At 64.9% G+C, this 56,449-nt stretch carries 56 protein-coding genes (1 of these 56 cut by a window edge); 23 read left to right on the forward strand and 33 right to left on the reverse strand.

All coding sequences use genetic code 11. From position 1 onward, the window contains the following. The 18 genes from ACFP9U_RS03920 to ACFP9U_RS04005 all read right to left on the reverse strand — a co-directional run. The coding region (locus ACFP9U_RS03920) for a hypothetical protein (RefSeq protein WP_378619172.1) at positions 1-189 on the reverse strand (189 nt) is incomplete at its 3' end. Beyond that, a complete protein-coding gene (locus ACFP9U_RS03925) occupies positions 186-1,388 on the reverse strand; it encodes a TolC family protein (RefSeq protein WP_378619173.1) in 1,203 nt (400 codons plus the stop codon). The genes ACFP9U_RS03920 and ACFP9U_RS03925, both read right to left, overlap by 4 nt. An 830-nt stretch (positions 1,389-2,218) precedes the next feature. Further along, on the reverse strand, positions 2,219-4,027 hold the full coding sequence (gene recQ / locus ACFP9U_RS03930; protein WP_378619175.1) for a DNA helicase RecQ: 1,809 nt from the start codon (positions 4,025-4,027) through the stop codon (positions 2,219-2,221). A gap of 132 nt (positions 4,028-4,159) precedes the next feature. After that, positions 4,160-5,059 (reverse strand): pantoate--beta-alanine ligase, encoded by a 900-nt coding sequence (gene panC / locus ACFP9U_RS03935; RefSeq protein ID WP_378619177.1) that lies wholly within the window; start codon positions 5,057-5,059, stop codon positions 4,160-4,162. After that, a complete protein-coding gene (gene panB / locus ACFP9U_RS03940; protein ID WP_378619178.1) occupies positions 5,056-5,901 on the reverse strand; it encodes a 3-methyl-2-oxobutanoate hydroxymethyltransferase in 846 nt (281 codons plus the stop codon). The genes panC and panB overlap by 4 nt, the downstream gene beginning before the upstream one ends. 104 nt (positions 5,902-6,005) lie before the next feature. Beyond that, positions 6,006-7,019 carry a polysaccharide deacetylase family protein gene (locus tag ACFP9U_RS03945; RefSeq protein WP_378619180.1) on the reverse strand — a complete coding sequence of 338 codons (1,014 nt, stop codon included), beginning with the start codon at positions 7,017-7,019 and terminating at the stop codon, positions 6,006-6,008. A 163-nt stretch (positions 7,020-7,182) separates the two neighbouring features. Then, positions 7,183-7,683: a helix-turn-helix domain-containing protein gene (locus ACFP9U_RS03950; protein WP_378619266.1), complete on the reverse strand. Its 501-nt coding sequence runs from the start codon at positions 7,681-7,683 to the stop codon at positions 7,183-7,185. Positions 7,684-7,931: 248 nt separating this feature from the next. After that, positions 7,932-8,948: a P-type DNA transfer ATPase VirB11 gene (gene virB11 / locus ACFP9U_RS03955; protein WP_378619182.1), complete on the reverse strand. Its 1,017-nt coding sequence runs from the start codon at positions 8,946-8,948 to the stop codon at positions 7,932-7,934. Further along, positions 8,929-10,095: a type IV secretion system protein VirB10 gene (virB10, locus tag ACFP9U_RS03960; protein WP_378619183.1), complete on the reverse strand. Its 1,167-nt coding sequence runs from the start codon at positions 10,093-10,095 to the stop codon at positions 8,929-8,931. The genes virB11 and virB10 overlap by 20 nt, the downstream gene beginning before the upstream one ends. Next, complete coding sequence (locus tag ACFP9U_RS03965) at positions 10,095-10,934, reverse strand: TrbG/VirB9 family P-type conjugative transfer protein (RefSeq protein WP_378619185.1); 840 nt, start codon at positions 10,932-10,934, stop codon at positions 10,095-10,097. The genes virB10 and ACFP9U_RS03965 overlap by 1 nt, the downstream gene beginning before the upstream one ends. Then, positions 10,934-11,623 (reverse strand): virB8 family protein, encoded by a 690-nt coding sequence (locus ACFP9U_RS03970; protein ID WP_322449481.1) that lies wholly within the window; start codon positions 11,621-11,623, stop codon positions 10,934-10,936. Before ACFP9U_RS03970 ends, ACFP9U_RS03965 begins: the two co-directional genes overlap by 1 nt. A gap of 17 nt (positions 11,624-11,640) precedes the next feature. Beyond that, positions 11,641-12,630: a type IV secretion system protein gene (locus ACFP9U_RS03975; RefSeq protein WP_378619187.1), complete on the reverse strand. Its 990-nt coding sequence runs from the start codon at positions 12,628-12,630 to the stop codon at positions 11,641-11,643. A gap of 18 nt (positions 12,631-12,648) precedes the next feature. After that, a complete protein-coding gene (locus ACFP9U_RS03980; RefSeq protein WP_378619189.1) occupies positions 12,649-12,849 on the reverse strand; it encodes a hypothetical protein in 201 nt (66 codons plus the stop codon). Between the two features lie 7 nt (positions 12,850-12,856). After that, positions 12,857-13,570 carry a conjugal transfer protein gene (locus tag ACFP9U_RS03985; protein ID WP_378619190.1) on the reverse strand — a complete coding sequence of 238 codons (714 nt, stop codon included), beginning with the start codon at positions 13,568-13,570 and terminating at the stop codon, positions 12,857-12,859. A gap of 28 nt (positions 13,571-13,598) precedes the next feature. Next, positions 13,599-16,004, reverse strand: coding sequence for a VirB4 family type IV secretion/conjugal transfer ATPase (locus ACFP9U_RS03990; protein ID WP_378619192.1), 2,406 nt, complete (start codon positions 16,002-16,004; stop codon positions 13,599-13,601). 3 nt (positions 16,005-16,007) lie between these two features. Continuing rightward, positions 16,008-16,307: a type IV secretion system protein VirB3 gene (locus ACFP9U_RS03995; RefSeq protein WP_378619194.1), complete on the reverse strand. Its 300-nt coding sequence runs from the start codon at positions 16,305-16,307 to the stop codon at positions 16,008-16,010. An 18-nt stretch (positions 16,308-16,325) separates the two neighbouring features. Beyond that, positions 16,326-16,661, reverse strand: a complete 336-nt coding sequence (locus ACFP9U_RS04000) for a TrbC/VirB2 family protein (protein ID WP_378619196.1) — start codon at positions 16,659-16,661, stop codon at positions 16,326-16,328. Positions 16,662-16,674: 13 nt separating this feature from the next. Continuing rightward, positions 16,675-17,583 carry a lytic transglycosylase domain-containing protein gene (locus tag ACFP9U_RS04005; RefSeq protein ID WP_378619197.1) on the reverse strand — a complete coding sequence of 303 codons (909 nt, stop codon included), beginning with the start codon at positions 17,581-17,583 and terminating at the stop codon, positions 16,675-16,677. Positions 17,584-17,717: 134 nt separating this feature from the next. Here ACFP9U_RS04005 and ACFP9U_RS04010 point away from each other — a divergent pair, with 134 nt between their 5' ends. The 11 genes from ACFP9U_RS04010 (at position 17,718) to ACFP9U_RS04060 (ending at position 26,954) form a co-directional block, all read left to right on the forward strand. Then, positions 17,718-18,257 (forward strand): thermonuclease family protein, encoded by a 540-nt coding sequence (locus ACFP9U_RS04010; RefSeq protein WP_378619199.1) that lies wholly within the window; start codon positions 17,718-17,720, stop codon positions 18,255-18,257. 122 nt (positions 18,258-18,379) lie between these two features. Further along, the gene (locus ACFP9U_RS04015) at positions 18,380-18,919 is read left to right on the forward strand and encodes a thermonuclease family protein (protein ID WP_378619268.1); all 540 of its coding nucleotides are present in this window, start codon (positions 18,380-18,382) and stop codon (positions 18,917-18,919) included. A 116-nt stretch (positions 18,920-19,035) separates the two neighbouring features. Then, the gene (locus ACFP9U_RS04020; RefSeq protein WP_378619200.1) at positions 19,036-19,866 is read left to right on the forward strand and encodes a GGDEF domain-containing protein; all 831 of its coding nucleotides are present in this window, start codon (positions 19,036-19,038) and stop codon (positions 19,864-19,866) included. 55 nt (positions 19,867-19,921) lie between these two features. Then, entirely contained in the window at positions 19,922-20,257 is a 336-nt protein-coding gene (locus ACFP9U_RS04025; RefSeq protein ID WP_378619202.1) for a hypothetical protein, read from the forward strand. Between the two features lie 186 nt (positions 20,258-20,443). Beyond that, positions 20,444-21,547, forward strand: a complete 1,104-nt coding sequence (locus ACFP9U_RS04030; protein ID WP_378619203.1) for an inositol-3-phosphate synthase — start codon at positions 20,444-20,446, stop codon at positions 21,545-21,547. Then, positions 21,544-22,161, forward strand: a complete 618-nt coding sequence (locus ACFP9U_RS04035; protein WP_378619205.1) for a histidine phosphatase family protein — start codon at positions 21,544-21,546, stop codon at positions 22,159-22,161. Before ACFP9U_RS04030 ends, ACFP9U_RS04035 begins: the two co-directional genes overlap by 4 nt. Then, positions 22,158-23,264 (forward strand): CgeB family protein, encoded by a 1,107-nt coding sequence (locus ACFP9U_RS04040; protein ID WP_378619206.1) that lies wholly within the window; start codon positions 22,158-22,160, stop codon positions 23,262-23,264. Before ACFP9U_RS04035 ends, ACFP9U_RS04040 begins: the two co-directional genes overlap by 4 nt. Positions 23,265-23,267: 3 nt before the next feature. Beyond that, positions 23,268-24,110: a nucleotidyltransferase family protein gene (locus ACFP9U_RS04045; RefSeq protein WP_378619208.1), complete on the forward strand. Its 843-nt coding sequence runs from the start codon at positions 23,268-23,270 to the stop codon at positions 24,108-24,110. 14 nt (positions 24,111-24,124) lie between these two features. Further along, positions 24,125-25,042: a beta-xylosidase gene (locus ACFP9U_RS04050; protein ID WP_378619209.1), complete on the forward strand. Its 918-nt coding sequence runs from the start codon at positions 24,125-24,127 to the stop codon at positions 25,040-25,042. Further along, on the forward strand, positions 25,039-25,902 hold the full coding sequence (locus ACFP9U_RS04055) for a PIG-L deacetylase family protein (protein ID WP_378619212.1): 864 nt from the start codon (positions 25,039-25,041) through the stop codon (positions 25,900-25,902). The genes ACFP9U_RS04050 and ACFP9U_RS04055 overlap by 4 nt, the downstream gene beginning before the upstream one ends. Beyond that, a complete protein-coding gene (locus ACFP9U_RS04060) occupies positions 25,893-26,954 on the forward strand; it encodes a glycosyltransferase family 4 protein (protein ID WP_378619214.1) in 1,062 nt (353 codons plus the stop codon). Before ACFP9U_RS04055 ends, ACFP9U_RS04060 begins: the two co-directional genes overlap by 10 nt. A gap of 9 nt (positions 26,955-26,963) precedes the next feature. Here ACFP9U_RS04060 and ACFP9U_RS04065 read toward each other — a convergent pair whose 3' ends face one another. Next, positions 26,964-27,722: a TIGR04290 family methyltransferase gene (locus ACFP9U_RS04065; RefSeq protein WP_378619216.1), complete on the reverse strand. Its 759-nt coding sequence runs from the start codon at positions 27,720-27,722 to the stop codon at positions 26,964-26,966. A gap of 285 nt (positions 27,723-28,007) precedes the next feature. Between ACFP9U_RS04065 and ACFP9U_RS04070 the strand changes: the two genes are divergently transcribed. Next, positions 28,008-29,444 (forward strand): cytochrome ubiquinol oxidase subunit I, encoded by a 1,437-nt coding sequence (locus ACFP9U_RS04070; RefSeq protein WP_378619217.1) that lies wholly within the window; start codon positions 28,008-28,010, stop codon positions 29,442-29,444. A 5-nt stretch (positions 29,445-29,449) separates the two neighbouring features. After that, the gene (gene cydB / locus ACFP9U_RS04075; RefSeq protein ID WP_378619219.1) at positions 29,450-30,454 is read left to right on the forward strand and encodes a cytochrome d ubiquinol oxidase subunit II; all 1,005 of its coding nucleotides are present in this window, start codon (positions 29,450-29,452) and stop codon (positions 30,452-30,454) included. Here the strand turns inward: cydB and idi are convergent. Beyond that, entirely contained in the window at positions 30,448-31,020 is a 573-nt protein-coding gene (idi, locus tag ACFP9U_RS04080; protein ID WP_378619220.1) for an isopentenyl-diphosphate Delta-isomerase, read from the reverse strand. The genes cydB and idi overlap by 7 nt on opposite strands. Positions 31,021-31,372: 352 nt before the next feature. On the opposite strand from idi, the gene ilvD reads away from it, so the two are divergent. Further along, entirely contained in the window at positions 31,373-33,208 is a 1,836-nt protein-coding gene (ilvD, locus tag ACFP9U_RS04085; protein ID WP_378619222.1) for a dihydroxy-acid dehydratase, read from the forward strand. 70 nt (positions 33,209-33,278) lie between these two features. Here the strand turns inward: ilvD and ACFP9U_RS04090 are convergent, their stop codons facing one another. Next, positions 33,279-33,620, reverse strand: coding sequence for a ribbon-helix-helix domain-containing protein (locus ACFP9U_RS04090; protein ID WP_322449462.1), 342 nt, complete (start codon positions 33,618-33,620; stop codon positions 33,279-33,281). A gap of 204 nt (positions 33,621-33,824) precedes the next feature. Between ACFP9U_RS04090 and ACFP9U_RS04095 the strand changes: the two genes are divergently transcribed. The 3 genes from ACFP9U_RS04095 (at position 33,825) to ACFP9U_RS04105 (ending at position 36,437) form a co-directional block, all read left to right on the forward strand. After that, positions 33,825-34,220 carry a VOC family protein gene (locus ACFP9U_RS04095; protein ID WP_378619223.1) on the forward strand — a complete coding sequence of 132 codons (396 nt, stop codon included), beginning with the start codon at positions 33,825-33,827 and terminating at the stop codon, positions 34,218-34,220. 39 nt (positions 34,221-34,259) lie between these two features. Then, positions 34,260-34,799 carry a gluconate 2-dehydrogenase subunit 3 family protein gene (locus ACFP9U_RS04100; RefSeq protein WP_378619224.1) on the forward strand — a complete coding sequence of 180 codons (540 nt, stop codon included), beginning with the start codon at positions 34,260-34,262 and terminating at the stop codon, positions 34,797-34,799. Positions 34,800-34,865: 66 nt separating this feature from the next. Further along, on the forward strand, positions 34,866-36,437 hold the full coding sequence (locus ACFP9U_RS04105; RefSeq protein WP_378619225.1) for a GMC family oxidoreductase: 1,572 nt from the start codon (positions 34,866-34,868) through the stop codon (positions 36,435-36,437). A 53-nt stretch (positions 36,438-36,490) separates the two neighbouring features. On the opposite strand, the gene ACFP9U_RS04110 is transcribed toward ACFP9U_RS04105, so the two are convergent. From ACFP9U_RS04110 to ACFP9U_RS04120, 3 genes are all read right to left on the reverse strand, one after another. Further along, a complete protein-coding gene (locus ACFP9U_RS04110) occupies positions 36,491-38,011 on the reverse strand; it encodes a tripartite tricarboxylate transporter permease (RefSeq protein WP_378619226.1) in 1,521 nt (506 codons plus the stop codon). A gap of 1 nt (position 38,012) precedes the next feature. Next, positions 38,013-38,444, reverse strand: coding sequence for a tripartite tricarboxylate transporter TctB family protein (locus tag ACFP9U_RS04115; RefSeq protein WP_378619228.1), 432 nt, complete (start codon positions 38,442-38,444; stop codon positions 38,013-38,015). A 75-nt stretch (positions 38,445-38,519) separates the two neighbouring features. Continuing rightward, positions 38,520-39,506: a Bug family tripartite tricarboxylate transporter substrate binding protein gene (locus ACFP9U_RS04120; RefSeq protein ID WP_378619229.1), complete on the reverse strand. Its 987-nt coding sequence runs from the start codon at positions 39,504-39,506 to the stop codon at positions 38,520-38,522. A gap of 103 nt (positions 39,507-39,609) precedes the next feature. On the opposite strand from ACFP9U_RS04120, the gene ACFP9U_RS04125 reads away from it, so the two are divergent. From ACFP9U_RS04125 to ACFP9U_RS04135, 3 genes are read left to right on the forward strand one after another with little or no spacing between them, the layout of a single operon-like run. Further along, positions 39,610-40,290 (forward strand): response regulator transcription factor, encoded by a 681-nt coding sequence (locus tag ACFP9U_RS04125; RefSeq protein WP_378619231.1) that lies wholly within the window; start codon positions 39,610-39,612, stop codon positions 40,288-40,290. Then, on the forward strand, positions 40,287-41,654 hold the full coding sequence (locus ACFP9U_RS04130) for a sensor histidine kinase (protein ID WP_378619233.1): 1,368 nt from the start codon (positions 40,287-40,289) through the stop codon (positions 41,652-41,654). The genes ACFP9U_RS04125 and ACFP9U_RS04130 overlap by 4 nt, the downstream gene beginning before the upstream one ends. After that, positions 41,651-42,730 carry an ABC transporter substrate-binding protein gene (locus ACFP9U_RS04135; RefSeq protein WP_378619235.1) on the forward strand — a complete coding sequence of 360 codons (1,080 nt, stop codon included), beginning with the start codon at positions 41,651-41,653 and terminating at the stop codon, positions 42,728-42,730. Before ACFP9U_RS04130 ends, ACFP9U_RS04135 begins: the two co-directional genes overlap by 4 nt. Before the next feature lie 12 nt (positions 42,731-42,742). On the opposite strand, the gene ACFP9U_RS04140 is transcribed toward ACFP9U_RS04135, so the two are convergent. After that, the gene (locus ACFP9U_RS04140; RefSeq protein ID WP_378619236.1) at positions 42,743-44,341 is read right to left on the reverse strand and encodes a S10 family peptidase; all 1,599 of its coding nucleotides are present in this window, start codon (positions 44,339-44,341) and stop codon (positions 42,743-42,745) included. Positions 44,342-44,476: 135 nt separating this feature from the next. Next, entirely contained in the window at positions 44,477-45,085 is a 609-nt protein-coding gene (locus tag ACFP9U_RS04145) for a LysE/ArgO family amino acid transporter (protein ID WP_378619270.1), read from the reverse strand. 100 nt (positions 45,086-45,185) lie between these two features. Here ACFP9U_RS04145 and ACFP9U_RS04150 point away from each other — a divergent pair, with 100 nt between their 5' ends. Together ACFP9U_RS04150 and thiI are read left to right on the forward strand one after the other, a co-directional pair. Next, positions 45,186-46,103, forward strand: a complete 918-nt coding sequence (locus tag ACFP9U_RS04150; RefSeq protein WP_378619237.1) for a LysR family transcriptional regulator ArgP — start codon at positions 45,186-45,188, stop codon at positions 46,101-46,103. A 231-nt stretch (positions 46,104-46,334) separates the two neighbouring features. After that, a complete protein-coding gene (gene thiI / locus ACFP9U_RS04155; protein WP_378619238.1) occupies positions 46,335-47,804 on the forward strand; it encodes a tRNA uracil 4-sulfurtransferase ThiI in 1,470 nt (489 codons plus the stop codon). Positions 47,805-47,849: 45 nt separating this feature from the next. Here thiI and ACFP9U_RS04160 read toward each other — a convergent pair whose 3' ends face one another. The 6 genes from ACFP9U_RS04160 to ACFP9U_RS04185 all read right to left on the reverse strand — a co-directional run bounded on the left by ACFP9U_RS04160 (position 47,850) and on the right by ACFP9U_RS04185 (position 54,210). Beyond that, complete coding sequence (locus ACFP9U_RS04160; protein ID WP_378619239.1) at positions 47,850-49,328, reverse strand: pyridoxal-phosphate dependent enzyme; 1,479 nt, start codon at positions 49,326-49,328, stop codon at positions 47,850-47,852. 29 nt (positions 49,329-49,357) lie between these two features. Further along, positions 49,358-50,548: a diaminopropionate ammonia-lyase gene (locus ACFP9U_RS04165; protein WP_378619240.1), complete on the reverse strand. Its 1,191-nt coding sequence runs from the start codon at positions 50,546-50,548 to the stop codon at positions 49,358-49,360. A 40-nt stretch (positions 50,549-50,588) separates the two neighbouring features. Further along, positions 50,589-51,275: a GntR family transcriptional regulator gene (locus ACFP9U_RS04170; RefSeq protein ID WP_378619242.1), complete on the reverse strand. Its 687-nt coding sequence runs from the start codon at positions 51,273-51,275 to the stop codon at positions 50,589-50,591. Positions 51,276-51,364: 89 nt separating this feature from the next. Beyond that, positions 51,365-51,718 (reverse strand): cupin domain-containing protein, encoded by a 354-nt coding sequence (locus ACFP9U_RS04175; RefSeq protein WP_378619243.1) that lies wholly within the window; start codon positions 51,716-51,718, stop codon positions 51,365-51,367. A gap of 29 nt (positions 51,719-51,747) precedes the next feature. Next, on the reverse strand, positions 51,748-53,397 hold the full coding sequence (locus ACFP9U_RS04180; protein ID WP_378619244.1) for a thiamine pyrophosphate-binding protein: 1,650 nt from the start codon (positions 53,395-53,397) through the stop codon (positions 51,748-51,750). Between the two features lie 24 nt (positions 53,398-53,421). Beyond that, the gene (locus tag ACFP9U_RS04185) at positions 53,422-54,210 is read right to left on the reverse strand and encodes an SDR family oxidoreductase (RefSeq protein WP_378619245.1); all 789 of its coding nucleotides are present in this window, start codon (positions 54,208-54,210) and stop codon (positions 53,422-53,424) included. Between the two features lie 176 nt (positions 54,211-54,386). Between ACFP9U_RS04185 and ACFP9U_RS04190 the strand changes: the two genes are divergently transcribed. Continuing rightward, on the forward strand, positions 54,387-55,853 hold the full coding sequence (locus ACFP9U_RS04190) for an aldehyde dehydrogenase family protein (protein ID WP_378619247.1): 1,467 nt from the start codon (positions 54,387-54,389) through the stop codon (positions 55,851-55,853). Positions 55,854-55,919: 66 nt separating this feature from the next. Here the strand turns inward: ACFP9U_RS04190 and ACFP9U_RS04195 are convergent, their stop codons facing one another. Continuing rightward, on the reverse strand, positions 55,920-56,449 hold the final stretch of the coding sequence (locus ACFP9U_RS04195; protein ID WP_378619248.1) for an MFS transporter. It continues 817 nt past the right edge of the window; the window shows 530 of its 1,347 coding nt (coding positions 818-1,347); the start codon falls outside the window, past its right edge; the stop codon is at positions 55,920-55,922.

Raw genomic sequence — 56,449 nt, forward strand, 5'->3', positions numbered from 1 at the left:
GCGCAGCAGCGGCACCGTCATCCGTCCGTCCGCGAGCGGCAGGCCGGCCGTCAACTCGCTTGCCGTGGTCGGCCGGTGATGAAGCCGGCACAGAAGGAGAAGCCCTTCGAGCAGATCGTCGCGCGGGCCGTGCGAAGCCTGCCCCGGCACCGGCTTCTTTTCGTTGCTCCCGGTTCCTTTTGCCGTCATTCCATGCCTCCGCCCGATTTCAGGCCGAGCGTCTCCACCAGTGTTCCGAGGGAAGCCGCCGCCGAGTATTGGAGTTCGCGGATTTTGGCGTGCGCTTCCACCAGTTCCCGCTCAAAGCGGAACACGTCCGCCTGCACATTGACCAGATCGGCGAGCTTGCGCTGGCCGATTTTGAACTGGTCCTCGTAAAGGTCGCGCAGGGCGCGCGCCTTTTTCAGCTGCTGCGAAAGAATGCCGATCCGCTTGCGGAGAATCGGCTCGCGGTCGAAGAGTTCATGAACCTGCAGCCTCACCTCGCGCCGCGCCGATTCGGCGGCCCATGTGGCACTCTCGGCGCGCAACCGTGCAGCTTCCACCTTGCTGAAGCTGCTGAGTCCGACGAGTGTCGGCCCCCTCAGCCGCAGCCCGATGCCCGTCTCGGTCTCGTTGTCGTTCTCGTCACGACGGGCGAAAGCCTCGGCACTCAGCGTCGGCAACAGGCCCTTCCGTTCCGATTTCACGGCGTGACGGGCCGCCTGCCCCTCCGCGCGGGCGCTCTTGACGGTCGGCGCTTCGTCGGTCGCCGCCTCGAAGTCACTGCCCTGCGGCAGCGACAGGGCGAGTTCCGGGACCGGCGCCAGATTGTCCGGTTGAACGCCGGTCCTCGAGATATAGGTACTGCGCGCGTCAAGCAGCGCACCACGGACCTGCTCCTGCGTCGACTCGGCTGTCGCCTCGTGAACGCCGGCAAGTTCAATCTCGGTGGCGTCACCGACACCGCCTTCCGTGCGATCCTTCGCCAGGGCGGTGAAACGCTCGTGAACCGTCACGTTCTTCTCGGCGAGCGCGACCAGTTCCTCCGTTCGCTTCAGGTCAATATGTGCCTTTGCGGCGTTCAGCGCATCCGCTTCCCAGGTCGCGGAAAGCCGCGAAGAGGCCGCCGATTGCAGCGCCTTCGCCTTGCCGACCTCTTGATGGGTGCGCCCCCAATCGAAAAGCGGCTGGGAAACCGTCACACTGACATCGTAGGTGTCGTCCGTCCCGACGCCGACCCCACTCTGGATGGTCGGCTGGTACCCCGCGTAGGCAATCTTGGTGTCCGTTGCCGCAGCAGCAAGATTCGCCTGCGCTTTGCGCCCGTCCGCACTGTGACCGAGTGCGGCGGCGACGGAGCTTCGCAGGCTTCTGGCGCCCTCGTGCTTCGAATCCGTCGGAGCCACCGCAGACTGGACCCGCCGTTGCGGCGTCGGCGCGCGTTCCCCTTCCGGCCCTGGCGCTTGCTCCGCCGCTTTCCCGGCCGCAAGGTCGCCGGTCCCGTCCGCAACCGCGCCCACACACCCTTGAACGAGAAGGGCTGTGACGATGGTAGCCGCTAACGCTTCGCAGAAATTCCTGAAAACCAAAATCCGCTCCTGAACATCTCGAACCAACAGTGGCGTCTGCCCGCAGGCCGTACTGCTTTCGGCAGCACGCCAGCCCTCCGACTGGTCGCCCCGGAACACACTCCGGACAAACCAACCCGCGCTCCGTCACCGCCGCTCAGGCCCGCCGGAAGCTGCGTTTACGTGCAATCTGTATTGCATCATAACGGAAAGATATATTTAAATAGTCAAATCACCGCTTTGAAAACATTATAGTTTATAACTAGAGATCATATACGAAAGGCATAAACGAACACGCATCAGTTGTCGAGCCACATTAGGTTCGGGAGCCGGGGATATCGAACTTTCGAGAAACGAGTGGAGAACCGGCACGATTCGGCACCGACAGCCGCCCGCGCATTCCGCTAGAGCAGGGTGCGCTCACATCCGTTCGCTTGGCTGCTCTATCTGTTTGTTTTCGCCGCATTGCGCCACGCCAAGTGATTCCACTTGGCTGCAAAATGCTCTGGACGTAAAGAGCCCGCCTTCCCTGCTCCGACCCGGTCGTGTCCGAAGTCACAAACAGGCTTTGGAGCATTCCTTTAGGTGGGGGAATCACGTGCGCCGCAGCAATGCGGCAAAGACAAAGGCAAAGTGGTGCCGTGCGCGCTTACGCGCGCACTACCGACTTAGGAGCGGGCACCCTCATGGTGTGCGACGACGTTGAGGAAAACGTCGCCATAACGCTCCAGCTTTGCCGCGCCGATGCCGGAAATAGCGGAAAGCGCCTGCCGGTCTGCCGGACGTGCGGCGGCAATCTCCGCAAGGGTTTTGTCATGGAAGATGACGTAGGGCGGAACGCCCTGGGCGCGGGCAAGCTCCAGGCGCTTTTCGCGCAGTGCCTCGAAAAGCGCCTGCGCCTCGGCCGGGACCGCGCCGGAAGCCGCGCGTGCGGCAGCACTTTTGTCCTTGCGTTGCCTCTGCTTCGGCCCGCGCAGCATCAGCTGCGGCTTTTCCCGTAGGAAATCCCGGCCTTTTTGCGATATCGAGAGTCCGCCATGGCCTGCCAGGTCGACCGACACCAGCCCGTGCGCGACAAGCTGGCGCAGAATGGACCGCCATTGCCGCGCATCATGCTCGCTGCCGATGCCGTAGGTGGAGATCCGGTCATGGCCGAAACGGGCGATGCGCTCGTCTTCGGCCCCCAGAAGGACCGAGACGATGTAGGCCTGTCCGAAGCGCTCGCCGGTCCGGTAGATGCACGACAGCGCCTTCAAGGCGGAAACCGTGGCGTCGAAGAGCGCGGGCGGCGCCTCGCAATTGTCGCAGTTGCCGCACCGGGCGTGGGCATCGCCGAAATAGTCGAGCAACATCTCGCGCCGGCACCGGCCCGTCTCGGTCAGGCCCAGCAGAGCGTCGAGCTTCTGCCGCTCCATGCGTTTGCGCTGCTCCGGGGCTTCCGATTCGTCGATGAACCGGCGTCGCAGCGCGATATCGTCATACCCGTAGAGCAGCAGCGCCTCCGCCGGCAATCCGTCGCGCCCTGCCCGCCCCGTCTCCTGATAATAGGCCTCGATGCTGCCCGGCAGGTCGAGGTGAAGCACGAAACGCACGTCGGGCTTGTCGATCCCCATGCCGAACGCGGTGGTAGCGACGATGATCAGCCCCTCCTCGCGCTGGAAGCGCGTCTGGTTGGCCTCACGCACGGCCTTGTCGAGGCCGGCATGGTAGGCAAGTGCGGTAAAGCCGCGCTCGTTGAGGAAGGCGGCGATCTCCTCCGTCGTACGTTTGCGGAGGCAGTAAATGATTCCGCTCTCGCCCTTGAAGCGCTCGAGAAACGACAGCATCTGCTTTCTCGGGCTGTCCTTCTCGGCGATGGCATAGCGGATATTGGGACGGTCGAAGCCTGCTACGAAGCTGTCTTCGGCCGAAATCCGCAGGTGTTCCAGAATCTCACCACGCGTGGGCGCATCGGCGGTGGCCGTAAGCGCGATCCGCGGCGTGTCCGGAAAATGCGAGACCAGACAATCGAGCCGGCGGTATTCCGGCCGGAAGTCATGGCCCCATTGCGAGAGACAGTGCGCCTCATCGATGGCGATCAGGGAAAGCCGGATTTGGCTCAGCCGCTCCAGCGTTTCGGGCTTCAAAAGCGTTTCCGGCGCCACATACAGGAGATCGAGCGCACCGTCCCCGATCGCCCGCCAGACATCCGCTCTTTCCTGAAACGCCTGCGTGGAATTCATGACGGCCGCACGCACGCCCGCCTGACGCAGTGCCGCCACCTGGTCGGCCATCAGCGCAATCAGCGGCGAAACGACAATCCCCAGGCCCGGGCGGCAAAGCCCGGGAATCTGATAGCAAAGCGACTTGCCACCCCCCGTGGGCATCAGCACGAAGGCGTTGCGCCCCGCAAGCACATGGCTGATGACTTCTTCCTGGCGCCCGCGGAAGGCCTCGTAGCCGTAGACTGTCTTCAGGATATGCAGGGGCTGGGACATTGAAACACAGGCTGGCGGGAACGAAGCTCCGCCGGCTTCATAACAGCCGGAGGGGCCGTTTGCACGTGCCCCTCCGCCGCATCCAATGAAAATCGGCCCACCGCCGGCCTCCCGAGCGCGGCAGGCTCCGGATCACCCTTCCTCCAGCAACCGGTCCGAGGCGCCGGCGAGGCCGTTCTGCGGCGACGGCATCACCTGGACATTGTCGATGAGCCGGATTTCGCCCAGCCAGGCGGCAGCGAGCAGCCGGGCGGGACGGTCCAGCGAGGAAAGGGGGGCGAGGCCGTCCTCCGTACGCAATTCGAGATATTCGAGGCGCTCGTATCCCGCCGCCAGGATCGCGCTCCGGGCGTCCGCCAGGGTCCGGTCCACCGCGGCGCCCGCGCCAATCCGCCCGGCCGCCTGGTGCAAAACCCCCGCCAGCTTCGGCGCGATCTGCCGCTCCCTTTCCGACAGGCGGACATTGCGCGAGGATATCGCCAGTCCGTCCTCTTCCCGCACCGTCGGGCAGGCAACGATTTCGACGGGAATGTCGAGATCGCGAACCAGCCTGCGCACCACCTGCAGCTGCTGGAAATCCTTCTCGCCGAAAAAGGCGAGGTCGGCCCCGGCCTGCAGCAGGAGTTTCGTGACCACTGTCGCCACGCCGTCGAAATGGCCGGGACGAAAGGCCCCGCACAGGCCTTCGCTGACACCGCCCACCGACACGGTCGTGGCGAAGCCCTCCGGATACATTTCCTCCGCGCCGGGAGCGTAAAGGATATCCACCCCGAGCGGAGCGAGCTTGGCCGCATCCTCTTCTTCCGTGCGCGGATAGGCGGCGAGGTCGGAGGCGCTGTTGAATTGCTTGGGATTGACGAACAGCGTGACGATCACCCGGTCGGCCCGACGCAACGCCGCACGTACGAGGCTCAGATGCCCCTCGTGGAGCGCTCCCATGGTAGGCACTACAGCGATTCGCGCGCCCTCCTCCCGCCACGCCCGCACCCGGGCGCGCAGATCCGGGACGGTGCGAACGATCGGTACGCTCATACCGCTGCTCCCCGTGGAGCCGTCGGAATCTCGTCTGCGAAAACATGCTCGGCGGCCGGGAAACGCCCCTCGCGCACCTCCCGCGCGAATGCGGCGATAGCCTCATCCGCCGCCTGGCCGAGTTCCGCATAGCGCTTGACGAATTTCGGACGGAAAGCCGTGAACATCCCCAGCATATCATCCGTCACGAGCACCTGCCCGTCGCAAGCGGCCGACGCGCCGATGCCGATGGTCGGAACGGGAATTTCTTCGGTAATCAGCCGTCCGAGCCCATCCGGCACTTTCTCGAGCACAATGGAAAAGGCGCCGGCTTCCGCTACGGCGGCTGCGTCACGCCTGACGATCTCTGCGCCTTCGCCCCTGCCCTGCACGCGGTAGCCGCCGAGGCTGTTCACCGCCTGCGGCGTCAGCCCGATGTGGCCCATGACCGGAATGCCGCGGGCGCAAAGGAAGCGAATCGTCTCTGCCATCTCTTCGCCGCCCTCCAGCTTGACGGCGGCGCAGCCGGTCTCCGCCATCAGCCGGGCGGCGTTGCGGAAGGCCTGTTCCGGGCTTTCCTCATACGTGCCGAACGGCATGTCGACCACCATCAGCGCGCGCTTCACCCCACGGCGCACGGCCTTGCCGTGCATGATCATCATGTCGAGGGTGACGCCAAGGGTGGAGGAAAGCCCGTGCATGACCATGCCGACGCTGTCGCCGACGAGGACAATGTCGCAGTGGGCGTCGACGAGCTCCGCGACCGGGGTGGTATAGGCCGTCAGGCAGACCAGCGGCGGCTTGCCCTTGTGCCGGGCGATCCCGGGCGCGGTAATGGCGGCTGCCTTGCTCGATGCGCTCATGTGGTCCTCCTTATACCAGGCGGTGGGCGGCATATGACACATTCTGGCGCAAATGCGAAGTCGCTACGCTCGCGCGGAAGAGGCTACGCAAGGCCGTGAACTGGTCAGGTGAACCGGAACGGCAGCCCCGTCATCAGTGCCGCGACATAGCGCTTCTTTTGAAAAAGCCCGTTCAGGGAAACCCGGGGAAGCCCGGTCGGCTGCTCCAGGCATGCCGCCTCCAGAAGGCCCGGCTGCGTGGTGACGGCAGCCGAAAAACCCGTCTCGGCGACCGCCGCCATCTCACGCGGACCTGCGGCCGATCGCCCTCCGTATGGATAGGCGAAGGAGCGCGGCTTGCTGCCGACATAATGTTCGACCGCGCGCGCGGATTCGGTGATTTCTTCATTCAGCCGTTTCGCCGACACCCGACGCAGGTTGACATGGGTGACGGTATGGGCACCGAAATGAACCAGGGGATCCTCGGCAAGCGCCTTCAATTCGTCCGCGTCCATGACGAGGTCGCGAACGATCGATCCTGCATCGATGCCGGTCTCGGCGGCCGCCGTGTCGATCCGTGCCACGGCCTCGTCCTCCTGGATCGCGTGAACATGATCCGCCAAGCGCGCGAAGGCGGCGTTCTTCTGCGCCAGCGTGCGCGTCGGCACCTCTTCCGGGCCGCGGCCGAAATCAAAGACGAAGCCAGTCCCGCGCCCGGCCAGCTCCGCCGCCGTTTCCCACCACAGGGTACGCCTGCGCTCCACGAACCCGGCGGTGATGAAGATCGTGTAGGGAATCCCGTACCGGCGAAAAACGGGCGCGGCGAACTGCGCGTTGTTGCGGTAGCCGTCGTCCAGGGTGAAGGCGACGAACTTGCGCCCGTCCGGCTCGGCCAACAACGCCGGCAACGCATGCAGGTGGACCGGAACGAGCCCGCCGTCGAGGGCCGCAACCACGGCCTTTTCCAGGAACTCGGGCGTGACCGACAACGCGGCATTGGGCGAAAAGGGCGCATTCACGTGCGGCCGCACGTGGTGAAGGGTGAAGATCAGTCCACGCCCGCCGACGGTCGGGACGAGCCGGGCCGCGCGGGAAAGCGCCGTGGCTTCCAGGCCGGCCCGAATGACAGCATGTCTCATCCGCTTCGCTCCGCGGCAGCGCGCAGCAGAGACTTGGCGGTCTCCGGAGCTGAAGGCCCCTCCGGCGCAAGGAACGCCCCGCCTGTCATTCGGCTCGCAAGCCTGCCATGCCCCATGATGCCTGCCCCCTTGCAAACGGCCCGCATTCACCCTTCCGAGGCGCTCACCCCCGGCCGGCCATACGGCGCGGTGCTTGCCTCATCTGCTCTGCCCGTTGCTGTTCTTCGTCCTGGGAAAGGTGCTCGACGATGCGCAGCAGATCCTTTGTCACGGCGTGTGGCAATCCCACCACGAGCTTCGCCAGCGCCAGCCGGTCCTCCGCCTCCTCGGGCGTCCGGCCCCAGATGTGCGGTGCGGCGTCGAACAGCATCTCCATGGGCATGAGGCCGAGCACCTCGCACAGATGGATCATGCGCGTGACGTGCATCTTGGAGAACGCCCGCTCATAGCGTCCGTAAACCTGTGCCGAAAGCCCGAGCAGTTCGGCGAGCTCCTCGCGCGAAAGCGCTTTCTCCTTGCGCTTGCCGCGCAAGTGATCGGCGATCCGCTGTTCCATTTCACCGAGCGTGCGAACGCCGTCAAACGAGGGGCGGCGATATACGGGCTTGGCGATATCGGGATCCGCCGTCTCCACCAGCCCCATCCGCTTCTTGTAGGCGTCCATGTCGGGTCCAGCCGCACGTTTTTTCAAGCTGATCCTCGACACCTGTTTCCCCTTCACTGCTCACAGGGCTGTTTTCGGAGAGCGCCGCACGGCACCGCCCGAGAACGCAGCGACGGTGCGCACGCCCCACCGGTACTGAAAAGCAGCTATATGACGCCAGAAACTAACATAAACTTTAAGCGCTGGAACCTGCCACCGGGGTAGCGGGCGAGCGCAAGGCAGCGAACCGGCCTCTGCCGGGCGCACAGCTATTCCGTCTGGCGCGCGAAATAGATTTCCGAGACGCCGCGCTTGCCGCCGTCACGGCGCAACTGAATGACAACGGGAATGACCTCCTGGATATACGACATGAGGTCGTGCTTGGCATATCCCGCGCCCATCCCCGCCTGATGCATCATCATGACGATCTGCTCGTAGGCCCCCATCGGCGTATCGGCGTGGACCGTCGACATGGACCCGGGATGGCCGGTGTTGATCGCCCGCAGGAACGAAAATGCCTCCGCTCCACGGATCTCGCCGACGAAGAGACGATCGGGCCGCATCCTGAGCGAGGCTTCGAGCAGATGCTGGATCGTCACATGTGCCGTACCCTGATCGGATTTGGAAGCCAGGAGGTGAACCGTGTTGGGCTGCGGCGGGAAAAGCTCCCGCGTATCCTCGAGTGTGACGATCCGCTCCCGCGGGTCGATGCTCTTGAGACAGGCGTTGAGAAAGGTGGTCTTGCCCGACGAGGTGCCGCCACTGATGAGAATGGAGACCCGGTTGCGGATCGCCGTGCCGATGAAGCCGTAGATATCCTCGCGCCTGAGCAGATCGATCAGAGCCCGATCGCTGTCGCTGAGACCGCCGACGGCGACGGAAACCCCGTCGAGCGAGCCATTATCGCGATATTCGTCCAGGGTGAAGTCCTGGACCACCTGCTTGCGGATGGCAATCGTCCCGCCCAGCGGCGCCGCCGGGGGCAGCACCACCTGAATGCGCTCGCCTGTCGGCAGTGCGGCACTGAGGATCGGGTGAGCCGGGCTGATGAACTGGTCCGTGACCGCCGCCACCCGTTCACCGATGTTCTGGATCTCCTCGGCGGTCAGATCCGGAATTTCGTGGTGCTCCATGAAACCGGCGCCGAAGCGCTCGACATACACCTGTCCCGGCCGGTTCACGGCGATCTCGACGACGCGCGGGTCGTCGAGAAATGTCTGGACCGGTGCCAGCGCACGTCTGAGAAAGTACTCGACGCTGGCGGTTCTATTCGAGACTGCGCTCACGCTTGATCTCCTTCAGCGCCTCCGTCACCGGATCGTCGTAGAGCGTCGCGAAATCGAGATCCTGACGCACATAGACGAAGATGCGCTCCCCCTGGGGAATGCTGATCGTGGGCGGTATGTTGAGATTTGCGCTGAACTCGTTCTTCGTTATTGCGGATGTCGCCTTCACGATCGAGTCGACTGCAGCCTCCTTTCCACTTTCTCGACTGACGTTGCGTCGCGTTAGCCCGGTCCTCGGGTCGAACTCCTCCGTTGACGTCTCTCTGGGATCGATCAGATAGCCGGCACCTGCTCCCACCACGGAAAGCAGCATGGCCGTCGAAACGCGCTTGAAGAATTTCGTGTTCACGTGTCCGGTCAATCCGGCGCGTCCCATTCCATCGGCTCCGATCGAGTTCAGTCGGACCGACACGCCGTCCTCGCGCAGGAGCCGGGTCCAGACGACGAAGACCCGTGTCTGGCCGCGTTCGACATCCGCCTGGTATTCGCCGATCAGGCGCGATCCGGTCGGAATCAGGACCCGTCGGCCGTCGAAGGAATAGACGTCGCGCGAAACCACGGCACGCACCTGGCCCGGCAGATCGGAGTTGATCGCGGTCTCCAGAATGCCCGGGATCATGGTTCCTTCGGGAACGAGGGCATCGATCCGCTTCAGGCGCCGGGCAGTGGCGGTCCGGTTTCCGAGCGCCGAGAGTGCACCCAGGAAGACGCTGTTTCTGTCCTGCCCGGCCACGCCGCCGAAGGCCGCATCGTCCGCGCCTTCAGAGGCCGTTGACTCGTCCAGGAGGACCAGGCCCGACAGGTAGCGCGCTGGGAAGGCCGATTCGGGCGCCGGCGGCGGTGGGATCTGCGGCTCCACCGGCGCCTCGGGCGGTGGAGGAAGTTCCGGCAACTCCACCGGCTCGGGTGGTTCCGGCGTCTTCCGTTCGAAGGAAGAGGGGTACAACTCGGTGGTGCGGAACTCCTCGTCCCCGCTCAGTCCCGCGTTGGTCGGCGCGTCCTGCCCCATGACCAGAAAATAGATGATCACGGCGGCGCCGGCGAGCAGTACCGCAAGGCGCAGGCCCTGGCTGCGCCCGGCATTCGAATCCCGCACGTCGGATTCGTCAGCCGTCAACAGGGCATCGAGTTCGGGGGAGCGTTTCATCAGTTACCGCTGCCCCTGCGCTTTTTGGCGGTCCCGTCATGCGCCGGCCCATGGATGGCGGGATCGGGCTCACCGACAGCAGGCGCGGCGAGGTTGAAGATGCACACCCAATCGTCGCCGTCGCGCAGCGTGAATTGCTCAGCCACGCCATCCACCACCACATATGCCCCTTCCTTGTGGAAGTTGAGAAGCGTTTCGGAATAATCCGCATCAACCCCGAAGATCGCCGGTATCCGCGCGCCAAACTTGAAGAAGGTCTTCTTTCCGTCGTCGAAGACCATCTGCGGCTTGAGCGCGGCCGTCCCCGAATAGGAATAGTCGATGTTGACGTTCTGCTTGTCGATCTTCGACATGTTCGGGAAGGCTGCGCGGTATTCCGCCTCGGCCCTGAGCGCAGAGTTCAAATCCTTCTCCGGATAGATGAAACGGATCCCGAAAACATCCCTGCCACCTGGCGGGTGATCGCGCAGTTCCAGGTAGTAGACGCGCTTGCTCGTCACGACGTTCATATTGGTCGGGACATCCCTGGCAACCGGCTTGACGAAGAGAATATTGCCCTTCTTGGCCGGCACGACCTGCCAACTCTCCGTGTCGCCCAGGGAGATGGTCTCAAAATTTTCATCCTCGTCGAAAATGATCATGGTGGAGATCCCGTAGGCGGCGTTTACCTGAACGACATCGTTGGGCTTGTAGGTAACAGTGGTGATCCGCGGGTCGCGCCGGCCCGGTTTCGGGCTTTGCCCCGCCTGTGCGGAAGGAAGCGTCAGGGCAACCATCGCGGCGCCGATCAGCGCGCGGCCGAAGATGGAAACACCACCGCCGAAATCAGATCTCGACATCAGCCCGCCTCCGGTGAAACGGTCTCTTGTTCTCGGCGGTAGTGGTAGACCTGAAAGCCGAGGGGGTTTTCGAAGCGCCATTTGTTGGCCGTCGGGGTATCGGTATAACGAAACCGCACGACCGACGCGTAGTGCCGCGTGAGCGAGTCGACGCTCGTGCGTTCCTCGGTCGAGAAACGCACGATGGCGGTGGTGTCGTTGGGAAAGTTGACCGACTTGATCCGGACCAGCACTTCCGTGCTGTCGCCATATATGCGCTTGGGATTCTTCGGGTTGCCGGAACTGTAGAGGCTCTGGAGGTCTTTTGCCGCGCGCGCCGTGGAAAGAAGAGCGGCAAGGCGATAATTGTCCGAGATGCGATATGGATCGTATCCTTCGCGCGCGCGAACGTAGCGAACGATGTTGGCCTGCGTGACGGCCTTTTCCTCCGTAAGGTTCAGCGGCCGGGTGAGGCCGCTCTTCACCTCGACGTACCCGGTGTTCGTGTCGACCTCCACGATGTACGGCTCGAAGCTCTTCAACGGCACGAGCATGAGCAGCACCGTCAGGCTGATGAGCGCGACGGCGCCGAAAATCGTGGTCACGAACCAGGCGAGCGCGCGGGAACGCTTCGCCTTCTTGATGATCTCCGCCTCCCAGCAGACGCCGTCCTGATAGTAGGTGCGAAGTTCGTCCGGTCCTGCACTCATCGTACCCTGCCTCGTTCTTACAGCGGCATGCTGTTTGCGCTGATACGGTTCTGCATGGCTTGCATGTTCTCGGTGCTGCCGGTGTACACGGACGACACATTGCGCCGGGGACCATGGCGCTCCCACGCCGCTTCGGCCATCCACCTGGCGGGGAAACGGCCGGTCGCGCGCGCCAGGCCGCGGGCAATGCCGGTTTCAATGCCGCGCACGATTCCGTGTGCATGGAGTTGCACCTGCGCCAAGACGATCGCACCGGCGATACACAGAAGCACGAAAACGGCGAAATCGCTCAACTGCAGGTCCTTCAAGGCGATGTGCCTTTCCAGCTCGTTCAGGCTCGGTTCCATGGCGATGACGAGGAACGCAGTGACCACATAGACGAACATCGGCGTAAGCACGTAGACGAGCACCTGGTTCAGCCAGCCCCGGCCGTAGCCGCGCGTTTGCTCGAACAGCATGCAGGCGATGAAAATGGGCGCGGTGCCGACGAGCACCCAGAGCATGACCTTGGCGAGAAACAGGATCGCCAGGGCGACGCCGACGAACGCGCCGGCGACCAAGATGAACAGGAAACTGACCAGGCTCGGCAGGCCGTCTTCGTAACCGGTCTGCGCGGCAAAGGCGGTTGCCGCGATATTGGCCGTGTTCCAAATCTCCGAGAGGGCACCGACCGGATCGTCGATCCTGGACAGCGTCGCCTGAAGCAGTGCCCGGCCGACCTGCTCCGGCGTCCCGTCGAGCCAGCCGAAAAACAGCACGTCGAAACCGTGCCAGTTGGCGACCAGCGCGAGAATGGCGATCATCCGTACGAGGCGCCCCGTCATCTCCCCAACGCCGATGGAAGCGGTGCCGGTGACAAGTTGGACGCCGTAAAAGGCGACGTACAGCACGACCAGCGCCGTCAGCAACGGCACGATCTGGGCACCGATGAACGTATATGCCTGTTCCGAAAAGGACCCGCCCGCCTCGTCGACCTTACCGAGAACGTCTGTCAGGAAATTCTCCACCGGCCTGCCTCCTCCATCTCAGCCTCCGATCGCCGCAAGGGCTGCGCGCACGTCGGCCGGGTCCTCGTTGATCGGCGCCATGGGCCCGCAATCGCCGGGGCCGGCGGTGAAACCCATCACGCCGTCGGGCCGTTTGCAGGGGGCGGACTTCTCCTTCACCGTCTGTGAGCAGCCGGCTTCGACGAGCGAGGCCAGCACGATCAGGAGCAAGCCCGCCATGCGCACGTTAGGGACGGCGGCGGCCATAGCTAAGCGCTTTGCTCATGCTCGAGAGATTGCTCAGCTTTCGCTGGTTCTCCGCCTGTTGCGAGGCCAAGACGCCGTTCAACACCCCGATCATCTCATTGATCGTGAGCATCTCCTGCATCTGCGCCTGGGTATTGGCATCGATGGCGCCCTTGATGTCCGACGTCTCCCCGACGGTCTGGGTAGCGTCGATCACTGCCGTCCTGCGCGCCAACGCTGATTCTTGCGCCCCCTTGACCAGTGCAGCGACCCGGCGAACCGTTTTCTTCAGCTCGTCATAGGAAACCTCTGCAGGAGTCTTCTCCGACAGCTTCTTCGCATCGGATTGTCTATCCTCCCCTTCAAGCTTGGAAATGAAGTCGTTGGCCTTCTTTTCCACCTCGGGTTTTTGCTTGACGAGTTCCCCCAGGTCGGCCGTGGCAGAGAAATTGATCGCTGGATTGATTGCTAGATTGATCGCGGATTTCGCATCCTTCTTTCGATCTCCCTTGCAGTGCTTGTTTATCTTTTTTACAGTTTTCAAAATATCTTTGTTATTTTTTAGAATTTTAGAAGCATTTTCATTTACTTTTATCACAGATGAATTAACAGACTTAACATCTCCATCAACAGCCGGATCAACAACCACCAGCTGAGAGTAAGCAGAATTAGAAAATATTAAGATAAGAATTAAAGAATAAAAAGAAATTTTCACTTCAATGCTCCTCATTTACACCAGAATCTTAGTCCCACCCACAGAACTTCGGCAGCCAGTGCGCCGGGTCGTCCCCGTACTTTGCACGCAGCGCAGCACATTCCTCGATCGTCTCCTTGCGGCCGGACAGCACCTTCACCACGTCGGGCATGGCCGAAAGATCGAGGCGGGCAATGACCGAGTCCTTGCCGTGCTTGATCAGGAAGGTGCGTTTTTCCGGCGGCGTGAACTTGACGAAGTTGAACTCCTTCACCGTCAGCCCGAAGCGCTTGATGTAACTTTCCTCGTCGGCGCGCGGGTTGGGGAAGTGGATATTCGTCGCCGATTGCTCGATCAGCGTATGCGCGGCCTTGGCCTTGACGATGTCGGCGGCCGATTGCGTGCCGAATCCGACCATGCCGTTGAGCTTGCGGATCGTCTTCATCTTGTCGACGATGTAATTCGAGAAGGTCGGGTCGGAAAGCAATTGCCAGCCCTCGTCCATGAAGAACATCACGGGCTCGCCGTTCAGCAGTTCGTCCAGCCGGTGATAGATGTAAAGGAGAGCCGGCGTCTGCAGATCGGGATCGCCCAGAATGCTGGTCATGTCGAAGCCGAAGATCTTGCGTCCCGTGAGCGATAGTGAGTCCTCGGCGGCATTGAAGAGCCACGCCTTTTCGCCTTCGACCCACGGTCGCAGGCGCGCATGGAGGTCGTTGGCGTCCGCCCGGGCGCGCCCCATCAGCAGTCCGGCGAAGTTCGCCAGCGTACGCTGCGGGACCGGTTCCTGCATGAGCCGCCGGATCGCCTGTTCCAGCGTGTCCTCCTCCTGCTGGGAAAACTCCCGCCGCTCGCCTGTGCCGAGCATTGCCTTCAAGAGGCGCTGCAGGAACGTCCGGTTCGCCGGCGTGTTCTCCAGTTGCAACGGATTGAAGCCGGTCGGCGTATCCGGCGAAAGCACCTCGTAGGCACCGCCCACGGCCCGGATGAAGATCTCCGCGCCCCGGTCCTTGTCGAAGAAGACCGCCCGGGGCGTGGGACGCACGCGCAAGGCCTGCGCCAGCAAAAATGCCAGCGCCACGGTCTTGCCGGAGCCGGTGGGTCCGTCGACCGTGAAATGGCCGATATCGCGCTGATGGAAGTTGAACCAATAAGGCGTTTGCGACGTCGTTTCGAGGATCGTGATCGGGCTGCCCCAGTGCAGATTCTCCGCGCGCCCCGTCGCGAAATTGTGCATCGACGACAGCCCGGCAAAGTTGCCGCTTGAAAGCATCGCTTTGCGCGCGATGTAGCTGTGGTTGCCGGGCAACTGGGCCCAGAAGGCTGCCTCCATGTTCAGGTCCTCGCGCAGCCAGTTGATGTTCATGTCTGTCAGGCAGGACCCCAGTTCCGACACGGCGCGGCTCAATCCGTCCCGGTCGCGGGAAAGCGCCAGCAGCGTCAGGTGATGGAAGCCGAACACGGCCTCCTGGTTGAGCAGGCTGTTGAGCGCGAAGTCGATGTCGCGCTCAACGGAGCTCCCGGCCTCGTCGGATGCGCTGATCTGCCGCTGCAGGCGCGTAATGCGCTCCTGGGCGATCGGCTTGTCGGCGATCGTGAAGGATTGCGTGAGGATGAACTCATGGTCCACCTGCAGCAGGCCGTCCAGCATACCCGGCCCGGTGAAGGGCGGATATTCCTTGATCGACAACACCGCGCCGAAGCGCGTGTCGGGATCGGTCGGCGCCTGAGCCTGCATGGTCCGCTTGCCGAAATGCAATCGCGATGTGCCGACATAGTCGCGAATGCCCATGCGCGGCAGCCGCATGCGACGCGACAGGCCGCACGTCAGGATGGTGTTGAGAAACTCGCAAGGCTCGGAATAGGGAAACCCATCGCGTTGAACGATGCCGAGCACGCGCGCACCGTACTTCTGCAGCTCGTTGGTCATGTTGCCGACGAGCTCTTCCAGTTCCGTGATCGCAGCCTTGAGGCGATGTTCCTCTGCGTTGCGGTCTGAAGTACGGCCCCAAAGCCGGTGCGCATGGTCGGCGAAACCGAGCGCGCCGCGCATACCGGCGCGCAGCACGGTGAGATAGAGCTCGTTCGTGAACATGCGCTTGGCGCGCAGCCGTTCCGTGTAGCGCCTGTCGAGATAGGCGCAGAAAGCGTTCTCGAATTCGCCGTCCAGCGCGGTGTCCACCTGTCGGCGGACGACCGTCGACCAGATCGAGAACCGGCTCGAGCCGAGGGCGCGGATCATAGTGTTCTGGACGACGCAGCGCATGTTGAGCTCGGCCTGGTCCTCCGTCTGAAAAAACAGGCCGTCGAGCTTGATGACGGACATGAGGGCGCCACCGTCCAGGTTGACGACGCTGTCGGCAACATGGCGCAGATGGGGGATGTGCGTCGACATCGGCCGCTCCCGCTGCGCCCGCCTGCCGAAACCCAGTTCCTCCCTGACGACGTTCAGCATCACCTAAGGCCCGTATGAATCGGTTCCCCAGAACGCCCTGTTGCGCGTCGGCGGGGTACAGCGCAGGACCACCTGCGCGATTTCGAGGATACGATGGTCCCACGCGCAGAGCGCGAAAAGGACGAGATAGAAGACGGGCGCCGCCAAAAACGACCAGAACGACGTGGTCGCAAGCCAGGCGATGATCGTGGCGGCGATAACGACCACGACCGCCATATACGGCACGCCCCAAAGGGTCGGGGAGCGGGTCAACCCGATCACCAGCGGCGTCAGGCGCGGCTTTTCGTCCTCGAACTCGGCCATCGCTGTTCGTTCCGGCGACTAGCGCTGCGCCATATCGGCGAGCTGATCGACGATCCCCTGCGCTCCGAACACGAGCCCTATTCCAATGATCACGGCACCGGCCATGAACCAGGACAAGCGTCCGGCGAAGGCCAGGAAGCCCAACCCGATCACCGCGATGGTGGCCGCCAGCCTTCCAAACGGGCCCGTGATGAAATTGACGATCTCCTGGAGTACCGTCTGAACCGGGGTGAAGACGGAGTTGCCCGTCGCCTGGGCGAAAGCGGCGTCAGCGAACGGAAGCTGTGCCGCTGTCGCCACGACGAGAAGTGCAAGGCCCTTCGTATATCGTTCTTGTGCTGCAATATCGTTCATCGGCAATTTCTCCTCAAAAATGCATGACCCCATCAATAAACGTAAACTGGTCCCCGTCACCGCTCGGGACCGCCTCCTCCCGGACACCGGCCACCGAAACGGCCCGCGTGCGGTCTGCAATCGGCTTTTCGGGCGCGATGCCGATCTGGTAATCGACGACACGCGCGACATAGCGCAGCGTCTCCTGGAAGGGCGGGATGCCACCGTGCTCCAGGACCGCCGCCTCCCCCGCATTGTAAGCGGCTGCCGCGAGCAGGGGATTTCGAAAAATTTCGAGCAGCCTGCGCAGATGGCGCACACCGGCGTCGATATTGGTTGCCGGGTCGCAGACGGCCTCCACCCCGAGCTCACGAGCCGTGTCCGGCATGAGCTGCATGGTGCCGCGCGCACCGGCCGCTGAATCGCGATGCCGGCCGAAATCCGACTCCGCCCAGGCGGTGGCGGCAGCGAATTTCGCATCGATCCCGTATTTGACGGCCGTGCGCTCGACCAGGGCCTTGATCTGCGAAGGCTCCAGTTGGGCCGGCCCGCACCGCGCCTCGCTTGCCCCGGCAGTATCCTCCGTGGCAGGCGAACGCCTCCGGGCCCCATCCTTTATGGTTGCAGAATGCTCGTCCACATACATTAACTCATTTAAGTAAACATTACCGATTTGATGTCGGCTATACGATGGGACCGCAGAGGCCATAGCGCCTCCTTCCCTTCTCAGGATCGCAGCGGCGGCAGGCTCTCCGGCGCCCCAACGTTCATCGAAGGCGGCACCAGCCAATGCAAGCTCGACATGAACCTCATTCTCTTCTAAACTTTTGTTTTTAAATATAATATTTTCCTTTTCGGATGCCTGAACCGACAGCGAAAAAAGCCCGGCAACCACCGCCGGGGACAGCCCGGACACAAGGCCTGGAACCTTCACACCTCTCATCGCTCCTCCCTGACGATCTCGATGCCCTATAAGCCAGCATTGATTAATGCCGCATATACGTATACGTATTTGGCGCAGTAATCCAGAGATTTTTTGATACCGTTCTGGCTACCCGCTATCCAGGGAGGAAACCGATGAAATCTGCACTGCTTATCGTCCTTGCCGCCTTGTCTCCGTTCAGTGCCGTCGCTGCACCGACCGGCTACTTCGACCTGGGACCGCAGATCACGCTCGAAAGCGGCGATACCTGGCGTGATGACAAGGGGCGCTACCGGCTCTATGGCGTCCAGTCCTGCCTCCGCGGCACCACCTATACCGACACGCAGGGCCGTGAACGCGACTGCGGCGAGGCCTCCATGGCCATGTTCGCGGCATTCATCGAAGACACGAGCCCAGTCTGCGCGCCCGTTATGCGGACCCCCGATCTGACCTACGTCATGTGCTACGCCACTGTCGGCAGGCAACGCAGCGATCTCGGCCTTTTATTGATCAACAGCGGCTACGCCTTTGCGGCGCTCGACGCGGAAGGAATGCCCTATCAGATGGCCTATGCCCTCGCCGAACAGACGGCGCGGAAGAAAAAGGAGGGGCTGTGGCAGTTCAGCGACGTCGTCCACCCCGCGGTTCTCATGAGCACGAACGCGCGGCACGGCGTGGATGGGACCGCAAAATGAAGCGGTTTGCCGTCCTCCTGGTCAGCGCATCGGCCGCGGCGGCAGGCTGCACCGCTGGCGCGCCGACGCCTGATGCGTACGGTTTCGCCGGCCTCCCCGTATTCGAGGGCAGGGTGGCCGTGATGGACGGGCGCACCCTCTGGTACCCCCGCTTCGCGCAGAAGGTGCGCCTGACGGATCTCGACACCTGCGAACTGCCGCAATGGGCGCTCGATCCGGAATGGGAGAACCGCGAGCACACGAAATCGCCCGCACCCGTGCCGTGCGGTTCCCTGGCCAGGGCCTGGCTGAAGCGCCTGGTCGGCGGCAGCAGCGTGCGGTGCGTGACCACCGCCTATGATGTGGGAAACCTTGCAACGGCCTATTGCAGCGTGGCCGGACGGGATCTCGGTACCGAGATGCTGCAGGCGGGGTGGGCGCGTGTAAACACGCCGCGCCCGTCCCGCGCGGCCTATCTCAGCGCGCAACGCCATGCCATGGCTGCACGCTACGGCATGTGGAAAACTTACGTTCTGGATATGGAGGAATGGCGCCGGAAGGCGCGCGACAAAACGCTCCGCCGAAAGCCCATCGCAGATTTCAATCTGCTTGCCGAGCGCGAAAAAGAGATTTCACCACCTTTCCGGGATGCCCGCATGCGGCCGGTGCGCAGGGACCGGTGAACGTTTACCGCCCGTCGATAGGAATTGTTCAAATCCGAACGGTTTTTGAAGGATGATGCTCATTCGATCTCTGTAAGCCGGCTTCTCGGAAGGGACGCCGAGCATGCGGAATGGGAATGAAAGACGTCTTCCTGAAAGCCGGGCTGACGGCGCTCGCTGCCGCGGCCGCCGGATTGCTCGCTGCGCTCCATATCCACACGCGGGCAACCGTCGGTGAGCCGTTTACACCCCTTCTCGCCGTCGCTGTCGCGCTCGCCGCCGCATGCACCGCATTCCTCTTCAGCCTGACCGTCTTCGCCCGCAACCATCGCCTGGCGCAGGAACTGGAAATGCTGACGCACGCCCATGCGCGGCTGGAGGCGAAAACGCGCACCGACCATCTCACCGGTCTCTCCAACCGCGAACACTTCTACCGCATGCTCAAGAGCAGCCGCCGCAAGTCCGAAATACGTTCGCTGCTCATCATCGACGCGGACCACTTCAAGAAGATCAATGATCGGCATGGCCATCTGGTGGGGGACAAGGCGCTGATGAAGATCAGCCAGGCGCTGTGCCGGGCCGTCCGGGCCAACGACATCGTCGCGCGGATCGGCGGCGAAGAGTTCGGGATCATCCTCATAAACGCCGATGCGCACGAAACTCTGGAGGTGGCCGAGCGCATCCGCCGGGAGGTGGAGTGCATCGAGTTCATCGCCTCCGACGGCAGCAAAGTCCCGCTCACCGTCAGCATCGGCGGCGCGGCGGAGATCGGCGGACAGCCCGCCTCATTCCTGATGCGCGAAGCCGATTTCTGCCTTTACCAGGCCAAGAATCGCGGCCGCAACCGCGCCGTCATCCAGCCTCTCGCGCAGGAGAAGCACCCGCACGACACGCGCCAGGGCGTCGCCCCCGGGGAGACCAAGGTCCTGCCCGATTGCCGGGGAACATTGCCGGCCGCCAGGCATTAGATTCCAACAGGTCTGGGCGGCGAAAACCGCCGATCGCGCCTGTCGGAGAGCCGGAATGACCACGCGGCATCACCACATCCCCTCGGGCTTGCCGCAGAAGCTGGACCTGCACGTCCCTCCAACGGGCAGATCTGCGGCGGAGGGCTATGCCGAGCTTCTGCGCCTGCTCGAGGATCTCGGCGCGCGGCTTAACCAGGGGCCGGTCTCCAAAGGCGAACTGCGTGTGTGGGAACACGCCGTCATTGCCCACCTGCACGACAGGGAAATCGACCGTCTGATGCGCGTGCCTGATGAGGCGGCGTTCGAGAACCTTGCGCTGCCCGAAGAGCGCTGGCGCAATCTCCGCGCCATCCTTCTCGCCCGCAAGGGACTGAATCAAAACGCGTGTTGAGCCGGTCGGCATCGCCGGCTGCGATACGAAACCGCCCCTGTTGCGGGTCGAACCACCAGAAGGGCGCGGGAGCCGAAACCAGCATCTCTGGAACAAACGCAACGCCTCGTTGTTGGTAGCGTGAGGAGCGGTTCGGCCGGTGCCTCTGGCCAACGCCGGCCGCCCTGCGGCAGCTGGAGGTGAAGCATGCAAGGTGCAGAATTAAGGGTCGGAATCGTCGGCGTTGGAAACTGCGCGTCGTCCTTCGTGCAAGGGCTGAGCTATTACCGCGGGAAGCATTCGAACGAACCGATCGCCGGCCTGATGAGCACCGATCTCGGTGGCTACTCGGTCGACGACGTCGTGATCTCCTCGGCCTTCGACGTGGGCGCCGCAAAGGTCGGCCGCGACGTCTCGGAAGCGATCTTCGCACCGCCGAACAACACCATGCACTTTGCAGACGTCGCTCCGACGGGAGTGAAGGTCGAGCGCGGCAAAACCTTGGACGGAATCGGCCAGTATGTAAGCGATCTGGTCGAGGAGTCGGATGAGCCCGAGGCTGACGTGACCGAGATGCTCGGCCGTAGCCGCACCGACGTGCTCGTCTCCTATCTGCCGGTCGGCTCCGAGCAGGCCTCCCTTTGGTATGCCGAGCGGGCACTGGAGGCCGGCTGCGCCTTTGTCAACTGCATTCCCGTCTTCATCGCCTCGCGCCCGGAATGGCGCGCGCGCTTCGAGGAACGCGGCCTGCCCCTGATCGGCGACGACATCAAGAGCCAGGTCGGCGCAACCATCGTTCACCGCATGCTCACAAACCTGTTCCGCGAGCGCGGCATCAAGCTGGAGCGGACCTACCAGCTCAATTTCGGCGGCAACACCGACTTCCTCAACATGCTGGAACGCGAGCGCCTGGAATCGAAGAAGATCTCCAAGACCCAGTCGGTGACGAGCCAGCTCGGCGTGCCGATGCCGGCGGAGAACGTCCATGTGGGACCCAGCGACCACGTCCCCTGGCTCACCGACAGGAAAATGGCCTATATCCGGATGGAAGGCACCGCCTTCGGCGGGGTGCCCATCAGTGCCGAGCTCAAGCTCGAGGTCTGGGATTCGCCCAATTCCGCCGGTGTGGTCATCGACGCCGTGCGCTGCGCGAAGCTCGCGCTCGATCGTGGGCTGGGCGGGGCGCTGATCGGTCCTTCAAGCTACTTCATGAAGTCGCCGCCCCAGCAGTTCACGGACGCCGACGCCCGGGCGCGCACCTTGCGCTTCATCTCCGGCGATGACGAATTTCCCACCAGGACCGCGCAGTGAGTACCCTCTTTCATCTTGTGCGACACGCGGATCACGGCCACGTTGGCACGGTCCTCACCGGACGGATGCCGGGTATAGACCTCTCCGAGGCCGGCCGTGCCCAAGCCGGAGCCCTGGTCCGGCATATGCGCGAAGGGCAAATCGCTGCCCTCTTCGCCAGCCCGCAACCGCGCGCGCGCCAGACCGCAAAGATCCTTTCCGCCGCCATCGGCGTGGAAGCGGAAAGCGCAGCCGCCCTCGACGAGATCGATTTCGGCCGCTGGACGGGCAAGACGTTCGCCGCTCTCGAAGACGACCCCGAATGGCGCCGCTGGAACGCCGAGCGGGACCTCGCGGCCACGCCGGCCGGCGAAACCATGCGGATGGTCGCCGAGCGCATCACCGGCTTCATGGAAGGCCTCGCGCAGCGCTTGCCGGGGGCCACGGTCTGTCTCGTCAGCCATAGCGACGTCATCAAGGCTGCGGTCTGCCGCTTTGATGGACGGCCGTTCCAGTCCGTGCACGCTTTCGAGATCTCTCCCGCCTCCGTCACCACGCTTGCGCTCGGGCCGCGTGGCGGAAAGATCCTTGCGCTCAACGATTGCGGCCATCTGGCCGAGGAGGGCGTGCCTTGAAGATGGTGATTTTCGGCCTGACGATCTCCTCCTCCTGGGGAAACGGCCACGCCACGCTGTGGCGTGGTCTTATCCGGGCCCTGGCGCAGCAGGGCTGGCACGTTGTCTTCTTCGAACGTGACGTGCCCTACTATGCCGGCGCCCGCGACCTGTTCGAGATCGAGGGAGGCGAGCTCGTCCTTTACCGGAACTGGAAGGACGCGCTCCCCGCCGCCCGGCGCCACCTGCGCGAGGCGGATGCCGCCATCGTCACGTCCTATTGCCCGGACGGTGTGCAAGCCTCGGAACTTGCACTGTCGGCCGAACGGCCCGTGAAGGTCTTCTATGATCTCGACACACCGGTCACGCTCTCGGCCCTCGACCGCGGCGAGCGCGTGCCCTATATCGGCGAGCGCGGGCTGCGGGACTTCGATCTCGTTCTAAGCTATACCGGCGGCCGCGCCTTGCACGCTCTGCGCGAGCGGCTGGCAGCGCGCCTGGTGCGGCCGCTCTACGGCCATGTGGACCCGGCCGTGCATAGGCCGACCACGCCACGCCGGCACTATGCCGCGGACCTGTCCTATATCGGAACCTATGCCGCCGACCGGCAGGATGCGCTGGTGGAGCTGTTCGTCGAACCCGCGCGAAAGCGGCCCGCCAACCGCTTCGTCATAGCCGGCACGCAATATCCGGACGATTTTCCCTGGGCGAGAAACATCTTCTTCGTCCGGCACCTCCCGCCCGACGAGCACCCGGCCTTCTATTCCTCGGGCCGGCTGACCCTCAACATCACCCGCCGCGCCATGGCCGAGATGGGGTGGTGTCCTTCCGGCCGGCTTTTCGAGGCCGCGGCCTGCGGCGTGCCCGTCCTGTCGGACTGGTGGGAGGGGCTCGACCACTTCTTCGCGCCCGATCGCGAGATCCTCGTGGCGCGGCAGGCAGCCGACACCCTGGCCGCGCTCGACCGCAGCGAGGCCGAGCTGAAGACCATCGCCGCACGCGCACGTGACCGCGTGCTGGCCGAGCACACCTCGCAAAAGCGGGCCGGCGAGTTCGTTTCCTATCTGGAACGCGCCCGGGAATCCGCTGATGACAGGCCAACATTGCAAATGCATGGGAGCTGAAGGATGTGGGGCATCATTCCCGCCGCCGGCAGCGGTAGCCGTATCCAGCCGCTGGCCTTCTCGAAGGAACTGCTGCCTGTCGGCAGCCGGCTGGACGGCGAATCGGAACGCCCCTGCGCCGTCAGCGAATATCTGTGCGAGCGCATGATCCGCGGCGGCGCCGACAAGCTGTGCTTCGTCATCGCGCCGGGCAAGTCCGACATCATGGAATATTACGGCGGCGGCTACGGACCGGCTTCGGTCGCCTATGTGGTCCAGCCCGAGCCGGCGGGCTTGTGCGATGCGATCTTCCGCGTCGCGCCGCTGATCACGCCGGAGGAGCACGTGCTCGTCGGCCTGCCGGATACCATCTGGCTGCCTGCCGACGGCTATCGCGCACTGCCGGAGCAAAAGCTCTCCTTCTTGCTCTTCCCTGTCGACAACCCGACGGCCTTCGATGCGGTCGAGACCGACGACGCCGGCCACGTCCGCGAAATCCAGGTAAAGCGCGCGCGGCCCTCGACCCATTGGGTGTGGGGTGCCTTCCGCATGCCGGGCCGGATCCTGCACGATCTGCGGCGACTGTGGATCGAGCGCGACCGGGCCGACGAATATATGGGAACCCTGGTCAATGCATGGCTTGCCCAGGGCGGCGAAGCCGCCGGCATCAAGGCGGGCAAAGCCTATGTCGACGTCGGCACCCTGGCCGGTTACCGCGCCGCCGGCGAGTTGCTGCGCAGCGACCGACCCGCGGCGGAGGGCGGAACCCACGTCACCATGGCCGCGCCTGCCGGCAGACGACCTTTCGGGCCGAAACGCAGCCTGCCGTCCGTCCACGCTGCATCCGAGATCGAACAACGCACCTGAGGGAAAGCCGAGCGATGATCGAAGCTGCAATGATATGGAACGAGCCCAACAACAAGTCCCACTGGGACTTGGAAATCGATCCGGACTGGTCGCTGTTCGCCGACATGGCGGTCGGCGCCGCGGATGCAATCCGTGAGGCGAACCCGGACGTCACCACGGTGCTGGGCGGCATCTCGCCGATCGACCCGCTCTTTATTCAAAACATGCAGAGCCGATCGGTGCTGGACCATGTCGATGCGGTCGCGGTCCACGGCTTCCCGCTCGACTGGAACCTGTGGTCGATCCACGAATGGCCGGACAAGCTCGCCGAGATCCAGGCGCTCACACGGCTGCCCGTCTGGGTCAGCGAGGTGGGCGTCTCCTCGTTCGGCGCGGAGGAAGTCCAGCTGTGGGGCCTGAAGCGCACGGCGGAGCTGCTCAAGGGGCGCGCGCCGCGCATCCAGTGGTACAGCCTGTTCGACCTGCCGCAATCCTGGGGCGCCACGACGCGACACAAGGAGGCGGAAGGCTCCTCCTATTACCGGCACTTCTACATGGGGCTCATCCGCGAGGATGGCACGCCGAAGCCCGCGCTGGAGGAATTCGCCCGCCATACGCCGGATTTCGGTATCTGCCAGTGGTTCCATTTCGAGGATCCGCGTCTCGAGAAAGGCGTGGAGTGGCTGAAGCGGCTGGGCGTGAAGTCGCTGCGCACGGGCCTTTCCTGGGCCGACAGCTTCCGCCCCAACGCACTTGACTGGTTCGACCGGCAGATGGCGGCAATCGAGGATTTCGACGTGACGCTCACCTTCTGCTTCACGCCGGAGCACCGCGGCATCGCCCCCCATCACACGAGCCCGCCGCTCGTGAAGGAGGAGTACGCCGACTTCTGTGCGTCCATGATCGAGCGCTACGCGGGCCGCTCCAAACGCCGCATAAGAGGAGCCGCATGAAGCTCGATGCCGGGCGGAAACGGCCGGCGGGCTGCCGCTTCCTCGACCGGCTCGGCAATTCCGTAGACGCGATCATCGACGGCGGCGGCATAATGGCCGTCTTCGCCCATCCCGATGACGAAACCATCGCCATCGGCGGGCATCTGCCGCGGCTGCCGGGAATCCGCCTGCTTCACGTGACGGATGGAGCCCCCGCCGGGATGGCAGACGCCCTGGCCAACGGGTTCTCCCGCCGCGAAGATTACGCCGCAGCGCGAAAACGCGAGCTGGCCGCCGCCGTGGCCATGGCCGGCATTCCGGCCGAAGCGTTGCTTCCCCTGTGCGCGGCCGACCAGACGGTGGCCTTTCAAATGCCTGCGCTGACGCGGTCGCTGGCCGGGACCTTCCATGGCAGCCAGACACGCACGGTGATCACCCATGCCTATGAGGGCGGCCATCCGGATCACGACGCGACCGCCCTTATCGTCCATGCCGCGTGCCGGCTCCTGGAGGAGCGCGGTGCCGCCGTACCTGAAATCGTTGAATGTCCGTTGTATCATTCACGCGATGGCAACTGGACGGCCCAGGATTTCGCACTGCGGCCACATCCCGGCGGCAGGGAGATCAGAATCGTCCTCACGCCCGAAAGGGCGCAGGGCAAACACAGAATGCTTTCGGCTCATGCCAGCCAGCACCGTACCCTTGCCCGCTTCACCTGCGCGGTGGAGTGCTTTCGCCCGGCACCGCGCTACGATTTTGCGGCATTGCCCAATGGCGGGGAACTTCTCTACGAGTGCTTCGATTGGGGGCTTGATGGGAACACGTGGCTTCGCCTCGCCGAAGAGGCGCGCCGCGAACTCGGCCTGCCGCGATGGTTCTGACAGTTCTCAATGTGGCCTACCCCTTCGCCCCCGTCGGCCCCGACGCCGTGGGCGGCGCCGAGCAGGTGCTGTCCGCCCTGGATTACGCGCTGGTCGAACAAGGGCATCGCTCGATCGTGATCGCCTGCGAGGGGTCGACCGCCGCCGGAGAACTCGTACCCGTCGCAGTGGAAAGCGGCCGGCTGGACGAGACCGCCCGCGAGCGGGCCTGGGCGGCCTACCGCGCGGCGATTGGCGAGGTCGTGCACAACGAGACGGTCGATCTGGTCCATCTGCACGGCATCGACTTTCCGGCATACCTCCCCGAAGGCGTTCCCACGCTTGCCACCCTCCACCTGCCGCTCGACTGGTATCCGGCCTCGATCTTCCGCCCGCACGCCGATCTCCGGCTCCACTGCGTCTCCGAGGCCCAAGACGCGACCCGGCCGCCGGGAGCGCAACTCCTGCCGCCGATACCGAACGGCGTCTCGCCGAAGCTGTTTGCCACCACGTGCCGCAAGCGCGGGCACGCGATCGTCCTGAGCCGCATCTGTCCCGAGAAGGGGATCGACATCGCCCTTCAAGCCTGCCGCCTGGCCGATACGCCGCTGCTGATTGGTGGCCGGGTTTTCCCCTATGCGGCTCATGAATGCTATTTCGAGGAACGGGTCAGGCCTCTTCTCGACGAACGCCGCCGCTTTCTCGGCCCGCTCGGCTTCGACCGCAAACGGCGCCTTCTCGCCGCTGCGCGCTGCGCGCTCATCCCGAGCCTGGCGGCCGAGACAAGCTCGCTGGCGGCGATCGAGGCGCTTGCCTGCGGCACGCCGGTCGTCGCGCTTCCCAACGGCGCGCTTCCATCCATCATCGAACACGGCAAGACCGGTTTCCTTGTCAGGGATGCGCGCGAGATGGCAGAGGCGATCCTTGCCGCCGGCGACCTCGATTCGGAGGAATGCCGGGCCGTCGCGGCCGAGCGCTTCTCGCTAGAAACGATGACGGCGCGGTACTTCGATGTCTATAGGGGTATCAGCCGGCGCGGTCGTGAAGAAAGCGCATTGGAAAAGACCGGCTGAGGCCGCCTGCTAGGCGCAAGGCGGCGGATCGACATAGTCCGGCCGCGCACCCTTCCGGCAAAGATAGACCTCGCGTTCCGGATGCGCCTCGATGGCGAACCCGGCGCTGCGCAACATGCCTTCGACGGCCGCACGATTGGGAATGAACCAGTTCGTCGGGTCACCGCAATAGCGGTGCTCAACGAAATGCAGCTTGGGAAAGGTGTGCTCGTCGAACACCGCCTGCTCGGAGAACGGGTAGTCTCGCTCCAGTTGCGCAACGCCATCGCTGCCGCGCTGCATGCTTTGGAAGAGAAGCAGATCGTCCGCGACGTACTCGTAGATCATATCCAGCGCCAGCAGCGGATGGCGCAGATGGTAGAGAACTCCGGTGAAGATCACCAGGTCGAACCTGCGCTGAAGCTTCGGCACATCGTAGACGGACATCTGGTGCAGTTCGAGGTCGTAGCCCTCCTGCTCCGCGGCAAAGGCCGCCTGACGCAGATAGTGCGTATCGTGATCGATGCCCACCACGTGCCGCGCGTTGCGCCGTTTCATCTCGAGCGAGTAGAAGCCGGCGTTGCAGCCGATGTCCAGCACCGTCCTGTCCGTCAGATCCTCCGGCAGCACCTGCGCGAAGGTCTCCCACTTGCACGCCGGATAATTGCCGAGGAAGTGATCGGGCGCGGTTTCGACGCCGCGAATCCGCATATTGTGAAACCAGGGGCCAAGCTCCTCGATACGCTTGCGAATCTCGCGCGTGTCTTCCGCGTCCAGGCCGGCCGTCATCGCGTTTGTCTCCTGCGCGCTTCCCAGATGCATCGTTCCGGGCCCATGGACAGCTATGGTGTGGCGTCGCGCAACCATCTGTCCACCGGCCCTGCTGAGGCGTCTTCCCGTCAGAACCTCCCGCGGCTGCAAGAGTTCCGCATGCGCGGCAATTCCGGCGTGTCCTGTCGAACCGGGTGCGGCCTTCGCACGCAGCGACACCTGCGGGGTGGACAAGCACACCCATCCTGCAGATTATGGCGCCGCGAGCCGGTTCGTTGCGGCTTGCTGCCATTGGAGGGGGAAATGGAATTTGATCCGGTTCTTCTGGCACGCATCCAATTCGCCTTCACGGTCTCCTTCCATATCATCTTCCCTGCCTTCACCATCGGGTTGTCGGCCTTCATCGCGGTCCTGCTCCTCACCTGGTTGCGGACCGGCAACGAGAAATACCACCGGCTGGCGCGCTTCTGGACCAAGATCTTCGCCGTTTCCTTCGCCATGGGCGTGGTCTCCGGCATCGTGCTGTCCTACCAGTTCGGCACCAACTGGAGCCGCTTCTCGCAATTCAGCGGCAATGTGATCGGCCCGCTGATCGGCTACGAGGTGCTGACGGCCTTCTATCTGGAGGCGACGTTCCTCGGCATCCTGCTGTTCGGCTGGAACCGGTTTCCCGACTGGCTGATCACCCTTGCCGCCGTGCTGGTGGCGATCGGCACCTCGATCAGCGCATTCTGGATCCTGGCCGCCAACAGCTGGATGCAGACGCCGGCCGGACACGAGATCCGCGACGGCATCGCCTATCCCGTGGACTGGCTGCAGGTGATCTTCAATCCGAGCTTTCCCTACCGGCTGGCGCATATGCTGAACGCGGCGTATCTGACGACGGCGGTCGTGGTGCTCGCCGTCGGCGCGCGCTACCTCATCGCCGGCCGCCACGAGGAGGAAAGCCGCACCATGTTGAGAATGGCGGTCGGCATGATCGCCGTCGCCGCACCGCTGCAACTCGTCATCGGTGACATGCACGGCCTCAACACGCTCGAGCACCAGCCGGTGAAGGTCTCGGCGATGGAAGGACACTGGAGCGAGAGCGATCCCGGCCATCTGGTGCTGTTCGGCATTCCCGACGAGGAACAGCGCACCAACCATTTCGAGGTCGCCATCCCCCATCTCGGCGCGCTTATCCTGACCCACGACTGGGACGGCACCTATCTCGGCCTCACGGATTTCCCCGAGGACGAGTGGCCCCCCGTCGCCAATGTCTTCTTCACCTTCCGCATCATGGTGGGCATCGGCCTGCTGCTGATCGCCGTCGGCTTCTGGGGCCTTTACCTGTGGTGGCGCGGACGGCTCTTCGACAGCGCCTTCTTCCTGCGCTCTACCTCCTATATGTGGCCGCTCGGCTTCATCGCCATCCTCGCCGGCTGGTTCGTGACCGAGCAGGGCCGGCAGCCATGGGTCGTCTACGACCATATGCGAACGGTGGACGCCGTCTCGCCCGTGCCCGGCGCCAGCGTCGCCGGCACGCTGGCGCTTTTCGTCTTCATCTATGGCATCGTCTTCGCGATGGGGATCTATTACATCAACCGGCTGATCCATAAGGGCCCCGTCGGCCGGGCCACCGAAGCCGCCACCGGCGTGCCGAACCGGCCGCTTTCGGGCGCCGAAGGAGCCACGCGCGAAGCGACCGGCCGCGAATCCGGCGAGGGCCCGGGGCGGCCCCTCACGGCGCCGAAGGGGTGACGATCATGGAATGGTATCTTCCCGTCATATGGGCCGGCCTGATCGGCACCGCGGTTGCCATGTATGTCATTCTCGACGGCTTCGACCTTGGCATCGGCATCCTGTTTCCCTTTGCCCGCGAGGAGGAAGAGCGCGACCTGATGATGAATTCGGTCGCCCCCTTCTGGGACGGAAACGAGACCTGGCTGGTGCTGGGCGGCGGCGGCCTCTGGGTCGCTTTCCCGATGGCCTATTCCGTCGTCATGCCGGCGCTTTACCTGCCCGTCATCGGCATGCTTCTGGCACTCGTCCTGCGCGGCGTGTCCTTCGAGTTCCGCTGGGTCGCCAAGCCGGGCCACCTGATATGGGACATCGCCTTCGCCGGCGGTTCGATCGTCGCCGCCTTCCTGCAGGGTGTGATCCTGGGCGGTCTTCTGCAGGGTATCGACGTGGAGAACGGGCAATATGCCGGCGGTGCCTTCGACTGGCTCACACCCTTTTCCATCTTCGTCGGCCTGGCCGTAGTGGCGGGCTACGCCCTCCTCGGCGCCACCTGGCTCATCATGCGCACGAGCGGGCCGGTGCGCGAGTTCGCCCGCCGTTACGCGCCTGCGCTGCTTCTCGGCGTGGTCGGGGCAATGGCGGTGATCAGCGTTTGGACGCCGTTGGGGATCGACCGCGTCGCCGAACGCTGGTTCAGCACGCCGAACATCTTTCTGCTCTGGCCGATCCCGCTCGCCGCGGCCCTGACCGCCTTCGGCGTGTGGCGCTGGATCGAGGCCGGCAAGGACGGCCTGCCCTTCTTCGGCACCATCGTCCTGTTCCTGCTGGGCTATGCCGGTCTCGTCATTTCCAACGTGCCGTATCTGGTGCCGCCGCACCTGACCTTCTGGGACACGGCCGCCGCGCCGGCATCGCAGATCTTCTTCCTGATGGGGACCATCTTCCTGCTGCCACTGGTCCTCGGCTACACCGCTTTCGTCTACTGGGTCTTCCGCGGCAAGATCGCGCCCGGCGAAGGATATCACTGAGGCGCCACAGGCGCCCTGTGCGAGGAGACCGACAATTTGCGGGCCGCGGCGGCAAATGACGGCGCACACCGCTCGAGATAAATCCGGAACCAGACGGTAAACCGCTCGGGCGCGGCCGCAACCTCCCGCATGAGGCGGTCCGGATCGATCCAGCGCGCCTCCGCGACCTCTTCCGGATTGGGCCGCAGCGTGCCGTCATGACGGCCGACGAAGAGATGCGCGATCTCGTTCTCCACGAGTTCGGAAGAGACGCGCGCGCAATAGGAGACCGTCTGCAGCGGCATGACCGGGCAGTCGATGCCGAGCTCCCATCGGAGCCGGCGGACGACCGCGACATCCACCGCCTCGCCGGGACGCGGATGGGAGCAGCACGCATTCGCCCATTGCCCGGCGGAATGATACTTTTCCGCCGCCCGCTTCTGAATCAGCATCTCGCCTTCGCCATTGAACAGGATGACCGAAAACGCCCGATGCCTGAGGCCGCGGCGATGCGCCTCGAGCTTTCCGGCAACGCCGACGGCCCTGTCGTCGGGGCTGACCAGGATGACTTGTTCTTCATGCGACATCGGGAGGAGGCCTTTGCAATTCTCCGCCCCTTGCCGCTGCCGAAAGAAGCGGTGGGCGTTCTGTTCGTTGACTGGCCGGCGCCGGACGCCGCCATAGCGCGGCAACGGAAATGTGGCGACGCGGGGCATCCCCGACAGATACGCCGCAATCCCATCGGGTCAAGGGCGGCGCGGCGTTTTGCGAGAACCGCACTCCGCACGCCTCAAGTCCTCGCTCGATGATGGGCGGTCGTGCCCCTCGTGTTCTTCCCGCTAAGGATCGCGGCTGAGGACGGCCACGTGGGCGGTAGCCTTGGCCGGTCCGCCCGGATATAGTCGCGCCCGACAGATCAAGAGGAACCGAAGAAAAGATATGCCTTCCTACCGCTCCCGCACGACGACCCACGGCAGAAACATGGCCGGCGCCCGCGGCCTCTGGCGCGCCACCGGCATGAAGGACTCGGATTTCGGCAAGCCGATCATTGCCGTCGTCAATTCCTTCACCCAGTTCGTGCCCGGCCACGTGCACCTGAAGGACCTCGGGCAGCTCGTCGCGCGCGAGATCGAGGCGGCCGGCGGCGTGGCCAAGGAATTCAACACGATCGCGGTGGACGATGGCATCGCCATGGGGCACGACGGGATGCTCTATTCCCTGCCCTCGCGCGAGCTCATCGCCGATTCCGTCGAGTACATGGTCAACGCCCATTGCGCCGATGCGATGGTCTGCATCTCCAATTGCGACAAGATCACGCCCGGCATGCTGATGGCGTCCATGCGGCTCAACATTCCGACGGTCTTCGTCTCCGGCGGACCGATGGAGGCGGGCAAGGTGGTGCTTTCCGGCAAGGAGCAGGCACTCGATCTCGTCGACGCCATGGTGGCGGCCGCCGACGACCGGATCTCGGACGAGGACGTCCAGACCATCGAGCGCTCAGCCTGCCCCACCTGCGGCTCCTGCTCCGGCATGTTCACCGCCAATTCGATGAACTGCCTGACGGAAGCGCTCGGCCTGTCGCTGCCCGGCAACGGCTCCATGCTCGCCACCCATGCCGACCGCCGGCGCCTCTTCGTCGAGGCGGGGCACCTCGTCGTCGATCTCGCCCAGCGCCGCTACGAGCAGGACGACGAGAGCGTTCTTCCCCGCTCGATCGCGAGCAAGGCCGCTTTCGAGAACGCCATGACGCTCGACATCGCCATGGGCGGTTCGACGAACACGGTGCTCCACATCCTCGCCGCCGCCCAGGAAGGCGAAATCGATTTCACCATGGATGACATCAATCGGCTGTCGCGGCACGTGCCGGTGTTGTGCAAGGTGGCGCCCGCCAAGTCGGACGTGCACATGGAGGACGTGCACCGCGCCGGCGGCATCATGGCCATCCTCGGCGAGCTCGACCGGGCCGGCCTCCTCCACCGGGACGTGCCGACGGTCCACGCCGCCTCGATCGGCGAGGCCATAGAGCGCTGGGATGTTCGCCGCACGACGGGCGAGAAGGTTCATACGTTCTACCGCGCCGCCCCCGGCGGGGTGCCCACGCAACAGGCCTTCAGCCAGGAACGGCGCTGGGAGACGCTCGACCTCGACCGCGAGACGGGCGCCATCCGCGACGTCCCGCATGCCTTTTCGAAGGACGGCGGGCTGGCCGTGCTGAAGGGCAATCTGGCCCCCGACGGCTGTATCGTGAAGACGGCGGGCGTCGACGAGAGCATCCTGAAATTTGCCGGCCCCGCTCGTGTCTTCGAAAGCCAGGACGCCACCGTCAAGGCCATCCTGTCGAACGAGATCAAGCCGGGCGACGTGGTGATCATCCGCTATGAAGGCCCCCGCGGCGGGCCGGGCATGCAGGAGATGCTCTACCCCACCAGCTATTTGAAATCGAAGGGGCTCGGCAAGGCCTGCGCGCTGGTCACCGACGGGCGCTTCTCGGGCGGCACCTCGGGCCTGTCGATCGGCCATGTCTCGCCGGAAGCGGCCGAAGGCGGCGCCATCGGCCTCGTACGCGAGGGCGACACGGTCGAGATCGATATCCCCAACCGCTCGATCCGGCTCGCCGTCGACGAGCAGGAGCTGGAACGCCGCCGGGCCGAACAGGACGCGGCCGGCTGGAAGCCCGCAGCCCCGCGCAAGCGTCACGTCACCGCCGCGCTCAAGGCCTATGCGGCCATGACCACCAGCGCCGCCCAGGGCGCGGTGCGCCGCGTGCCCGAATAAGCAGAGCGCCAGACGAGGGTGCCGACGAAAGCCGGCACCCGGAACGGCGGAGAGCTTCCGGGCCTGCCCTCTATTGCAGGTGAAGCGGTGCGGTATGCTTTCCGATCTGGTCGGCCTCGGAGTCGGCCACGCAATCCTCCGCGCCGGGAACATGGTTGCCGCGCAGATAGAGCAGGCAAGTCGTCCGCAGCATGGACGCGAAATTGCCTACCCCTCCCTTGGATTCCAGGGCCTCCTCGTAGAGCGTGGACAGGAACTTCGGAGTGGTCATCCCTTGCGACCTTGCCACCTCGTCCAGCAGCGCCCAAAAGGCCGCTTCAAGCCGGATGCTGGTGGCATGGCCGCCGATGCGAACGGAGCGGCTAACGTGCATGTAGCCGGCGGGGTCCTGCTCGGCAAATACCTTGCACATGGCTTCCTCCTCCTTTGTTGTGGTTCTTGACGAGAACCTTACAGGCCAATGACGGCCAAATCCACTCGCCCGTCGACTGGCGCGCACCCCCGCCATCCGCGTGACCGCCGCCTCAGCGCTGAAACGCTCCATGTAGTAGCCCGATGCCACCACCGTCGCCGCGGCCGTGGCACAATGGGCGAAACAGCACAGAGGAGCGAGCCATTGGCGAAAGCGATTCACTCCATGATCCGGGTCCTCGACGAAGCGCGCTCGACCCGCTTCTACGGGCAAGCGTTCGGCCTCGAAGTTGCGGAGCGGCTGGAGTTCGACACCTTCACCCTCGTCTATCTGAGCAACGCCGAGAGCGAATTCGAGCTGGAGTTGACAGTCAACAAGGACCGCAGCGAGCCCTACGCCCTCGGCGACGGCTACGGCCATCTGGCCTTTTCCGTCGATGACCTCGACGCGGAGCACAAGCGCTTCCAGGAGGCCGGTCTCGAGCCGCGAAAGATCGTCGAGTTCAGCCCCGACGGAAAGCTTCTGGCGCGCTTCTTCTTCGTCGCCGACCCGGATGGCTATCAGATCGAAGTCCTTCAGCGCCGGGGCCGTTATCTGTGAGAGGCGCTTTGGTTTCCTAGGCAGCAAAGGGAGGAGGAAATGGTCACAGTTTACAGGCGAGATCCCGGCATCACGCGCCGCGAGTTGATGCGCCGGGCCGGCACGCTCGGCGTCGGCGGACTTCTCGTGGTCAGCGGGGGAACCGTCGTTTGCCCGCCCCAGGCCTGGGGCCTGGAGCCGAAGGCCCTTAAGGCCGAGACCGTGGCGACGCTGATCCAGATGGCGCGCGACATCTATCCCCATGACCGGATCGCCGACCGCTTCTATGCGGTCGCGGTCAAGAACCACGACGCCAAGGCCGCCGAAGATGCGGACTATCGCGCGATGCTGGAGGAAGGCGTGGCGGATCTCGACCGCCGCGCCGGAGGAGAGGGCTACCGCTTCGTCGGTTGGGAAGAGGACCGGACCGCAATCCTCAAGGACATCGAGGACAGCGCCTTTTTCCAGAGCCTGCGGGCGGACCTCGTGACCGGCCTCTACAACCAGAAGGATGTCTGGCCGGTCTTCGGTTACGAGGGCGAATCCTACTCCAAGGACGGCTACATCGACCGCGGTTTCGACGACATCGACTGGCTCTAGCCCGCAAGGCTGAGCAACCGGCGCCTTTCCCGGCCGGGAAGCGGGCGTCGTTTTCGGGAGGAAAAAATGGCAGCACCTTACGACCTGAACGACGACAGTGTCGTCGTCATCATCGGTTCGGGCGCCGGCGGCGGCACGCTCGGCAACGAACTGGCCCAGAAAGGCATCGATGTCGTCATCCTCGAGGCCGGTCCGCGCATCGAGTATCAGGACTTCATCAATGACGAATGGGACGCCTTCAGCCAGCTTTCCTGGCTCGACCCGCGCACGGCTTCCGGTGGCTGGAGGCTTACGAGGGATTTTCCCGGCCTGCCCGCCTGGATCGTCAAGGCCGTCGGCGGCACGACCACCCACTGGGCAGGCGCCTCGTTGCGCTTCCAGGAACACGAGTTCAAGCCGCGCACACACTATGGCGCGGTCGACGGCGCCAACCTGATCGACTGGCCCATCACGCTCACCGACCTCGCGCCGTACTACGCCAAGGCCGAGGACAAGATGGGCGTCACGCGCACCAACGGCATCCCGGGCCTCCCCGGCAACAACAACTACAAGGTGTTCGAAGCCGGGGCGAAGAAGCTCGGTTATAAGGAGGTCAGCACCGGCCGCATGGCCATCAATTCCGAATGGCGCGACGACCGGATGGCCTGCCAGCAGACCGGCTTCTGTTTCCAGGGTTGCAAATGGGGCGCCAAGTGGTCGACCCTTTATACAGAGATACCGAAGGGGGAAGCCACCGGGCGACTCGAGGTCCGGCCGCAATCCCAGGTGCTGAAGATCGAGCACGACCCCGACGGCAAAGCGAGCGAGGTCGTCTATGCGGACAAGGACGGCAGTCTCCGGCGCCAGAGGGCACGCATCGTCTGCGTGGCCGGGAATTCCATCGAGAGCCCGCGGCTTCTCCTGAATTCGGCATCCAACCTCTTTCCCGACGGGCTCGCAAATTCCTCCGGTCAGGTCGGCAAGAACTACATGCGCCACACGACCGCCTCCGTCTACGCCATCTTCGACAAGCCGGTGCGCATGTGGCGCGGCACGACCATGGCCGGCATCGTCCAGGACGAGGCGCGCCATGATCCATCGCGCGGCTTTGTCGGCGGCTATGAGATGGAGACGCTGTCGCTGGGCCTCCCCTTCATGGCGGCCTTCCTGAATCCGGGAGCCTGGGGCCGCTCCTTCACGACCGCGCTCGACCACTACGAGAACATGGCGGGGCTGTGGATCGTGGGTGAGGACATGCCGCAGGAGCAGAACGCGGTGAAGCTGCACGGCGAGGAAAAGGACGAATACGGCTTGCCGATACCGGACGTCCGGTTCACCGACCACCCGAACGACGTCGCCATGCGCGACCACGCGTTCCGGCAGGCGAGTGCACTTTACGATGCGGTGGGCGCCACCCGCACGATGCCCACCCCGCCCTATCCGTCGACGCACAATCTGGGCACGAACCGGATGAGCGAGAAACCGGAGGAAGGTGTGGTGAACAAGTGGGGCCAGACGCACGACATTCCCAACCTGTTCGTCTCCGACGGCAGCCAGTTCACCAGCGGAGCGGCGGAGAACCCCACCTTGACGATCGTCGCGCTGGCCGTCCGGCAGGCGGAGTATATCGCCGACCAGATGGCCAAGAGGGAAATCTGAAGCAAGGGGCAGCGCCTCGCCGCGCTGCCCCTCTCCGGCGAGGCGGGACGCTTCTACGGCGCCGCTTTCACCTCGGCACGCTTGCGCCTCAAAAACCGCCCGAACAGCAGCGGCGCGATGAAGCCCAGGATGGCCAGAATCCAGATGCCGATCGCTATGGGTGAGCCCCAGAGGATCGACAGGTCTCCGTCCGAGATGGTGAGGGCCCGGCGCAGGTTCTTCTCCATCTCGTTGCCCAGCAGGATACCGAGGATCACCGGCACCAGCGGCACGTCGAGCTTGCGCAGCAGATAGCCCGCCACGCCGAAGACGATCATCACCAGAAGATCGAAGGTCGAGCCCGACAGGCCGTAGATCCCGACGAAGGAGATCATGGCCACCGCCGGCATCAGATATTTGGTCGGCACCTGAAGCACGCGCACGAAGATGCTCACCATCGGCACGTTGAGAAGAAGCAGCATGATATTGCCGATGAAGAGCGCTGCGATCAGCCCCCACACCACCTCCGGCTGCTGCGTGAAGAGGAGCGGGCCCGGCGTGATGTTGAGCGCCATCAGCATGGCAAGAAGCACCGCCGTTGTACCCGAACCCGGCACACCGAGCGCCAACATGGGCACCAGCGCGCCGCCGGCGGCCGCGTTGTTGCCGGCTTCGGGCGCGGCCACGCCGCGCGGATCTCCCGTGCCGAAGGTTTTGTCCTTGTCCTTCAGGCGTTTTTCGATCGTGTAGGAGACGAAGGAGCCAAGCGAGGCACCGGCGCCCGGCAGCACGCCGGAGACGAAGCCGATCACGGTGCTGCGGGCCATCGTCGCCGCGGTCTTGGCGAGCATCGAAAAGGGCACGGTGATGCGGCCGAGCTTGGTCTGACCCGCCTCCGGTGCCTCGCCCTTCTGATGCTCGAGGAAGAGAAGGACCTCCGAGATCGCAAACAAGCCGACAATGGCGATCAGGAAATGAATGCCGTCGTAGAAGTGGATGTTACCGAAGGTCAGCCGCGGCACCCCCGTCTGGTGATCGACGCCGATCATCGCCACGCCGAGACCAAGGGCAGCGGCGATCAGGGCCTTGGCCTGGTTGCGCGCGGCAATGCCGCCGAGGGTGGCGAAGGCCAGCGTGAAAAGCGCGAAATATTCGGCCGGCCCGAACAAGAGTGCCACATTTACGAGGAGCGGCGCCAGGAAGACCAGCCCCCAGGTGGCGAAGAAGGCGCCGACGAAGGAGGCCACGCCCGAAAGGGCCAGCGCCTCGCCGGCCTGGCCCTTTTTGGTCATCGGATAGCCATCGAGCGTGGTCATCAGGGCCGGCTCGTCGCCCGGGATGTTGAGCAGGATCGAAGAGATGCGCCCGCCATACATGGCCCCGTAATAGACCGAGGTCAGCAGGATCAGGGCGGGCGTGGCCGGCAGGCCGAGCGTGAAGGCGAGCGGGATGAGGATAGCAACGCCGTTCGACGGCCCCAGCCCGGGAAGCGCACCCATGATGGTGCCGAGAAAGCAGCCGATCAGCGCAAGTCCAAGATTCTGCCAGGTGAGTGCTACGGCGAAGCCGTCGGCGAGATTCGAAAAAACGTCCATGTCAAAACCCCCAGGGGCCGACGGCGAGCGACAGGCCCAGGACCAGGCGGAAGATGACGAAGATCGACACGGCAATGCCGATACCCGCCACGGCGGCCGCGAGCGGCCCTGCGCCCAGGCGCCAGCTCAGCAGGCCCGCAGCGACGCTCGTGGAAACGACGAAGCCGAACTCCGGCAGGGCGTAGGTGTAGGCGACCATCACCACGACGGCGAAGACGATCTCCCCGAAGCGGCCCAGCCGCGGCCAGACCGGCTCCGGATCCGGTTTGAGGAGCGTATAGACCGCGCCGATTGCCAGAACCACGCCGATGCCGACGGGAAAGGCCTTCGGTCCCATGGGGTCCGATACGAACCCGACGGGCGTCTGCAAGGCGAAGTAGATGTAGAGCAGCGCCAGGACAAGGCATGTGCTGCCCAGGATACGGTCGCTCACGGTTTCCTCCCGTTTCGTTGGCACGGGGGCCGCGGACACGCTCGCCCGCGGCCTGCCTCGCCGGTTTGCCGGCCCTTACTTGAGGATGCCGATTTCGCGGCTGAGCTTTTCGGTGGCGTCGATCTGCTCGCCGACGAACGTATTGAAATCGTCACCGAACTTGGCGAGCGGCATCAGACCGTTGTTCGCCATGATCTCCTTCCACTCGTCGCTTTCATAGGTGGTCTTGATGGCGTCGACCCAGAAGTCATAGGCCTCGTCGCTCATGCCGCCCGGCGCATAGAAGCCACGCCAGTTGGCGCCCACGGCGTCGATGCCCTGCTCCTTGGCGGTGGGGAACCGCGCGAAGTCGTCACCGGGCAGGCGCTCGTCGGAAAGCACGGCGAGCACCTTCAGATCGCCCGAATCCACGAACCCCTTGGTCTCGGAGATGTCGCCCGAAAAGGCCTGCACGTGGCCGCCGAGGAGTTGGGTGACGGCTTCGCCGCCGCCCTCGAAGGCGACATATTTGATGGAACGCACATCCTCGACGCCGGCCGCCTGCGCCGCCACCAGGATCTTCAGGTGGTCCCAGCCACCGACAGCGGATCCGCCGGCGAAGGAAACGGAGGACGGGTTCTCCTTCACCTGCTCGAAAAGCTCCGGCAGCGTCTCGACCGGAGAATCCTTGGCGACCGCGATGACGCCATAATCGGCACCGACGGTCCCGAGCCAGCGGACCTGGTCCATGCTGGCGCCGGGGAATGCCCCCTGGGCGAGGCGCGTCGTGGTGGACGAGGACGCGGCGACGATGAGACTGTCGTCGTCATTGCGCTTGGAGACGACCTCCGCGTAGGCAACACCACCGCCGCCACCGGCGAGGTTCGTCACCTGCATGGGCCCCGGCACGATCTCCAGGTCATAAAGCGTCTTGCCCACCTGGCGACAGGTGAAGTCCCAGCCGCCGCCGGCATTCGCCGGAGCGATGCACTCGGTCTTGCCTGGTTCGAACGCAAGCGAAGCGCCGGCCGAGGCAATGGTGACAAAAAGAGTTGCGGCGCCGGCCGCGATCAGCTTTTTCATGAGAAAACCTCCCTTGTTCCTGCCGCACGTACATTGTGCGAAGGTTCGGGGAAGATAAGACGGCAAGCTGTCAACAAGCTGTCATTTCGGGAGGAACAAGACAGTGCGGGTTCTGGTGGTGGAGGACACCCACGACGTCGCCGAGGCGATCGTCGCCCATTTTCAGCGTCAAGGTCACGTGTGCGATCATGCGGCCAGCAGAGAGGATGCCGCGCATCTGGCGAACCTTGAGCCCTACGACCTGATCGTCCTCGACCTCAACCTGCCGGACGGTTCGGGGCTGACGCTTCTCAAGGAACTGCGCACGGCCAGAAACGATGTGCCGGTTCTCGTGCTGACCGCCCGCATGCACGTCGAAGACAAGATCGATGCGCTCGACCTCGGTGCCGACGACTATCTGGTCAAACCGTTCGACCTGCGGGAACTGGAGGCGCGTGCCCGCGCCGTCAGCCGCAGACGTCACGGTGTGGCGGAGGCGGCAATCGACGCCGGGAACCTGCGCTGCGACTTCGCCGCGCGCACCGTCGCCATTGACGGGTGCGAGGTGGAACTGACCCGGCGCGAATTTATCCTGCTGGAGGCCTTCCTCGGCAATCTCGGGCGGGTTCTGGAAAAGGACGATCTTTACTCGCGCCTCTACGGCCTCACCGGCGAGGCGGGGCTGAACGCCGTGGAGGTCTATATCGGGCGGCTGCGGCGCAAGCTGGAAACGGCCGATCTCGAAATCAAGACACTGCGCGGACTGGGCTACCAGGCCACGGTCCGCCAGGGAGAAAGACCGTGACCACCGCGGCAAGCGCCCTCCCCCGTGCCCAGTCCCTCGCCTTCCGCTTGGCCATGGCAATGGGGTTCATCCTCGTGCTGGTCGTGCTGGCGAGCATGGTGGCGGCGACGCGCTTCGGGCAGGCCGCCAGCGACGAGGCATTCGACCGGCTTCTGCGCGGGGCCGCGCTGCAGATCGCCGAGCGGATCTCCGTCAGCGAGGGTCAGGCGGAGGTGGACCTGCCGGTCTCGGCTTTCGAGCTTCTGTCGCTGGTGGCGACCGACCGGGTGTTTTATCGCGTCATCGGCCCCGACGGGAAAACGATGACGGGCTATGGAAACCTGCCTCCGCCCGGTGAGGAAGCGCCGAACACCTTCTATAACACTCGCTTCAAGGGCGTGGATGTGCGCGCCTTCAAGCTGACCCGGCAACTGGCCGAGCGCACCATCAGCGGCGAGGTCGTCATCCTCGTCGCCCAGACGACACGCGAGCGCACCGCCTTGGCAAACAGCATCGCCCTGCGCGCCGTGCTGATCATCGCAGCGGCCGGCATTCTGTTTCTCCTCCTGGCGCTTCTCGTCCTGCGTGTCGCCCTCAGGCCGCTCGCCCGCGTCGAACGGGCTATTCTGGAGCGCGAGGCGAACGACCTGTCGCCCATCGCCATCCCGGCGCCGAAGGAAATCGCCGTCCTGGTCTCGGCCATCAACCGCTTCATGGGCCGGCTCGACCGGCGCATCGAGGCGATGCAGAACTTCGTCGCCGATGCCGCGCATCAGATCCGCACGCCGATCACCGCTCTCAGGGCCCAGGCCCAACTGGCGCTCGAAGAGAAGGAGCCGGCACGCCTCGAGCGGCTGCACCGGAGGCTTTACGCGCGCAGCGTGGGGCTCGGGCGGCTGGCCGACCAGCTGTTGAGCCAGGCACTCGTTTCCCATCGCGCCGACACGGCCGAGAAGGAGCGCATCGATCTGCGCCGCGTGGCGATCGAGGCCGAGCGCGCCCTGCACGCGGCGACGGATCGGACGGTCGCGCTGGACCTGCCCGACGGGCCGGTATGGGTCGAAGGCGACCCCGTCAGCCTGCGCGAAGCGGTCAAGAACCTGCTCAACAACGCCGCGAAATACGGCGCACCACCGGTCACGCTTCGCGTCGCGCGCTGTGGCAGGCGGCACGCCGCCGTCACGGTGCACGACCATGGTGACGGTCTTCCCGAAGAGCTGGCCGCGCGCATCGGCGAGCGCTTCACCGCCAACGGGATCGGCCCCGACAGCGCCGGCCTTGGCCTGTCGATCGTCGCTTCCGTGGCGCGCATGCACGATGCGCGGCTGACACGCGAGACCTGTGCCGACGGCTTCTCGATCGGCCTGGAGATGGCGGCGGCATGAAAAGACTGATCTTCATCGCCCTCTTGCTTTTGACGGCGCTTCCGGCCCGGGCGACGGAAACGCGGCTGGAGGCGCCGGGCACGGCCGCGCGGGACCTGATGATCGAAAGCTCGACGGATTTCGCCATCTTCGAGCCGATGCTGCGCGCATTCCAGAGCGGCCACCCGGACGTGGCCATCACCTATCGCGAGCTCACCACCAACGAACTCGACGACCACGTTTCTGCGGCCTGCGAGGCGGGCCGTTTCGTGGCCGATCTGGTCGTCAGTTCATCGGTCGACCAGCAGCTCAAGCTCGTCAACGACGGCTGCGCCCTTGCCCTGCCGGCGGAAGCCCGCGCCGGGCTGCCCGACTGGGCGCGTTGGCGCGAGGAACTCGTGGGGCTCACCTTCGAGCCGGCGGTGATGGTGTACAACCGCGCCTATTTCACCGGCCGCGCGGTGCCGCAGAGCCGCTTCGAGCTGATCGACCTCCTGCGCGAGAGCGAGGATTTCATAGGCAAGATCGGCACCTATGACATTCAGGCCTCGGGCGTCGGCTATCTCTTCGCCTTCCAGGACGCGCTGCAGGCCAGCACCTGGGGCCGGCTGGTGGAGAGTCTCGGCCGCAACCGCGCCCGGCTATTCTGCTGCACGGCGGAAATCCTCGACCGGGTTGCCGACGGGCGCCTGCTGGTCGGCTACAACGTGCTGGGCTCCTATGCGCTTCAGATGATCCGCAGCGATGAGCGCATCGGCATTGTCCTGCCTTCCGACTATACGCTCGTCTTCGCGCGGGCGGCATTCGTCCCGGCCACCGCCCGCGCGCCGGAACTTGCGGAGACCTTCATCACCTTCATGCTCTCCCCGGCCGGGCGCGAGGTCCTGACGGCGCAAATGCGGCTTCTGTCGCCCATCGACGGCGCGCAGGAGTTGGCGCGCATGCTTGCCGACGGCAGCGCCGACGCGCGCGCATTCCGGCCCGTCGCCATGACCCCGGCGCTCCTGGTCGGGCTCGACCGGGCCAAGCGCGAGATCTTTCTTCAGGAATGGCGCGCGGCACTGCCCTCGGGCGACATCGCCGCCGGGAGCCCTTGAAGGGCGGCCCTTCTATCGACCGCGGTAAAGCGACCGCGCACCGTCCCGAAACGCCGAGCGCGAGCCTTCACGCGTGTAGAACATGTGTCCGCCGCGATAGGTCTCAAGCCGCAGGCGTTCTCCCTGCCCGAAGGCGGGGAGCTGGCGCAGGAGCAGTTCGCTCGCGAAATAAGGCGTCACAAGATCCGTGTAGCCATGAACGACCAGCGCCCGGAACGCGGGGTCCAGCGCCAGAACCCGGCCGAGCGCGCTGATCGCCTCCGGCTGGCTGCGCCCGCCGCCCCATTCCCAGGCGCGGTTCACGCCGGTGTTGAGCAGGTGGTAGCGCCGCTCGGGGAGCCAGCCGAGCGTGTCGCGGTAATGGGCGAGCATCGCGCTGGTCAACGGTGCCGTCATCGCGTCAAGGACGGGATCCGGCACGTGCGTGCGCCGCCCCCGCACCGGCACCTCGAGGCTGACCGCCGCGTCGTAGCTGCTGGCAATACGCCCCTCCTCCCGCAGGAAATTGCGCGTGAAAGTGTCCATACCGATCCGCCCGCCATGCTCGCGCAAGAGATCCTGCGACAGTCCGGTGAGTTCGGACACGCGTTCGACGATCCGGCCGAGCGCGTCGTCGTCACTCACCCCGCGCAGGAAGTCCGTCACGAACGCGCCGCTGGCGTAGGCCTCGGCCTCGCCAAGCCCCTCTTCCGAGAAGGTGCCCCGGCGCTCCATCTCCGTCGCGGCGAACGACGGCAGGCGGGAGACCAGGGGCAGAGGCGAATGCTCCGGTTGCGCCCACCAGCCGAAATCGAGAACCGGCGAGAGGAGGACCATGCCGCTGAGCCCGACCCCGTGGTCGGTCTGCAAGGCTTCCGCCAGAAGCGGTCCGCGGAAGCCACCGTAGCTCTCACCGACGAAATATTTCGGCGAGGCCAGGCGGCCGTTTTCCGTAAGCCAGCGGACGATGAAACGGGCGAGCGCCTCAATGTCGCCGTCGATGGAAAGATAGCGCTCGCGCAGCCGGTCGTTCGAATCGACAAGCCGGCTGAACCCGGTCCCGACAGGGTCGATGAAGACCAGATCGGTGAACGCCAGCCAGGTCTGTGGATTCTCGACCAGTTCGACCTTCTGCGAGGGCACGATCTGCTCCTCGTCCATCGGCAAGATCCACGGTCCGAGCACACCGAGGTGAAGATAGGCGGATGCCGCCCCCGGGCCGCCATTGACCGCGAGGGTGACCGGCCGCGCGGCCGGATCGGCACCCTCCAGTGTATAGGAGACGAAAGCGATGTCCGCCTCGGGCCGATCCTGCGCATTCGTCAGTGTGATCGCCCCGGCCGTTGCCAGGAAACGGATATCTTCCCCGCCGATCCGGATCGTGTGCCGCGTCCGCCGTGTCTCCGGCAAGCGCCCCTTCGCAGCGGCCGGCTGGGCCTCCTGGGTCTCGGCTGCGGGCGCGGCCTCACGGGCATCGCTCTCATCCTGCGCATAAGACAGCGGCGCAGCGAGGAACCAGACAAGGAGCGCGACAAGGACGGCCCGTGCCCATGGTGGAGAGCCGGCCGCTCTTACCCGCTTCGCTTCTTCTGCCTGCATCGCCCAAGGCGCCGATTTGGAAAGGAATTTCATTCGTGCCGCCGTTTGATCGAATCCGGTGTCGCGGCAACCTAGCACGTCCGGTTTGAACTCACGATGAAAAGGCCGGGCGTGCTGGATCTCACGTAGTCCAGACGGAAGGCCGGCATGCACTTTTCCTGGAATGCTTTAAATGCCGGCCAACAGCTTCCAGGCAATCGCCCACATGGTGACGGCGATGAGCGCCTCCAGAACGCGCCAGGAGGACGGTCGCGCAAAGACGGGGCGCAGCCGTGTCGCCCCATAACCGAGCGTGAAGAAAAACAGGAAGGACGCCGTCACCGCGCCCGCGGCGAACGACACGCCAGCATCGGGAAACTGCGTCGAGACCGTGCCGAGCAGCACGACCGTATCGACATAGACGTGCGGATTGAGCCAGGTCAGCGCCAGGCAGGTGGCGAGAGTTCTGTGCAGGCTGGACACACCCATTGCGCCGGCCTCGAGCGTTTCGGACGATCGCGTGGCCGAATAAAGGCTCCTGGCGCCGAACCACAAAAGGAAGGCAGCACCGCCGTAGCGCATGGCCGGGTCGAGCCAGGGCAGGAAGGCAGCGACGCGCTGAAAGCCGGTAACGCCGAGGGTGATCAGCAACGCATCGGACGCGGAGCAGGCGAGGCAGACGGCAAAGACGTGCTCGTTGCGCAAGCCCTGGCGCAGAACGAACGCGTTCTGCGCACCGATCGCGACGATCAGCCCGAGGCCGATCGTCAGCCCCGTCATGTAGACCGAAACCGCCATGCCGTGAAAATCCCGATGTCCGGACACGACTTTCCTCTAGCCGCGGCTGCAACTTTAGGCCAATTAATGTTTCTAAGTTGAATAAAGCAGAACTAATCTGATGATGGACTATCCCGCTCTTCGCGCCGTCGCCGCGGTCGTACAGACCGGCAGCTTCGAGAAAGCCGCACGCGTGCTCAATGTCACCCCCTCCGCGGTCTCCCAGCGCATCAAGCAATTGGAGGAGCGGCTCGGGGTCGTCCTCGTCGTCCGCGGGAACCCGTGCGTGGCGACTGCGAAGGGAGAACTGCTCTGCCGGCACATCGAGCATGTCGGGATGCTGGAAAGCGAGCTTTACAAATCCCTTCCTGCGCTGGCTGGACAGGAAACGCCGCAGAAGGTCACCATCCATGTGGCGACGAACGCCGACAGTCTGGGAACGTGGTTCCTCAAGGCGGCCGCACGTTTTTCCAGGCAGTCGGCGTATCTCCTCAACATCGCCGTGGACGACCAGGACCATACGGCCGAGTGGCTGCAGCGCGGCAGGGTTCTTGCCGCGGTGACGAGCCTCGATAGACCGGTCGCCGGCTGCCGCCGCGTCTTTCTCGGCGCCCTGCGCTATCACGCGACGGCCAGTCCCGATTTCTTCGCGCGGTATTTCGCGCAAGGCGTCACACCGGAAAGCCTCGCCCATGCGCCCGCTCTCACCTTCTGTCAGAAGGATCGCCTGCAGGCCCAGTGGGTCGGGCAGGCCTTCGGAGAAGAGCTCTCCCATCCCACCCATTGGCTGCCTTCGACACAAGCCTTCGTCGAAGCCTGCCAGGCCGGCATGGGATGGGGGCTGAACCCGGCGCAACTGGTGAAGGACGACCTCAATTCGGGCCGGCTGGTGGAACTGATCCCTGGTCTCGGACTCGACGTTCGGCTTTACTGGCAGGTGAACCGTCTCGCCGCCGATCGGCTTGAAGGACTTACCAAGGAGATCGTCACCACCGCCCGGCGCGACCTTGTGCATGAGGCGCCGCGTGAGGATGAATGAGGGCCGCAAGGTCGCTGTTGCGGATGCGGCGGGCACCCCGCGCAAACGGGCCGGCCACTGGATACGCCTCTACAACCGCGCTAGAAGCACGGCTGGCAGATGCATCGCAGCCTGCCGCGCCGACCAGGCCGATAGATCGATTTGAAATTCCTGGCCGCCCGGCCCAAATGGTGCGCGGCCCCGGTCGCGCACCGCAGCCGAGGCACCGCCACGAAAACGCCGATAGGAAGAATGACGTCGCAAAGCCTGTTCATCGTGCGTTTCTCCGCCGACCTCTCGACCAAGTCGGGCAGGACCCGGGGTCGTTTCGCGCAGGTGCTTCGACGCAACATTCTTGCCGCCCTGTCGCAGGCGGGTGTGCGCGCACGAATCGCGCAGACCCACGGCCGGCTTTTCGTCTTCGCAAGCGATGAAGCGCGGGCGCGCGCGCAACTCGGTCGTGTGTTCGGCATCGCGAACTTCTCGCACGTAACCGCGCGCTGCAAGGCGGACCTCGACGACATGGCGCGAACGGTGGAAGCGCATTTCGCCCGCACGGTCGAGGGCCGCCGCTACGCGGTGCGCGTGCGCCGCACCGGGCACCACCCTTTCAATTCCGTCGATGTGGAGCGCCATCTCGGTGCTGTTCTCAATCCGCACGCCACCGTCGATCTCGACAATCCGGAGGTCACCGTCCATGTCGAGGTTCTCCGCAATGATGCCTACTTCTTCACCGAGCGCGCTGAAGGAGCCGGCGGGCTGCCGCTCGGCAGCGAAGGCAAGGCGCTGGCGCTTCTTTCGGGCGGTTTCGATTCGGCCGTCGCGGCCTGGCGGATCATGCGGCGTGGCGTCGCCGTCGATTTCCTGTTCTGCAACCTGGCCGGCGGCGCCTACGAGCGCCAGGTCATCCAGGTCGCCAAGGTGCTGACGGATATGTGGGCCTTCGGCGGGCGCCCGCGCATCTTCGTGATCGATTTCAACGAAGTCGTGTCGGACATGAAGGCGCATGTCGACCCGGCCCTCTGGCAGGTCGTCCTCAAGCGCCTCATGTACCGCGCCGCTTCCAGTCTCGCCGGGCGCCTCAGGTCCCAGGCGATCGTCACCGGCGAGGCCCTCGGCCAGGTCTCGTCGCAGACGCTGTCGAACCTGAGTGCCATCGAGCCGGCGGCCGACAGGCTCGTCCTGCGCCCGCTGGTCGGCCTCGACAAGAGCGAGATCATGGCCCAGGCCCGCCTTATCGGCACAGCGCTTCTGTCGGAGCGCATTCCCGAGCATTGCGCTCTTGCGAACCGCTCACCGGCGGTGCGCAGCACGGCGCGCGCCGCAGCGGCTGAAGAGGCGAAGACGGACGAACAGGCGCTTGAGCGCGCCATCGCCGGCATGCGCCAGGTCGATCTCGCCACCGTGACGGGGGCCGAACTGCGCACGGACTATCTCTTCGTCGATGAGGTGCCGGAGGGGGGCCAGGTGATCGACTGCCAGCCGAAAGCGCACTACGATCGGTGGCACCTTCCCGGAGCGGTGAACCGCTCCCCCGAAAGCGTCATCCGCGACATGAAACGCTTCGACAAGCGCCACTCCTACGTTCTCTACTGTGCGTTCGGCACGCAGTCAGCGCATCTGGCGGAGATCATGCAGCAATACGGATACCAGGCCTACGCACTGCGCGGCGGCATCGGCGCCATCCGCAAACGCCACGATCACGACGCCGAACCGGCATAGCCCGCCCTTGTGAGGTCCGGGACAGGGATCGCGCCCTGTCTCACCTCATCCAAGCCGCGCGTTGAGCGCGTCGATAAGATCGTCCCAAACCGGCACCATGTCCATCAGGCCGTCCCAAAAGCGCGGATCGCGGCGACGGTCGAAATCATCCAGCGCGACGCCTTGCTGTTCGACCCAGGTGTAATAGCCGAGATTGAAGATGCGCTGGCGGCCCACGTGATCGAGTTCCTCCAGATTGTCGGTAGCCGCGCCGAACAGGTAACGCCCCGCCACCTCCGCCGCCGACACCGTGTCGAAACCTTCCGGATAGTCCTGCTTCAAGGTCTTTTCGGCCTGGGAGCCGTACATCTCGGCACTGTCGGTCGCCACGGTCATGAGCGCGTCGTCCTCACCCAGGTCGAGATAGCGCGCCAGCTTGATCGCCGCCACGACGTTGGCGATACCCGACAGGCCGAGCGCGGAAAGCTGCCGCAGAAGCGCCGGGTCGACGCCCTTGCGATGCGCCAGATAGGCCCTGCCCTCCTCCGTGTTGAAGAGCAGATTGAGATGGTCCGAGACCTGGTCGGACACACCGATCACGAAATCGCTGTTGAGCGCGTTGTGGATGAGCGGAACGTGCTTGTCGCCGATACCCTGGATGTTGTGCTCGCCGTAGCCGTTGCGCAGCAAGGTCGGGCATTCGAGCGCCTCGACCACCGCAATGGCGCTGCCGAGCTTTTTCTTCAGGTGATCACCGGCGGCGAGCGTGCCGCTGGAGCCGGATGCACAGACGAAGGCGCGCGGGACGAGACGTCCCTCCCCGTTCACCGCGTTGAAGACGGCCTCCAGCGCCGGCCCGGTGACGGCGCGGTGAATGATGTAGTTCCCGAACTCGCTGAACTGGTTGAAGATGACGTTCTGCGGGTCCCCGGCCAGTTCGCGGCACGCGTCGTAGATCTCCTTCAGGTTGCTTTCCGAGCCCGGCGTGCGCACGATGTCGCGCCTGTCCGCCACCCATTCCTCCAGCCAGCGGAAGCGCTCGCTGCTCATCAGCTCCGGCAGGACGGCAACGCTGCGGCAGCCGAGGGTGGTGGCGATGGCGACGCCGCCGCGGCAGTAGTTGCCGGTGGACGGCCAGACGCTGCGTTGTGCGAACGGATCGAACTGCCCGGTCACCAGCCGCGGCACCAGGCACCCGTAGGCCGCCAGCACCTTGTGCGCCCTGATCATCGGAAAGCGGGCGCCGACGGCGACGATGATCTTCGCCCGCACGCCGGTGAGCTCGGGCGGCAGCACCAGATGAGCGGGCGTGTCGGCAAAGCCCTTGCGCCCGGCGTCGTTGTACCAGTGGACGCGAAACAGGTTGCGTGCATCGGCCGCATCCGGGTCCACGTTCTGCAGATCCGAGACGATCTCCGGCGCGATCGTCGACGGGTCGGCCAAGTCGGCGATCCTGGGAAGACGGACGCCCTTGTCCTTCAGCTGCGTAACGACATTCTCGTAGGCGGCCTGGTCGACGACGGTCTGCGAAAAGAGATTGCTCATGGTCCGTTCTCCCGAAATGCGGCGCTCATCTACGCTTCGCCGGCCGCCGTGTCGCCGCCGACGAGCTGGCGGTAGAGGACGGGATCCGTCGCCCCCTCGGTACCGATCACGAGAATGCGGGAACCGGCGTCGAGCCCCAGCGCGGCGCGCAGCTCCGGCTGCGCTGCCGCCACCTTGAGCCCGGCAAGGCCGGCCACGCCCGATTCGCCGATCTCCAGCGCCTGGTCGCCGCCTACGGGCCGGGCAAGCCGCCGCATCATGTCCACCGCGGCGCCATCGGGAATGTCGATATAGGCGTCCGCCGATTTCTCCAGGATCTGCCAGGCGATGAGTGAAGGCTCGTAGCATTCGAGCATGGCCATGACGGTGGAGTCGCCGGCCGCGATCTCGAGGCGTTCGCCCTTTTCCGCACTCGCCTGAAGGCAGGCGGCACGATCCGGCTCGACAACGATCAGCTTCGGTCGGTCCCTGCCCAGCCAGTCATGGAAGTATCCGGCGACCGCGGCGGCAAGGCCGCCCACCCCGCCCTGTACGAAGACATGCGTATAGGGCGCCTGGATCTGCTCGACGATCTCGGCCAGCATCACCGTATAGCCCTGCATGACGAGACCGGGGATGCGCTCATAGCCGGGCCATGAAAAGTCGGACACGGTCGTCCAGCCCTCGTGCTCGGCGGTCTCGGTCGCCTCGGCCACGGACGCGTCGTAATTCCCGTCGGTGCGGCGGATTTGCGCGCCAAAGCCGGCGATCGCCTCTTCGCGCCCTTTCGAGACTCCCTCGTGCAGGAAGATCACGCAGCAGCAGCCGAACAGCTGCGCCCCCGCGGCGACGGAACGGCCGTGGTTCCCGTCCGTGGCGCAGCAGACCGTCAATTCGGCGGCAATGGGCCGGATCGCCTCGTCCCTCAATTCGGACGGCGCGACTTTGCGGCCGAGGCGCGCCTCCACGTGTTCGTGGACCAGACGCGCCACCGCGTAGGCGCCGCCGAGGGCTTTGAAGCTCTTGAGGCCGAGACGCTGGCCCTCGTCCTTGAGGTCGATGCCGGCGACCTCAAGTGAAGCGGCAAGCCCCGGCAGCGGGACGAGCGGCGTGGCCCCGTGCTTCGGGCAGGCGGCAATGAACGGCGCGACGATGCCGGGCGCGCTCAGCCCGACGATTTCGGCCTCCTGCGGCGACAGCGCTGCACCCTTTGCTGCCGCCCGGTTGTCTACGATCTTCATTGAGTTACGTATCCGATTTGCGCCGGCTCGACGGCCGGACCTATTTTCTGTTGCGCGCCTCGAGCGCCAGGAGCACGTCCGCCGCCGAACCCGCCAGCAGGTCGACATGCTCGCGCATGTGGTTGTGCGCGGCCTCCTCCTCGCCCTTCTCGATCGCCTCGACGATCTTCCAGTGCTCGGCCGCCGAACGCACCATGCGGCGCGGCTGGAAGCTGATGTGGCGGCGGTAGACGTTGACGCGATTGCGCAGCTTGCGCACCTCCTCCTGGAGATAGGCGTTCCGCGACCCGTCGTAGATCATCTCGTGGAAGAGGTTGTTGGCGGCGAAGAAGCCGTCATGATCGTTTGCCCGTGCGCGCTCGTCGCAGACCTCGTTGAGCCTGCGGATTTCCGCCAGTTCTGCGTCGTTCATGCGCCGGGCGCACAGGCGGCAGCACAGGCCTTCGAGTTCCGCCACCACCTGGAACATCTCGATGAGTTCGGTCGTGGTGAGGGTGCGCACCATGGCACCCTGATTGCGCCGGATCTCGACGAGCCCGCTTGACGCCAGATCGCGCAGCGCCTCGCGGATCGGTGTTCGCGAGACCTGAAACCGCTTGGCTAGCGCCTGCTCGTCAAGCCTGTCACCAGGCTTCAAGACGCTGTGGAGGATATCGTCCTCCAGCGCTTCGACCACGGTAGCGGCCGTGGAAGCGGTCTCCTTGCCCGAGACTAGCTGGCGTTGCATTGTTCACCTCTCGCCATTGTTTCCAAGCGTATCCATTCTAGATCCGCCATATGGCCGGCGCGACGCAAAGGCAATCGACTTGGCGACCGTTATGCCCGAGAACCGGCCCGGCTGTGATCGACCGTGATCACCAGGCAGGTGCTCTCCTCCTCGCTCTCGTTCAACGTGTAGTGCGGATCGCCCGGCTCGAACAGGACCGACTGACCCTCGCTCAGCGTGAAGCGCTCGTTGCCCGTATCGAAGGTCATCTCACCTTTTGCGACGTAGAAAACCTGCGACCACTCTTCATGGTGGTGCATTTCACCGCCGCCCCCGGGCGGCGCCTTGGAGACCTGCACCGAGAAAGGGCTGCCGGCCAGCGAAACGATATCGAGGACCTCGAGCCCGCCGAAATGATTGGGCGGCGTGATGCCGCGCTTGTCTCCGTCCTTCCAGACTTTCATCGCTTTGAATTCCCGTTCGTTTTCATAATTCAGGAGATGTATTCCATGTATGGACTGATCACCGAGCGCACCGAGACCTGGATGATGGCCGGCTTGCCGCTCGCAAGGGCATCCTTGACCGCATGGTCGATCTCCTCGCGATTGCGGCAGATATAGCCCTTGCCGCCCAGCCCCTCGGCCACCTTGGCCCAGTCGCGGCGCGGCAGGTCCATCTCGTACATGGCGCCGTAGCTGGCTTCCTGCGGCAGCGCGATGGCGCCCCACAATTCATCGTCGAGCACGACGATGATGAAGGGCTTGCCGTAGCGCTCGGCCGTGTCGATCTCCGTGACATGGAACCCGACGCCGCCGTCCCCCACGAAGACGATCACCGGCGCACCGGGCGCCGCAAAGGCCGCGCCGGCTCCATACGGGACCTCGGCGCCGAGCGCCCCGGACTGACCGGCACGCAGATAGCGGCCGGGAGCGTTGAGGCGAAGACGCGCATCGGCCCAGAAATCGACGTTGCCGTGCGAGGACACATAGATGGTCTCGGCGGGTGCGGCGTCGGTGACCGCATCGATGGCGGCGATAGGGTGAAGCCCGCCGTCCTCGGCATCCGCGCCGAGTTGGCCCTGCCACTCCTCGCGCCAACCGGCCAGCAGGCCGTCGACCCATTGCCGCTCGACCGGCGCCTCCGGTGCCGCCTCGAACAGTTGCACCACGTTCGCCGGCGCCGCGGCGATCGCCAGGTCGGCCCGCCGGTTGCGGTTGAGAAGTTCCGGGTCGGAAGCGATCTGTATGACGCGCGTCTCGGCCCCGAGCTTGTCGCCGAATTCGAGATCAAACTCGAAGTGATGGCCGATCAGAAAGACACGGTCCGCCTCCTGTAACGCCTTGCGCAAGGTCGCGTTGCAGGGGCTGTAGCCCGGTCCCATGAAGAGCGGATGGTGCTCGTCGACGATGCCGCGCGCCAGGCGCAGCGTCGCGAACGGCAGATGATGCTTCTCAATGACCGCGCGCCAGCCGGCACCGCCCGTCCAGAAGATCTCCTCGCCGAGCAGAAGCAGCGGCCGCCTGGCCTGCGACAGTTCTTCGGCAAGCCGTGCGGCATCACCTGCGGAGGGCGCCGGGCGCGCCGGGGCCGGCGGCGCGGAACGGGAGAGCGAAGCCGGAGAACCCGATAGCGGCGCCGCCATGATGTCGGCCGGAATCTCGAGGAAAACCGGGCCGGGCCGGCCTGCCCACATCTTGCGCCAGGCGATGTCCAGATATTCGGAGATGCGATCCGCATCGAGGACGCGCGCCGACCACTTCGTGACGCTGGAGAGGATGGGAAGCGGATCGTAGGACATGCCCGCACCGCGCTCGAAGGTGTGCGTGGGCGCCTGCGCTGCGATGATGATGAGGGGCGTCCCGGCAAGCGTCGACACCAGCGCCGGCGTGACCGTGTTGGTGGCGCCCGGCCCGAGCGTGACGACCACCGCGCCCGCCTTGCCGTTAACGCGCGAGGCTGCCTCGGCCATGAAACAGGCCGCCGCCTCGTGGCGCGCGTGGACGAGCGGAAGGTCGAGTTCGGCACACGCCCTGTAGACGGGATTGATCGGTCCGCCCGACACGGAAAAGACGTGGTCGACATCAGCCGCCTTCAGCCAGCGGACGACCGCCGCTCCTCCGTCCAGATTCTGCTGCTTCGTCATCTTCTGCGTTTCCATTGATGAGGGTCAGTAGGCGCGGGACTTGCCGCCGTCGATCGTCATGGCGGTTCCCGTCGTGAAGCGCCCGCGCGGCGAGCACAGGAGCGCAACCATGGCGCCGAAATCCGCCGGATCACCGAACGTGCCCAGCGGCACCTCCTCCAGCCATATGGCCTCGGCGGCGGTGCGATCGACCTTCTCGCGCTCCATGCTCGCGGTGATCAGGTCCTCCATGCGGTCGGTCCTGAACGGGCCGGGGCAGAGGCAATTGACTGTGATTCCGTATTCGGCGAGTTCCAGCGACAGCGACTTCGCCAGGCCGACAATCGCCAGCCGCAGGGAATCGGACAGAACCATATGCGGCTGCACGATCTTCACGCCGACGGTGGTGATGAAGAGAATGCGTCCGCAATCCGACGTCTTCAGATGCGGGATCACCAGGTGACAGAGATCCACCATCGGCAGCAGGGTCTCGCCCAGCGCGCGCTCCCACTCCGCCCGCGGAATGTCGACGAACGGCCCGGACGCCGGCCCGCCGGTATTGCCGATGAAGATGTCGAGCCCGCCGAAGCGGGAGACCGCAGCCTCGACGGCTTCCGCAAAGGTCTCGGGGCGCCCCAGATCGACGACGGCGGCGATGGCATCGCTCGCCCCGGCTGTGCGCAGTTCGTCCACCAGAGCCTCGAGCCGGGCCGGGTCGCGCCCGGTAACGGCAATGCTCGCCCCTTCCTCGGCGAGCGCCAAGGCCGATGCCTTTCCAAGTCCGCGTGAGGCCGCCGTAACGAGGGCCCGCTTGCCCCGCAATTCAAGATTCATGAAGGCTCCATCTGGTGTCGTTTTTGAAGACATCGGGTACCACTCGGAACACACTCTGTCAAATACTGTAGACAATGAAAACGATATTGTATACACATGAAAGCCTCCTGCCGGAGGACGGTCCCCCGCGGCTGCCCTCGAAATTAATCGCAGCGTCACGACCGAGGAGGCATTTCGTGAACACCCTTTCTCCACCGCTTATTCCCATCGTCTGCGGCAACTCGGTCCTCACCGAGGGCTCCGACGGCGTCGGGCGCACCCATGACCCGGCAACCGGCAAGGTCATCGCCGAATTCGCCCGTGCGGGTCAGACTGAAGTCGACCAGGCCGTCGCCGCCGCACGCAAGGCGTTCGACGAAGGCCCGTGGCGGCGGATGCGCCCCTTCGAGCGCGGCCGCGTGCTGCAGCGGATCGCCGACCTGATCCTCGAACGCCGTGAGGATCTGGTGCGCAAGGAATGCGCCGACAGCGGCAAGCCGCTGCGCGACGCCTATTGGGAGGTCGACTGCTCGGCGCGGTTCTTCGAGTTCTATGCCGGCGCCGCCGACAAGCTGCATGGCAGCTCCATTCCGCTCGGACCCGACTGGTCCGACTGGACCGTCAAGGATCCGATCGGAGTCAGCCTCCATATCATCCCGTGGAACTACCCCTTCCAGCTGATCGCCCGCGGCGTCGCACCGGCGCTGGCGGCCGGCTGCGCGGTGATCATCAAGCCGTCGGCCGAGACGCCGGTGACCGCCTACGAGTTCATGAAGATCTGCCAGGAAGCCGAGCTGCCGGAGGGTCTCGTCAATCTCGTCAACGGGCGCGGCTCGGTGGCCGGAGACATGCTGGCGCGCCACCCCGGCGTAGACCAGATCACCTTCACGGGTTCGGTGCCCACCGGCGAGCGCGTCATGGTCGCCGCGGCCTCGCACGCGATCCCCTGCAACATGGAACTGGGCGGAAAGTCGCCGCAGATCCTGTTCGCCGACGCCGATCTTGATCGTGCCCTGCCGGTCATCGCCGGCGGCGTCTTCACTCATTGTGGCCAGGTCTGCAATGCTGGAACGCGCCTTCTCGTCGAGCGCAGCATTCACGACAAGGTCGTCGACAGGCTTGAGAAGAAGATCACAGGCATGTCCATCGGCGCCGGCATCGACGATCCCGACCTCGGCCCGCTGGTCAGTCTTGCCCACAAGAAGGATGTCGAGGCGTTCTACGACATCGCGCGCAAGGAAGGCGAGCTGATCCTCGGTGCCCAGACGCCGAAGGAAGATTCGTTGTCGGGTGGTGCCTTCGTGCGTCCCGGCCTGGTCGTCGGCGCCAGCAACGCGGCACGCGTGGCACGCGAGGAGATCTTCGGGCCGGTCCTGACCGTCATTCCCTTCGACGGCGCAGAGGAGGCAGCACGCCTGGCCAACGACTCGCCGTTCGGGCTCGTGGCCGGCGTCCACACGCGCAACATCGATGCGGCCCTGGCAATGGCCGAGAGGCTGCGTGCCGGCCAGGTCTGGATCAATTCCTTTGCCGTCGGGCTGGACGTGGAGTTCCCCTTCGGCGGTTACAAGCTGTCCGGCTTCGGGCGGGAAAAGGGCCTCGAAGCGCTGAACGCCTATCAGCAGATCAAGAACATCTGCGTGCATCACCCGATCCCGCGCTGAGGCAAAGACAAGCACCTGCCCAAAAAGGCCGCCCCCTCGGGCGGCCTTTTTATTCGGTCGCTTTTTTCAGTGGCTCGGCCAGCGCCGATGGCGATCGTCGATGTTGAAGACATGCGCGTGGCGCCAGCCGTGCGGTGTGCGCACGGCATTGGCGATGTGCGGGTCCGCCGGGTCGAGATCCGTGTGTACGTGCTCCAGGACGGACTTGTCGCCACGGACCGGCCACAGAAACAGCGCCGTCAGCACGCCGGCCACCGCGAGCAGACCCAGGACGAGCGCCGTTTCGGCCATGCCTAGCCGCGCGCCCAGCCAGCCCGCGAGCGGATAGGTGACGAGCCAACAGGCGTGTGAGAGGGCGAAGTGGGCCGCGAAGACCGGGGAAAGATCCGCCGTTTGCGCGGAGCGCCGAAGCAGCCGGCCGGAGGGCGTCAGAACCACGGCATAGCAGAAACCGATCACCAGCCACAGAGCCAGAAAGCCCCCCCAGCCGGGCCGGGTGAAGCTGCCGAGGCCGAGTGACAGGCCCAGGAAAAGAGTGCTGACCACCGCGGCACCGGCCAGCATGACCGTTCGGTCGTCGAGGCGGTCGAGCAGTC

It is taken from the genome of Nitratireductor sp. GCM10026969, from assembly GCF_042660605.1.
GTDB lineage: Bacteria > Pseudomonadota > Alphaproteobacteria > Rhizobiales > Rhizobiaceae > Chelativorans.

Bases quoted from the DNA above. Each gene is read 5' to 3' on its own strand.
- ACFP9U_RS04165 (WP_378619240.1), bottom strand. From the start codon at position 50,548: ATGAAGATCGTAGACAACCGGGCGGCAGCAAAGGGTGCAGCGCTGTCG.
- ACFP9U_RS03990 (WP_378619192.1), bottom strand. From the start codon at position 16,004: ATGCTGAACGTCGTCAGGGAGGAACTGGGTTTCGGCAGGCGGGCGCAG.
- ACFP9U_RS04005 (WP_378619197.1), bottom strand. From the start codon at position 17,583: ATGAGAGGTGTGAAGGTTCCAGGCCTTGTGTCCGGGCTGTCCCCGGCG.
- ACFP9U_RS04025 (WP_378619202.1), top strand. From the start codon at position 19,922: ATGACCACGCGGCATCACCACATCCCCTCGGGCTTGCCGCAGAAGCTG.
- ACFP9U_RS04140 (WP_378619236.1), bottom strand. From the start codon at position 44,341: ATGAAATTCCTTTCCAAATCGGCGCCTTGGGCGATGCAGGCAGAAGAA.
- ACFP9U_RS04185 (WP_378619245.1), bottom strand. From the start codon at position 54,210: ATGAATCTTGAATTGCGGGGCAAGCGGGCCCTCGTTACGGCGGCCTCA.
- ACFP9U_RS04060 (WP_378619214.1), top strand. From the start codon at position 25,893: ATGGTTCTGACAGTTCTCAATGTGGCCTACCCCTTCGCCCCCGTCGGC.
- ACFP9U_RS03995 (WP_378619194.1), bottom strand. From the start codon at position 16,307: ATGGCCGAGTTCGAGGACGAAAAGCCGCGCCTGACGCCGCTGGTGATC.
- ACFP9U_RS03965 (WP_378619185.1), bottom strand. From the start codon at position 10,934: ATGTCGAGATCTGATTTCGGCGGTGGTGTTTCCATCTTCGGCCGCGCG.
- recQ (WP_378619175.1), bottom strand. From the start codon at position 4,027: ATGTCCCAGCCCCTGCATATCCTGAAGACAGTCTACGGCTACGAGGCC.
- ACFP9U_RS04000 (WP_378619196.1), bottom strand. From the start codon at position 16,661: ATGAACGATATTGCAGCACAAGAACGATATACGAAGGGCCTTGCACTT.
- ACFP9U_RS03945 (WP_378619180.1), bottom strand. From the start codon at position 7,019: ATGAGACATGCTGTCATTCGGGCCGGCCTGGAAGCCACGGCGCTTTCC.
- panC (WP_378619177.1), bottom strand. From the start codon at position 5,059: ATGAGCGTACCGATCGTTCGCACCGTCCCGGATCTGCGCGCCCGGGTG.
- ACFP9U_RS04065 (WP_378619216.1), bottom strand. From the start codon at position 27,722: ATGACGGCCGGCCTGGACGCGGAAGACACGCGCGAGATTCGCAAGCGT.
- cydB (WP_378619219.1), top strand. From the start codon at position 29,450: ATGGAATGGTATCTTCCCGTCATATGGGCCGGCCTGATCGGCACCGCG.
- thiI (WP_378619238.1), top strand. From the start codon at position 46,335: ATGACGTCGCAAAGCCTGTTCATCGTGCGTTTCTCCGCCGACCTCTCG.
- ACFP9U_RS04110 (WP_378619226.1), bottom strand. From the start codon at position 38,011: ATGGACGTTTTTTCGAATCTCGCCGACGGCTTCGCCGTAGCACTCACC.
- ACFP9U_RS04105 (WP_378619225.1), top strand. From the start codon at position 34,866: ATGGCAGCACCTTACGACCTGAACGACGACAGTGTCGTCGTCATCATC.
- ACFP9U_RS04135 (WP_378619235.1), top strand. From the start codon at position 41,651: ATGAAAAGACTGATCTTCATCGCCCTCTTGCTTTTGACGGCGCTTCCG.
- ACFP9U_RS04050 (WP_378619209.1), top strand. From the start codon at position 24,125: ATGATCGAAGCTGCAATGATATGGAACGAGCCCAACAACAAGTCCCAC.
- ACFP9U_RS04010 (WP_378619199.1), top strand. From the start codon at position 17,718: ATGAAATCTGCACTGCTTATCGTCCTTGCCGCCTTGTCTCCGTTCAGT.
- ACFP9U_RS04150 (WP_378619237.1), top strand. From the start codon at position 45,186: ATGATGGACTATCCCGCTCTTCGCGCCGTCGCCGCGGTCGTACAGACC.
- ACFP9U_RS03950 (WP_378619266.1), bottom strand. From the start codon at position 7,683: ATGGACGCCTACAAGAAGCGGATGGGGCTGGTGGAGACGGCGGATCCC.
- ACFP9U_RS04175 (WP_378619243.1), bottom strand. From the start codon at position 51,718: ATGAAAGTCTGGAAGGACGGAGACAAGCGCGGCATCACGCCGCCCAAT.
- ACFP9U_RS04145 (WP_378619270.1), bottom strand. From the start codon at position 45,085: ATGGCGGTTTCGGTCTACATGACGGGGCTGACGATCGGCCTCGGGCTG.
- idi (WP_378619220.1), bottom strand. From the start codon at position 31,020: ATGTCGCATGAAGAACAAGTCATCCTGGTCAGCCCCGACGACAGGGCC.
- ACFP9U_RS04170 (WP_378619242.1), bottom strand. From the start codon at position 51,275: ATGCAACGCCAGCTAGTCTCGGGCAAGGAGACCGCTTCCACGGCCGCT.
- ACFP9U_RS04180 (WP_378619244.1), bottom strand. From the start codon at position 53,397: ATGACGAAGCAGCAGAATCTGGACGGAGGAGCGGCGGTCGTCCGCTGG.
- panB (WP_378619178.1), bottom strand. From the start codon at position 5,901: ATGAGCGCATCGAGCAAGGCAGCCGCCATTACCGCGCCCGGGATCGCC.
- virB10 (WP_378619183.1), bottom strand. From the start codon at position 10,095: ATGAAACGCTCCCCCGAACTCGATGCCCTGTTGACGGCTGACGAATCC.
- ACFP9U_RS04045 (WP_378619208.1), top strand. From the start codon at position 23,268: ATGTGGGGCATCATTCCCGCCGCCGGCAGCGGTAGCCGTATCCAGCCG.
- ACFP9U_RS04020 (WP_378619200.1), top strand. From the start codon at position 19,036: ATGAAAGACGTCTTCCTGAAAGCCGGGCTGACGGCGCTCGCTGCCGCG.
- ilvD (WP_378619222.1), top strand. From the start codon at position 31,373: ATGCCTTCCTACCGCTCCCGCACGACGACCCACGGCAGAAACATGGCC.
- ACFP9U_RS04070 (WP_378619217.1), top strand. From the start codon at position 28,008: ATGGAATTTGATCCGGTTCTTCTGGCACGCATCCAATTCGCCTTCACG.
- ACFP9U_RS04100 (WP_378619224.1), top strand. From the start codon at position 34,260: ATGGTCACAGTTTACAGGCGAGATCCCGGCATCACGCGCCGCGAGTTG.
- ACFP9U_RS04160 (WP_378619239.1), bottom strand. From the start codon at position 49,328: ATGAGCAATCTCTTTTCGCAGACCGTCGTCGACCAGGCCGCCTACGAG.
- ACFP9U_RS04015 (WP_378619268.1), top strand. From the start codon at position 18,380: ATGGACGGGCGCACCCTCTGGTACCCCCGCTTCGCGCAGAAGGTGCGC.
- ACFP9U_RS03970 (WP_322449481.1), bottom strand. From the start codon at position 11,623: ATGAGTGCAGGACCGGACGAACTTCGCACCTACTATCAGGACGGCGTC.
- ACFP9U_RS04120 (WP_378619229.1), bottom strand. From the start codon at position 39,506: ATGAAAAAGCTGATCGCGGCCGGCGCCGCAACTCTTTTTGTCACCATT.
- ACFP9U_RS04090 (WP_322449462.1), bottom strand. From the start codon at position 33,620: ATGTGCAAGGTATTTGCCGAGCAGGACCCCGCCGGCTACATGCACGTT.
- ACFP9U_RS04055 (WP_378619212.1), top strand. From the start codon at position 25,039: ATGAAGCTCGATGCCGGGCGGAAACGGCCGGCGGGCTGCCGCTTCCTC.
- ACFP9U_RS03980 (WP_378619189.1), bottom strand. From the start codon at position 12,849: ATGGCGGGCTTGCTCCTGATCGTGCTGGCCTCGCTCGTCGAAGCCGGC.
- ACFP9U_RS04030 (WP_378619203.1), top strand. From the start codon at position 20,444: ATGCAAGGTGCAGAATTAAGGGTCGGAATCGTCGGCGTTGGAAACTGC.